We start from the raw sequence: 56,069 nt of genomic DNA, 5'->3' as shown, positions 1-56,069 counted from the left end.
GGCGTCCGGGCCGACGGCGTACGCCATGCTCCGGTACCGATCGGCCCACTTCGCGGGCGGGGACGGCACCTCGAACATCCCGGGCAGGGTCGTCTCCACGACGTCGGCGAACCGGCCGTCGGAGATCAACTGCTCCATCGCGCGCCACGCGGCGAGCTGCTCAGGACGAGGTGCGCTCGCGTTGGTCGACATCGCGCAGAAGCCTGCGATCCGGTCCGGGGCCCGGCGCAGCACCTCGAAGCCGGCAATGGCCCCCAGGCTGAGCCCGACGAGGACGAACGGACCGTTCACCGAGGACAGCGCCTGCTCCGCGATCTCGCCGACGTCCGGCTCGGTCAGCGCGAGGTGATGGACTTCGTGCCCCTCGGGGAAAACCACGTCGGACCAGAGGCTCTCGTCGCACAGCATGCCGGGGATCACCACCATCGGCAGTGGCCCGGGCGCTCCGTCGGGGGACACGGCGGTCACCAGCGACGCGCGGAGCGGGGCAGCAGGGCGTACGGGGCGATGTATCCGTTGTGGTCGATGCCGAGCCCGGCGTCGGCGGCGCTCTTGAGGACCTCGTCGTCCCACTCCAGGCGCACCCGGCCGTCACCGGAGTTGACGACCAGGAGGTCCCCCTCCGATTCGCCGACGTTGCGCACGGTGCGCCAGGCCTCCGGCGGTACGGAGAGGATGTCGCGCGGCCCCAGCCGTACGGAGACCGCGTCCGTGCGGTTGAGGGTGACTTCCCACAGACCGTCCTTGACGATCAGTGTCTGCGTCTCGCCCTGCCGGTGAAGGGAGACACCCTGGCCGGGGTCGGCGCGCAGCCAGGCGACGTTGTGCCCGTGCGGATTGAAGATCCGGGGCTCTTGGTGCGGGTCCTCGGTCATGCCGTAGCCGATGACGCAACTCAGCCGCGCGCCGCCGCCCGGCAGGGTGCTGTCGATGAAGGGACGCTCGGACCAGACCAGCTCGTCCGCGGCTGCGACGCGGCGCTTCATCTGCTCGGGGCTGTAGTGGCGCAGCTGGTCGATGTACTCCTGCTCCATGGGCTTGGTCAGCTCGGCGCCGGCCGGGATCTCGTCACCGGCGACCGTGTCGATCAGCTGGTTGTCGGCGCTGAGGTACAGGCCGTGCCCCTCGGCCTCGCGCAGTACGGACGGGCCCCAGATGATGCCGCCGGTGTGGTCCATCCCGAGCACCGTGAACATCCATCCGTTGTCCGGACCGGTGTTGGTGAAGCCACGGAAGATCCAGGTGGGGACGGTTGCGATGTCCCCCGCCTTGAGCGGCAATTCCCCTTCGGTGCCGTCGGCGCCCCAACGCAGGAGGTATTCGCCCTCGGTGCAGACGAAGACCTCGGCCGTGTAGTGCAGGTGCAGGTTGTTGGTGATGCCGTGCGGCATCGCCGCCGCGCCGATGTTGAAGCCGTGCGGCAGACGGAGGTTGACGTGCTGGCCGGCGGCCTGGGAGACGCCGGGCCCGATCATCGCGTAGTTCTCCTTCCGGTCCGAGCCGGGCGTACGGCAGTCGATGAACGCCTGGTTGCAGGAGACGAAGTCACTGCGGCGGATCGTCCGGCGATCCAGTTCCGCGGCGGACACGACGACGTCAGGCATGGTTGTTCTCCTCCGTGAGCTACGTTGGAATACGTATGCATTTCCATGACAGGCCCTCGACCAGGCGATGTCAAGGGCTCGGTCGGGCTTGTTTCAGTCGTATGCCGCGCGCGATGCGCAGGTGGCCGGACCGGGGTGCTACGCCTGAGGTCAGCCGGGGCGTGCGGCAACGCGTGCAGAGTGCAAGCGCATCGGGGGGGCGGTGGCTTTCGTGAGGGTGTGCCGTGGATGCCCGAAAGGATGCCCGAAAGGGGCCCGATCCGATGAGGGCTACATACGTATACTGAGCGGGAGCGCCGAGGTCGGCGCACCGGGCGACGAAAGAGGGCCGATGGCGATCACGAGTCACGACGTGGCGAGACTGGCGGGCGTGTCGCAGCCCACGGTGTCCCGGGCCCTGCGGGATGACCACCGAGTGTCGGCCGCCACCCGCGAGAAGGTCAAGCGGGCCGCCGAGGCGCTGAACTATGTGCCCAGCGAGGCGGGGCGGACCCTGTCGACCCGTGCGACGCGTCGTATCGGAGTGATCGTGACCGATCTGACGAACCCCTTCTACCCGCACGTCATCGCCCCGCTGCACGACGAACTGCAGCACCTGGGCTACCGCATGATGCTGATCACCGAGCGGTCGGACGAAGCGGTGGCGGCCGAGGACCTGCTCGACCAGTCCCTGGACGGCGTCGTCCTCGCGACGGCGACGACCGAGTCGCGCCTGCCGGCCCACCTGGACCGCCGCGGCATCCCCTACGTGTTCCTCAACCGCGACACCGGCGAGCGGGGTGACTACGCCTCCGTCGTCGACAACGAGGGTGGTGGCCGCCTGGTCGCCGATGTGCTCGTCGAGCTGGGGCACCGGCGGATCGCGGGCATCTTCGGCTCGGCGAACACCACGACCGGGCGCGAGCGTGAACTCGGATTCCGCCTGGCCCTGGCCGACGCCGGAATCGGGCTGCCGGAGGACCGGGTGGTGCGCGGCGCCTTCGAGTACGACACCGGATACGGCGCGCTCCCCTTCCTGCTCGCTGCCGAAGAGGCGCCCACGGCGGTCTTCTGCGGCAACGACGTCGTTGCCATCGGCGTCCTGAACGCGGCCATAGCGGCCGGGCTCCGCGTGCCGGACGACCTCACGGTCATCGGCTTCGACGACCTCCCCATGGCGGACTGGGAGGTGTTCCGGCTGACCACGGTCCGGCACGACCTGCGCGAACTGTCGCGCCAGGCGGCGCGCCTGCTGATCCGGCGTATCAACGGGGAAGCCGACCCGGCCGGTGAACGCCTCGTCCTGCCGACGGAGTTCGTGCCCCGGGCCACGCATGCCCGCGTTCCCTGAACTAAGTGGTCAGGGCCAGACCTTCGGGTGGCCGGGGACTCCGCTCGCGGCCGGGCCGAGGGGCCCGCTCGCGGGAGGACAGGTCCCGCGAGCGGTCGCCCTCCGGCCCCGGTGCCGTCAGTCCTGGTAGGCGTCCAGGCGGAGTGCGGCGGTGGCGCGGTGGGCGTCCATGCCCTCCGATGCGGAGATGACGTCGACCGCGTTGGCGAGTTGCGGGGTGGCGTCCCGGCTGACGCGCTGGTAGGTGAGGGGCTTGAGGAAGCGGGAGACCGACAGCCCGGCGCTGTGCTTGGCGCCGCCGGCCGTCGGCAGGACGTGGTTGGTGCCCGCCATGCCCTTGTCGGAGTACGCCACGGTGCTCCACCGGCCGAGGAAGACCGATCCGTAGTTGGTCAGCCGCCGGTGGTAGAAGTCGTCGTCGGACGTCATGACCTCCAGGTGCTCGGGTGCGAGGTCGTCCATCAGCGTGGCGGCGGTCTCACGGTCGGCGGCCCAGGTGACCGAGCCGAAGTCGTGCCAGGCCGGCCCGGCGATATCGCGGGTCCCCAGCGTCTTCAACTGCCGCTCCACCTCGGCGATCACCTCCCGCCCGAGGTCCTCGGACGTGGTGACCAGGGCGGCGGGTGAGTTGGCGCCGTGCTCGGCCTGGCCCAGCAGGTCGGCGGCGACGAGAGTGACGTCCGCGGTCTCGTCCGCCAGGACGGCGACCTCGGAGGGGCCGGCCAGCAGGTCGATGGCGACGGTGCCGAACAGCTGCCTCTTCGCCTCGGCGACGTAGGCGTTGCCGGCACCGACGAGCATGTCGACGGGCGCGTCGTCCAGCAGGCCGAAGGCCATGGCCGCAAGCGCCTGGACGCCGCCGAGCACATGCAGGCGGTCGATCCCGGAGACGTGGGCGGCGTGGACCACGGCGGCGTTGGGACGTCCGTCGGGGCCGGGCGGGGTGCAGCCGGCGACGGTCGGGACGCCGGCGGCCTTGGCCACGTTGACGGTCATGAAGGCGCTCGCCGTGAGCGGGAACTTGCCGGCGGGCAGGTAGGCGCCGACCCGGCCCACCGGGACGTAGCGGTGGCCCACGGCGAGGCCGTCCACCAGCTCCGTCTCGAAGTCGGTCAGCCGCGAGCGCTGCGCGTCCGCGAACGCCCTGGTCCGCTCGGCGCCGAGCTCGATCGCCTCCCGCAGTCCGGCGGGCAGTGCATCACCACTGCGTGCGATCCGGTCCGCGGTGAGCGTGACGTCCGAACCGTCCCAGCCGTCCAGGTCGGCCGCGTAGCGCAGAACGGCGTCGAGCCCGTCCCGCTCGATGGTGGAGAGCATCTCGGAGACGGTGGCGATGACCTTGGGGTCGCGCTGGGCGGCGGGGGCGTCGACCGCCGGGGACTTGAGGATGCGGAAGGAGCCGTTGAGAGCGTCGAGGACGCGGGGCGTGTAGAGCATGGCCCGACGGTAGGCGGGCGCCGAACCCATGGACAAGGGGGACAATACCTGTCGATGCCATAGGGTTAACCTGTGACTTCGCACCCCATGACACTGGCTCAGCTCCGAGCCTTCCAGGCGGCCGCGCGGTGCGGTTCCTTCACCGCCGCGGCCGCGGAACTGCAGCTGACACAGGCCTCCGTCTCCGAACTGGTCCGACGCCTGGAGGAGGAGTACGGGCTGGTCCTGTTCTCCCGTGGCAGTCGGCGGCTGTCGCTCACCAGCGCCGGTGAACTGCTGAAACCCATCGCGGAGGGGGCGATCGCGGCGTTCGACCACGCCGACCAGGCGCTGCGGGCCTTCGGAGGGCTGACCGGCGGGGTGGCCACATTCGGAGTGATGCGCAACGCCGAGTACTACCTGCTGTCCGACCTCGCGCAGACCTTCCACGCACGCTTCCCCGAAGTGCAGATCCGGCTCATCGGCCAGAACTCCGTCGACGTCGCCGCCGCGGTGGCCTCCGGCGAACTGGAGGCGGGCATCGTCGTGCTTCCGGTGGGCGTCACCGGGCTGGATGTACGTCCGCTGCTGCGCGACGAGGTGGTGATGGTGACGCGGGAGCCCGAGCGCTGGGGGAGCGCGGTACGGGGCGAGGACCTGGCAACGGCGCCGCTGATCCTCTACGACGCGCACTACGGCTGGGACGAGCCCACCCGACGTCAGGTGATGCAGCGCGCCCAGTCGGCCGGGGTGACGCTGAAACCGATCATCGAGACGGAGCATGTGAGCTCCGCGCTGCGGCTGGTCGAGCGCGGTATGGGAGACACCTTCGTCTCGCGCGCGGTCACCAAGGGCCCCGACTTCCCTGCGGGTCTGCACCTCATCCCGTTCGAGGAGCCGGTGTTCGACACCATCGCCTCCATCACCCGCGACGCCGGCATCCTCTCGCCCGCCAGCCGCCAACTCCTGCAACTCGCAGAGGAGATGCTCCTCGCGGGCTCTTCGTGAGGGGCGCACTCGGGCAGCATTGGAGGGGTGCCCCGCCTCATGCAACCAGCCCTGCGCATGAGGCAGTTACCTGAATCCGACGGGCAGGTCCTAGGCGTCCTCGATCTTCGGCATGTCGCCGGACGTCGTCGACATGTCGATCACCGCGAACGCCGCGCCTTGCTGGTCCGTCAGGGCTGCGAACCGGCCGAAGGGGCTGTCCATCGGGCCGAAGTGCAGCCGGCCGCCCAGCTTCTGCGTCTTGGAGACTGCCTCGTCGCAGTCCGGGACACCGAAGTAGATCTGGATGCACGGGGGGATCTCAGGTGGGAACTCGTCGCCCATGTTCATCCGGCCCAGCACCACGTTGTCGGGGCTGCGGCCGGCCACGCTGAAGAGCTTGAAGTCCATGCCCGCGGCCTCGGGGTCATCGCCCATGTCCATCCGCTGGACCTCGTACGGGAAGACCTTCGGGAGGAACCCGTCCACCTTCCCCACATCCCGGGTGAAGACCTCGGCCCAGGCGAACGAGCCCGGCTCCCCGGTCTTCTCGAAGCCCTTGTGTTCGCCCGGCTGCCAGACGCCGAAGTACGCGCCGCTCGGCTCCTTCGCGATCAGCATCGTGCCGAAGACTCCGACCTGCATCGGCTCCATCACCAGCTCGCCGCCCGCCGACTTGATCTTCTCGGCGGTGGCCGCCGCGTCGGGTGAGGCGAAGTACAGACACCACTGCGACGGAGCCTCGCCGCCAGGCACCGGCGGGACCACGGCCGCGACCGCCTTGCCGTCGGAGTAGGCCTGCGTGTAGTTGCCGTACTCGGTGGACGACTCACCGAAGGTCCAGCCCAGCACGTCCGAGTAGAAGGTCTTGGCGGCTTCCACGTCGTCGAACATCGCGTCCGCCCAGCACGGGGCGCCTTCCGGGTAATCAGTCATGCTCGATCGACTCCTGTGTCGTGTACGACGGCGTGCCGGTCCGGCGCCGGGGCGAGCAAGCGCCGGCGAGTACGGAAACGACGGTCTCGTGGGCGCGTCTGCGCGATGACAGCCGCAACATCCGCGGCAGCGCTCAATATGGAGATCGTTTCCATTCTGGCACAAAAGGGACGATCGGACAGCTCGGCTCGCATGGGACACAGACCGACCGAGGGCCTCTGGGCTCGTCCCTGTGAGCGTGGGTGAGACGACGTTCGTGCAGGTTGCTTACTCGTATCTCGGTGAGGTGTTCGTCTGTGTGCACGGTCTGGAATGGCAGCAGCGGCCGGGAGGGGGCGCCGACGACAAGGCTCCCTGTAGCCCCAGGTCGAATTCGCCCGCCGTGGCACGGTTCTGCTGCCTGACCGTCCACCGGCAACTCGCCTTGTTTCGCGAGCCGTTGTGAGGTGAATGAGTGGCGTGCTGTGCATGGGGTCCGCCGGGTCGACGTAACCGCAGGTGCTTGTACACCAGTTGGCAAACAGGGTGGTGGCGCTGCCGCGTAACCCGTGGTCACCTCTCCTCGTCGTCTCCTGCGCGTCGTGGCACGACCTCTACGGGGCAGTGCGAGTGATGCAGCAGTGTGTGGGCCACGCGCCCCAGGCCCGAACGCACGTTGTCGGATCGCCGTGCACCCAGGACAAGCAGGTCGGTGTGAAGGCTTGCCTCGACGAGGACCGCGGCGGCGGATCTGCCCGTTTCCACGTCCGCGGTGATGTCGAGACGAGGGAACTCGGCACGGAGACCGGACATCAGAGCCGTTTCGACGTCATCACGCCTGCGCGCGACCGCATCGACGTCGTCGGGCGTGGAGTCCTCGGAGCCGACATGGGGGAGATGCTTTTGGACACTCACCAACCGGAGGGATGCCTTGCGGACCTGGGCCTCTTGAGCCGCCCGGGCCAGCCAGGCGGCGTCGGTCGGTCCGTGGACCGCGGCCGTGACCAGGCCGGTCTCCGGCCGTTCGGTCTCGTCGCGCACCACGATGACCGGCACGGCGCTTCCTGCGGCCACCCCGAGGCTCACGGAACCCAGCTTGAGCGAGCGGAAGCCGCCGCGTCCTCGGCTGCCGATGACGATCGTGTCCCGTGGTCCGGCCGATGTGTGAAGGGCCGCCACGGGCTCCTTGAAACTCAGCTCCTCGGCGACGGTGAGATCGGGGAAGCGCTGCTTCACGGCGGACAACGTTTCGAGCAGCAGGGACCGGCCCGAGCTGCGAATGTGCTCGACCGTCTCGAACGACGCGAAACGCGTCAGCCGGTCGAGGTCCGCCCCGAGCACCACCAGCAGCGGCAGCTGGTGCCGGTCCGCCTCATCAGCTGCCCAAAGGGCGGCTGACCTGGCACGTTGTGAATCATCGATGCCTACGACGATCTTCTTGGACTTCGGGCCAACGGGAGTGTCGGTGTCCATCTGGTCTCCTCCGGCCGTCGATCGGTCGCACACCCCCACGCTCCCAGCGTCGAACCGAAGGCGGCAGGGCCACGAAGGCCCCCGATAGGGCCGAAAGACCCTGGTGCTGCCAGGAGCGCGGGAGTGCGCCGTTCGGCCTCGGGGCGTCAGCGGTGTGTACCGACGGTGAGGACCGGGACGCACGGCCGCGCCCGGTGCAGCCAGGCACCGGACGCGGCTCGGGGGGCCGCCCACCCGCTTGGTGCGGCGCGGGCCGGGGGCGTCAGACGAAGGCGCTCTCGCCGGTGATGGCCTTGCCGACGATGAGGGTGTTCATCTCGCGGGTGCCCTCGAAGGAGTAGATGGCCTCGGCGTCGGCGAAGAAACGGGCGACGTCGTATTCGAGAACGATCCCGTTGCCGCCGAATATCTCCCGGCTCCAGGCCACGACCTCGCGCATCCGTGCGGTGACGAAGGCCTTGGCCAGGGAGGAGTGTTCGTCGCGGAAGATCCCGGCGTCCTGCAGACGGGCCAGCTGGACGAGCATGCCCCAGCAGGCGGTGATGTTGCCCAGGCTCTTGACGAGGAGGTCCTGCACGAGCTGGAAACGCGCGATCGGACGGCCGAACTGCCGGCGCTCCTTGGCGTAGGCGAGCGCGAGTTCATATGCGCCGATCATGACGCCGAGGGCCTGCCAGGCGACACCGCTGCGGGTGGCGCGCAGGATCTCCGCGACATCGCGGAAGGAGTCCACCCGCTGGAGGCGGTCGGCCTCCGGGACACGGACGTCGGTCAGGGTGAGATCGGCGTTCTCGACGATACGGAAGGCCGTCTTGTTCTCGATCTTCGCGGCCGAGAAGCGGGGGGTGCCCCGCTCCACCACGAAGCCCTTGACCTTGTTGTCGGCCTCGTCGCGCGCCCAGACGATGACCAGATCGGCGAAGGTGCCGTTGCCGATCCACCGCTTGGCGCCGTTGAGGATCCAGTGGTCGCCGGCCCGTCGGGCGGTGGTGCGCATCCCGCCCGCCACATCGGAGCCGCCGAGGGGCTCGGTCATGGCGAAGGCGCCGATCTTGTCGAGGGCGGCCATCGCGGGCAGCCAGCGGTCGCGCTGCTCCTGGTCGCCGCCGCGGTAGATGCTGTACATGGCCAGTCCGTTGTGGACGCCGAAGAAGGTCGCGGACGAGGCGTCGGTGCGGGTGTACTCCATGGAGAGCATGCCGACCAGCAGATTGCTCCCGGCGGGCAGCGGGTCGCCGTATCCCTCGTACGGGACGCCGGCGAGGCCGAGCCCACGGAACCTGTCGATCAGTTCGCGGGGGAACTCCCCTTTGGCCCAGGCGTCATTGACCAGCGGCTTCACCTCGGTGCGCATGAAGTCACGGGCCTGCAGGAGCAGCTTGCGCTCGTCGTCCGGCAGCAGGTTCTCGTAGGCGTAGAAGTCGGCGGTGAGACCGTCGGTCGCTTCGTTCTCCGGGTGGGTGGTGGTCATGACCGGGTCTCCTTGTTCTGGTTGCTGGTGGTGCCGGCGTTGTGCAGGGCGCCGAGGACGGCGAGCTGCTTGCGGTCGCGCTCCTGGCTGAGGTCGCGGTACGCGCGGGTGCCGTAGGCGTCCTCCACGGCCCTGATGAGCCGTTCGGTCTGTTCGGGACTCTGTTCCGGTTGGCCGAGGGAGTCCCACATCTTCTGCATCGACGGGCCGATGTGCTCGGCCATGTGCCGGTAGCCGCCGGGGCCGCCGCCCAGGTGGGCGCCGAGGAAGGGGCCCACGGCCGACCAGCGAAGACCGAGCGAGTTCACCATGATCGCGTCGAGTTCGGACGGGCTGACCACACCCTGTTCCACCAGGTGGATCGCCTCACGGCTGAGCGCGTTCTGCAGACGGTTGCCGACGAAGCCTGGGATCTCCTTGCGCTCCACCACCGGGACCCGGCCGACCGAGCGGTAGAAATCCACCGCACGGGTGACGGAGTCCTCGCGGGTGCGCCGGCCGGGCACCACCTCCACCAGAGGGACGAGGTGTGGCGGGTTGAACGGGTGGCCGATCAGGATGCGCCCGGCGTCGTCGAGCTCCTCGGTGAACGCGCTGGAGGGGATGGCGGAGGAGGAGCTCAACAGGAGGGCGTGGGACGGGGCTTCCCGCACCAGGGTGGTGAAGAGCTCACGCTTGAAGGCGGCGTTCTCCGGGCCGTTCTCCTGGACGACGTCGGCGTGGCGGACGGCGTCGGTGACATCGCCCGCCAGGTGGACGCGGTCGGCGAGGCCGGCTGTGTCGAGGCCCTGCCGGGCCAGCTGCGGGGTGGCCTCGGCCAGCGCCGTATCGACGGCTTCGGCGAGATCGGGGCGCGGATCGGTGACCCGCACCTGCAGTCCGTGCCCGGCGAACAGGGCGGCCCACGAGAGTCCGATGGTCCCGGCGCCGATCACAGCCACGGTGGTATGTGTGTTGCTCATGGCAGATGCTTCTTTCGTGCGCGGCGTCAGCGCGCGAGGTAGTCGTGCACCGGCTGGACCGGTGCCAGCGTGAGGTCGGTGAGGAGGTGGCTCGCCGAGACGATCTCGCGGACCGGGAGGTCGGCCAGCGGGGCCAGCACGTGCGCATCCAGTTGCAGCCGGGCGGGGCCGGTCCAGGCGCCCTTGACGACCACGTCGCTGATCTGCGTGCGGACCAACTGGGCCACCTGAGGCGCCCCGTCGTAGCCCGGCACCAGCTTGAGCATGTAGGTCGGCACGGTGATCTGGGCGGCCGCTTCGGCGGGATCCAGCTCTTGGTGCTTGTAGCCCATCGTGGCGGTCGCCACCCGGACCGTGCCGTAGTCCAGGACGCCGACGAGTGCGCCGTGGTCCACGTACAGGGCGGGTGATCCGACGGTCTTCGGGTAGGCACTCGCCTCGCGCCCGGAGACGGTGGCCGCGAAGTTGTCGAGGTACATGGCGTGCAGGTACTCGCCCCGCTCACCTTCGTGGCGGACCGGGATCGCCTGGCCGGATTCGGTGTACGGCCCGTACCCGGTGACGTCACCCATCCGCATCACCTCGAAGCGGACGAGCGGCTCGTCGATCTCCAGCGGCTCGGGGACCACCGCGCGCAGCGCGTCGTGGTCGGTGCGGTAGACGATGTTGAGGTATTCCCGGTGGGTGAAGCGCGGTACGACGGGGGGATACGCCGGGTTGATCAGGGGGGTGGCATGGTGCCGGACGACGTCCTGTTGCTGCATGGGGTGCTCCTCCTACTTGCCCTGCCAGACGGGGGCGCGGCGCTCGGCGAAGGCCGTCATGCCTTCGCGTACGTCGCCCGATGCGGCGAGGGTGGCCATTTCGCCGCGCTGGGCGGCGAAGGCGTCCGGCTCGGGTGTGCCGTCGGCGGCGTGGGCGATCCTCTTCACGGCTGCGAGGGCGAGTGGGGCGTTCGCCGCGAGCTGTGACGCCAACTCCAGTGCCGTGGCGACCGTTTCACCGGCCGGTACGACCCGGTTGGCGATACCGAGCCGACCGGCCCGCTGACCGGAGACCGGCTCTCCGGTCAGCAGCAGTTCCATGGCCAGGTGGTAGGGAATCCGCTTGGGCAGCCGGATCACCCCGCCGCCGGCCGCGATGAGGCCGCGCTTGACCTCCGGCAGGCCGAACCGGGCATCGTCCGCGGCGACGATGAGGTCGCAGGCCAGGGCGAGTTCGAAGCCGCCGCCCATGGCCCAGCCCTCGACGGCGGCGATCAGCGGCTTGGGCATCACCGTCTCGGTCAGTCCGCCGAAGCCGCGGCCCGGAATCTCCGGTGATTCACCGGCCAGTGCGGCCTTGAGGTCCATACCGGCGCTGAATGTGCCTCCCGCGCCGGTGAGGATGCCGACCCGCAGCGTCGCATCGTCCGCCAACTCGTCCAGTGCGCGGGCGAGTTGAGTCGCCACGGACGCGTTGACCGCATTACGGGCGCGGGGCCGGTCGAGGGTGATGAGCAGAGAGGTGCCGATCCTCTCGGTGCGGACGTCGGGGGTGAGGTCCGCGTGGTGGCTTCGGGTAGGGGTGGTGTCCGGTGTGCTGGGCATTGTCCGGTCCTTTGTCGTTCGGGTGTGGTGGGAGAGCGGCGGGGTCGCGGATCGTCAGTTGTGGTCCGCTGCGAGCTCGGCGAAGACTTCGGCGGTGTGCTGCCCGGGCAGCGGAGCGAGCCGCCGGACCGAGCCGGGGGTGGCGGAGTAGCGCACGGGGATGCCGACCGAACGGATCGGGCCCTCACTCGGGTGTTCGACCAGGTCGAGGAGGTGGCCGTCGCGGACGTACGGGTCATCGGCGGCCCGGTCGAGTTCCAGAACCGGTGCCATGGGGACGCTGTGCTTGGCGCAGATCTCTTCCCACTCCGCGGTGGTCAGGTCCGGCGCGCACTGGGCCACCAGCTCCAGGAGCGGGTCGACATCGGCGTCCTCGATGGCCGGGCCCGCCACGCGCGGGTCCTCGGCGAGGTCGGGGCGGCCGGCTGCGTTGAAGACGTCACGGAAGTTCTGCGGGGTGTACGGCACGATGCAGGCGAGCCCGTCGGCCGTGGCGACGGCCCGGTGGCCGCGCTTCATCGACAGGGGGAAACCGGTGTCTCCCTCCGCCGGCTCGTAGACATGGCCGGACAGATGCTCGACGAGGTTGAAGGCGAGGAGGGTGTCCGTCATGGGGACCTCGATGTGCTGGCCGCGGCCGGTGCGGTCGCGGTGCACCATCGCGGCGAGCACCGAGTAGACGATGGTCAGCGCGGCGACCTTGTCGCCGATGATCGTCGGCAGATAGACGGGCCGGCCCAGCGCACGGTTGGCCACGTCCACCAGGCCGGAGGAAGCCTGCACCGTTTCGTCGTAGGCGGCGTGGCCCGCGCGGTCGGAGTCGCTGCGAAAGCCCTGGGCGTGGGCGTAGACCAGGCCGGGGTGGCGGTCGGCGAGGTCTGCGTAGGTCAGGCCGAGCCGGGCCAGGGCGCCGGGGCGCATATTGGTGATCAGCACGTCGGCGGTGCCGATGAGCGCCAGCGCGCGCTCACGGTCGGCGTCGTCCTTGAGGTTCAGGGAGACGCTGCGCTTGTTGCGGTTGACGTTCAGGTTGAGCGGCGTCATTCCGGGCGTGGTGCGGTACCGGCCCGACCGTATGGTGTCCGACGGCGACTCGATCTTGATGACGTCGGCGCCGAGATCTCCGAGGATCTGGGCGGCGTAAGGGCCCATCACCACCGTGGACAGATCGATCACCCGTACGCCGTCGAGCGGGCCGTTGGCGCTTTCGGTCGTGCCGTTCATCGTCGCTCCTGCGGAAGTAGCTGTACTGCGAATGTTTCTGTCTTCGACGGTAGGTGAGAATCCGCGGAATGAGAACGATCAAGAAACGAAGAATGGCATGACCGCAGTGGTCATGCCATTCCTCGTTGGGTTGTGACGGGCGCGATCAGGCGAAGAGCTCCTCGGCGAAGATGCGTCGCGCCGCGTTGACGAGCTCTTCGAGGTCCCCACCGGACTCGGCCCGGACCTTGCGGTAGAGCAACCCGGTGGCCAGTTCCGGCTGGAAATCCACCACGGGCAGCACCTTCACGTTCTCCAGCCGGTAGAGATGCATGGGGCTGTCCGGGGACAGCATCGTCATGGAGAAGGCGAGACCACCCGATACCAATTCCGACGTTCCCGCGTAATCGGAGCTGTTGATGCGAATTCTCTTGCGCAGTCCCGCGGAATTCAGCCGCGCATCGATTTCATCGAAGTACGCGGGCATGGCCTCTGGGGCGGTGGCCACATAGGGGAATTGCTTCAGCTCTTCCAGGGTGACCGAATCCCGGCCTTCGAACCGGTCGGCGGGGACCGCGGCCCCGAGCCGTTCGCGCATGACCTCGATGACGCCGAGCGAGGGGTCGGCGACCGGCAGCCGGGCCAGTGCGAGGGCCAGCCGGCCGTCCCGGACCGCCTCGGCGAGGCTGGTGGAGCGGCCGGGCCAGCGCTTGAGCTCGTAGGTCTCCTCGCAGGCTTCGGCCAGCTCCCGGACCCGGGCGCGGAGGTCGGGATGCACTCCGGAGGGCATCCCGATGAGCAGGGTGATGCGCTGTGGCCGAACGGCCTCCCGCAGCCGCCAGGGGATGGAGTTGACGCGTTCGAGGACATCGCGTGCCATCGGCAGCAACGCGGCACCGGCCGGGGTCAGCGCGACATGATGCGTGGTGCGGTCGAAGAGGGTCTGGTCCAGCTCGCGCTCAAGGTCCTTGATCCGCTGGCTCAGGGGAGAGGCCGCCATATGCAACTTGCGCGCCGCTTGGGAAAAATTCAACTCTTCGGCAACCGCTACGAAGTAGCGCAAGTGCAGCATGTCCACGCGCTCACACTACCCGGGGCCCAAGCCGTCTTCGGTGGACGTGGGGGAGTGCGGGAGGGGCGCGCTCCGGCCCGCACTCCGTGGGTCACTCAGGGCGTCGGTCGGCTGTTGAATCGGTCAAGGCGTGCAGTGCGCGCAGGAAGCCGCGGCGGTCCGCAGGCGGGAGTGGGGCGAGGATGCGGTCCTCGGCCACGCGGATGGCGGCGCGCACCGAGTGGTGGATCCTGAGGCCGTCCTCGGTGATCGACAGGAGCCGCACGCGCCGGTCGGCGGCGTCCGGTACCCGGGAGATGAGCCCGGCCGCCTGGAGCTTGTCCAGGGTGGTGATGATGCGCGTCCTGTCCGCGCCGATGGCCTCGCACAGTGCCGCCTGAGTGCGGATCGGGCTGCTGTTGAGGGCGCCGAGCACCGCGTAACCCCACATGGAGATTCCGTGCTCGGCAAGGACCGGTCGTTCCGCCTCGATCAAGGAGCGGAGCAGTGGCTGGAGCATCGCGGCGAGATCGCGGCTCCTGTCGTCGGCGCTCATGGCGTCACGATACTCGTTGACAGATCATATGCTGAGACAGATCATAGGCGCATGCCTACGAATGACGTTCCCTCCGCAAACTGCGCCTCGCGGGATGCCGCAACACCCCCGACGGGGGAAGAGCTTCGCGCGCTCGACGCCGACGCCGTCCGCACCAGCCTTGAGGTGGTGGCGCGGGTGACGCCGACGGACCTGGAGCGGGCGACCCCGTGCGCCGGATGGACGCTGCGCGACCTGCTGGTCCACATGACCGCTCAGCACTACGGCTTCGCGGCGGCGGCCCGCGGCGAGAGCGGACTTGAGCCGTGGCGGCCGCGGACCGGCGAACACGACCCGGTGAGCGCCTACCGGTGTTCGGCCGAGCGGGTCCTGGCGGCCTTCGCCGAGGCCGGCGTCCTCGACGGGCACTTCCGCCTGCCGGACATCGACGCCGAGCGGCCCTTCCGCGCGGCCCGGGCCATCGGCTTCCACCTCGTCGACTACGTCGTCCACTCCTGGGACGTGGCCCGAAGCCTTGATGCCACGGTGGACTTCGGCCCCCGGCTGCTCGATGCCGCGCTCGCCATCGCCCGCGCGGTCCCCGACGGCCCCTCCCGCACCGCTCCGGGCGCCGCCTTCGCCCCCCGGATTCCGCACCCCCACGGCACACCGCTGGAAGAGATCCTCACCCTCCTCGGCAGGTCACCCGCCTGGCCGCGGTGAAGAAGGGCGGCTGTCCGACTCCTCGACGGCCATCGGCTGACTCCGCTGCCGCTGTCGCACCCCGTCGAGCAGCCTCGTCCGCTGGACCGGTGACATCGCCAGATCGGCGCCCGTCAGGGCAAGCGCGGTCGCCCCGTCGAGCACCGCCCGGTCGGCGCCCGGGCTCTTGCCGTACGCGGTGAACTCAGGGGTGTGCTGCTTGGCGCCGCCCGTGTCGTAGCCGATGGTGGGATGGATGGTGGGGATGAGCTGGGAGACGTTGCCCATGTCCGTGGAGGCCATCGTCTCGCCGTGCCGTGGTGTTGCCGTGCGGCCCAGTTCGCCGAGAGCGTCCGCGTACGCAAGCGTCATGTCCGGATCTTGGCGAAGATCGGCGAAGTCCCTTCCGTGACCGCTGAGTTCGAGTTCGGCCCCGGTGGCGAGAGCCCCGGCCTCGAAGCAGGCGCGCACCCGCAGCCACGCCTCCGCGAGCTGCTCCGTGCTGCGCGCCCTGACCTCGCAGCGTGCGGACGTACGGGCCGGGATGACGTTGACGGCCTGGCCGCCGTCGGTGACGATCCCGTGCACGATCACGCCGGGCGGCAGTTGCTGGCGGAGCAGTCCGAGGGCGGTGTGGGCGACGGTCATCGCGTCGAGGGCGTTGACGCCTTCCCAGGGGGCGAGCGCCGCGTGTGAGGGCTTGCCGCGGAAGGTGACGTCCCAGGCGCCGATGGCCAGCGAGGAGGCGCCGACGCTGTCGTCAGGGGCGGCGTGCACCATCATCGCGGCTGCCACATCGTCGAAGACCCCGGCCTCCAGGAGGTGCACCTTCCCGCCGTAGTCCTCCTCTGCGGGGGTGCCGATCAGCTTGACCGTCAGGCCGAGTTCGTCCGCGACGGCGGCGAGCGCCAGAGCGGCGCCGACGGCCGCGGCTCCGTTGACGTTGTGCCCGCAGGCATGGCCTATGCCGGGCAGGGCGTCGTACTCGGCGCAGAATCCGATGACGAGGTCGCCGGTTCCGCGGGTGGCGACGAGGGCGGTGGGCAGGTCGGCGACGCCGCGGGTGACGGTGAAGCCGGCCGACTCCAGGAGGCCGGCGATCCTCGCGGCGGCGCGGTGCTCCTGGAGAGCGGTCTCGGGTTCGTCGTGCAGGCCGTGACTGAGAGCCACGAGCTGCCCGCTCCAGGACCGCACGGCTTCGGTCACCGTCCGGTGCACGCCTCGGGTGTACGTCATGCGAGCTCTCCACTCCCTGCCGGCTGCGGTGAGTACGTCGCGCCCGCCGCACGGGGGCTGCGGTAGCGCAGCGCGAGCGCCACGCCGACCGCGGCCGCGAAGGCGCACGCGCCCCAGCCCCACAGGTAGCCGGACTCGGAGATGAGTGTGCTGCCGCGCACGGAGTTGGCCGCGAAGAACGCGCCGATCACGGCGGCGCCCATGGCCGCGCCGAGGGAGAGGGCGAGTTCGTTGAGGCCGACGGCGAGGGCGGTCTCCTGCTCCTCGACGACCTCAGCCGACAGGGTCCGTGTGATCGACTCGAAGAGACCGGTCGCCAGCCCCACGACGAGGGCGGAGGCCACGTACTGCGCGAGGGTGTCGTGGAACAGGGCCATCCCCAGGAAGCCCAGTGCGATCAGACCGCCGCCGGAGGCGAGAACGAGACGGTCGCCCAGGCGCCGGGCGAGGCGCGGGGTCAGCGCGGAACCGGCGAAGCCGGCGGTCACCATGGCCAGCGAGATGGTGGCGATGGCCTGCGGCCCCAGCCCCATGCCGTAGCCGGTCGCGGACCGTGAGGACCCCAGGAAGAGGGCGTTCGCACCGAGGAAGCCGATCGTGCCGAAGGCCGCGCAGAACGTGTAGCCGCTGACCACCGCGAGCCGCGAATTGCTCAGCAGCCGCACGCTGACCAGAGGGTGAGCCGACCGCCGTTCGACCGCAACCCACGCCGCGAGGGCGGCGACCGCCGCTACGGCGAGAGCGAGCGTGCGCGGCGCGCCCCAGCCCCACGTGCCGCCCTGCGCGAGGAGCAGGACGAGCGCCACCAGGCCCGCGGTGAGCAGCGCCGCCGCCGCGTAGTGGAAGCGACCGCCGCGCGGTGCGTCGCTGTCGGGCAGGACGAGGCCCGCGATCAGCGCGAGAACGGCGAACGGGACGGCCGTCCACAGTCCCGCCGCCGAGTGACGCTCGCTCAGCGCGCCGGCCACGAGACCGCCCACGCCGATCGCGATGAGCAGGACACCCACGAGGAGGGAGATCCCGGTCCGGTTCCGCTCGGGGGCGCGGGAGCGGAGGATGCCCACGAGGAGCGGGAAGAAGCCGACCAGGGCGCCCTGGAGCACGACGCCGACGGCGAGGGTCACGGCGGAGGGCCGCACGGCGATCAGGAGCGAGCCACCCGCCACCATCGCCAGGGCGACCCGCAACACCTTGCGGTGCCCGTAGAGGTCGCCGAGCCGGGAGAGCAGCGGCGTCATCACCGCGAAGGCCAGCTGGGACAGCAGGTAGATGTTGTTCTGCCCCACGGTGGCGATGTCCAGGCGCCGGCCGACCTCGGGCAGCAACGGCGTCAGATAGCCCTGGACGATGCCGCTGAACAGGATGACGACCGCCATCGTCGCGAGCATCCCCGGCCCGGCGCGCAACGCCCCTGGGCCTCGTCCCGTTCCCGATATGCGTGTGGGCACAGCTTCACCTCTGGATCGTCTGGTGGCCGAAACCGAATGGTGGCTACTGTGCGGGCCGAGGTACGCACGGCCTCGGATATTCATGGATTCCTGCACATGGAGTGCTGCTGATGCGAGAAACGGTCACCGCTAGCGAACTCGACCTCGCTCTGGTGAACGCACTCCAGCTGCGCCCCCGGGCCTCGTGGTCGGAGCTGTCGCCGCTGCTCGGTGTGACCGCCGGCACGCTGGCACGGCGCTGGGAGCGGCTGACCGGAGAGGGGCTCGCCTGGGTGTACGCCGCGCCCGGGCGGGAGTTCACACACAACCGCTGTACGGCCTTCGTGCTGCTGCGCTGTCTCCCCCAGGAACGGTCCCGGCTGGTGACGGAGCTGTGCGCGCTCCCCGAAGCGGTGACGATCGAGCTGACCGGATCCGGCAGCGCCGACCTGCTCCTCGATGTGCTGGCCCCCGACCTGGCCTCGCTCAGCCGATTCCTCCAGGAGAAGCTGGACCGGTTGCCCGGCGTCGTCTCGGTGAGCTGTCTGTTCGCCACGTCGCTCTACGTCGAGGGCAGCCGCTGGCGCCTGCGCTCCCTGGATCCCGCCCAGTTGACGGCGCTCGCCGGCTCGACGGCGGCGCGGGAGCCGGTCCGCACCCTCACGCTCGATGCCGTCGACCGGGCCCTGGTCGACGAGCTGGTTCGCGACGGCCGCCTCGGTCTGGCCGAACTCGCCACGCGGACGGCCACCAGCCCGGCCACCGTCCGGCGCCGGCTGCGCCGTCTCGAGGACTCCGCGATCCTGACCTTCCGCTGTGACATCGCCTCCGCGCTCGCCGGGCATCCGGTCCCGGTCTCCCTGCTCGGTCAGGTGCCCGCGCGGGACATCGGCACCATCCACCGGGCCTTCGCCGCCCTGCCCGATTGCCGTCTGGTCGCGGCCGTGACCGGTCCCGCGAACATCTTCGCCACGCTCTGGGTGCACGACCTCGGTGACATCCAGCGGCGCGAGACCGCGCTGTGCGCCCGCCTGCCCACCCTCACCGTCACCGACCGCATCGTCGGCCTGCACACGGCCAAGCGCATGGGTCATCTCCTCGACGAGGAGGGGCGCCGGGTCGGGGTGCGGCCGATCTCACCCTGGTAGCCGGGAGCGAGGCGGCGAACTGGCCGCAGATCCCCTCCTGCTCGACCGGGCGCTCAGCGGGGCTCCGTGAAATCCTCCGCCGCAGTGGTTGGTCGAACGTCCGGGTGACTTCGCGGGTGGGCAGTTGGTCACCTCCACCGACGGAAAGCCCGGATGATTCAGAGGTCCGCAGCCTTCGTCGTTGTGTGGTGGGAGGGTCTCTAGGCCAGGACGCGTTCCAGGCTCTCGTTCGCGAAGAACTCCGCGGGCGAGGTGACCCCCGCCGCCACCCTGGCGAACCCGTCCATGGCCGGCCGGCTGCGCGACACCGCGCCGAGCAGCTGCTGCATCTCCGGCGGCGGCGGGTCCAGTGAGGCGAGCTCCGCCGTGAACTCGTACATCGGCATGACCTGCTTGTCCCTGCTCTCCTGGTAGCTCTTCATCGCCACGTCGAACGTGCGCCTGCCGGTGAAGGTCCGGTCAAGCGCCTGCGCACACAGTTCCGCGTCGCGGAAGGCGTCCTGGATGCCCTGGGCGGTGATGAAGTCCTTGAGGTATCCGGCATCACCGACCAGCGCCCAGCCGGGGCCGTACGGCCTGCGGAAGAAGTTGGGAACCGCCATGCCGATGAGTCGCTCCACGCGCGTGGCCGCCGCGGCCCGTTCGGCGAAGGACGGAACCAGCGCCATGGTGGCCAGATATCCGGCTTCGATGTCCGACCGATTGGCCTTGAAGTCGCGGATCGGCAGCCCGCAGACGACCACGGTCCTGGCGTCGTTGGTGGGCCATGCGGCGAAGGCCCGGTCGGGCCGGACGTAGGTCTCGAACCGGTGGTTCATCGGCAGCCCGGTCCAGTAGGAGTAGTAGCTGTACTGGAGCTTCGGCTTCTCGGCGTACCGGCCGGCGCCGACGGCCTTCGCGACGAGGGAGTGGACCCCGTCGGCGCCGACGACGACGCGGGCGTACTCCGTGACGCTGTGCCCGCCGGCGCGGTGGCCCCTGATCCCCGTCACGGTGTCGCCCTCGATCACGAGTTCTTCGACGGTGAACCCCTGGCGCACCTCAGCGCCGGACTCCGCCGCGGCGTCGATGAGGATCTTGTCCAGGACCGTACGGCGCGGGGCGTACGCGGCCCGGAACCCGGCGCCCGCCGGAGACCCCTCGATGGTGAAGTGCCCGAAGTCGAAGGAGTAGGTGTCGATCGGCGGACAGCCGCTCGCGATGACCTGGGCGAGCAGTCCCCATCGGTCCAGGGCGGCGAGGCCGGGCGGGTGGATCAGATGGGTGGAGATGGTGTCGCTCGGGAACGTCGCCCGGTCGACCAGGAGCACCCGGTAGCCCCGGCGGGCCAGGAGCATCGCGGTCGGTGCCCCGGCGCATCGTGCGCCGACCACTATGGCGTCGTAGATGTGGTTCGTCATGTCGTCACCTGGCGATCAGTCGGCACCGGTCAGGCGGCGACAGCGCGTCTCGGCGGTCATCCGGCCGAACGCCTGGTACTGCCTGCGCGCTCCCGGATCTCCGCGAGACCGGATGCGGGTTCGTACGGTCAAACGCTAGGCAGCGGGTGTGGCCGGCCGCGTCCGCAGAACGTCCACTCCTGAGCGTGGGTAATTCTTCCCAGGTGTCAGACGAGGTGGTGTTCGTGCGCGTACGCCGTGGCCGCCGAACGGGAGGACACCCCGAGCTTGAGGAAGATGTTGCTGAGGTGACGGGCAACGGTCTTCTCGCTCAGAAACAGGTCGTCCGCCACGCCTCGGTTCGACTTCCCCACCGCGACATGCCGCAGCACCTCCAGCTCACGAGCGGTGAGCAGGCCGGCCGCCCTGGCCGGGGCCTTGTGCGCGAGTCCCTCGACGCGCATCAGGTCCGGCGCGGCCCCCAGCTCCCGGAAGACCGACGTGGCGGCCTCGATCTCCAGCCGCGCGGTGATCTCGTCACCGGTCTCCCGGCATGACAGGCCGAAGAGCAGGCGGGTCCGTGCGGCCTCGTAGGGCGCGTCGAGATCCCGGAACGACGCCACCGCACGGCCGAGCAGCGCCTGAGCGCTGCGCGCCTCACCGGCCGCCAGGAGTACCGCGCCCTGCGCCCGTCCACTGAACGCGCGCAGCAGGGGGAAGTCCAGCGCCTCGGCGACCGCGGCCAGCTCCGCCGCGGCGGTTCGAGCCTCATCGGCATGGTCCGCCGCCAGCATGACCTCGACGTACGCCGGCAGGATCCGGCACCGGGACGTCGGATCAGCGGCACCGTCGAGTGCGGTGCGGATCGCGCGTTCGGCCGCCCCCACGTCCCCGGCGGAGAGCAGCGACAGCGCAACCCCGGGCTGAGCGGTGTGCCCCAGCCTGCTGGCCTCGCGGTAGGCCCGCTCCGCCTCGTCGTATTCCCCTCGCAGCCGGTAGAGCTCGCCGAGCTGGTAGTAGGCGGCGTCGGCGGACTGTGCGGCCGGCACCGAACGCATCCACCGGCACGCGCGATTCGCCTCTTCCAGGGCGTCCGACCAGTCTCCGTGCAGACACATGATCTCGATGCGGTGGACCAGGCAGATACCCCGGTAGGGCACCAGCTCCTCCTGTGCCGCGCACCACCGCGAGAACTCGGCCGTCCACTCCCGTGCCCGGCGCAGATCGAACACTTCACGGCAGGCCGCGATGACCGCGCAGTACGCGAGCCCGGACACGACGGGGGACACCTCACCCGCCGTCACCGCGACCATGGCCTCGTCGAGGAGCTGGGCCCCTTCCTCCGCCCTGCCGAGCCGGATCAGGCTCTCGCCGATGGAGACCATGGCGAAGTTCATCAGGTCCGTGTCCCCGAACCGCGTCGCGAATGTCAACGCCTGCTCGGAGACGGCCTCGGACTTGGCGGCTTCCCCTGCGAGAAAGCTCTGGAGCCCTTCCAGCGCCAGGAGGTACCCCTGCTCCACGCAGTCCGGCTCCCCGGCATCGAGGAGCCGCTGTGCCCTCGCCATCCAGCCGGCGCCACGGGCCCACTCGCCGCTCAGAACCAGGTCGAGGCCAAGCCAGAACACGCAGCGGACGGCCCGCGGCCCGTCGCCACGGGTCAGCCACGCGTGGTGGGCCCTGGTCCACAGGTCGTCGCTCTCGGAATCCCTGCCGACCAGGTGCGCGGCGAGCGCGAGCCGCTCAAGGTCCTCCGGATCGAGCGGCTGGTGCCGATCGGCCTCCGACAGGATCGCGAACACCTCGCCCCAGGCGCGCCGCGCCAGTGCTTCGTCGGCTGCCTGCAGAGCTGCGGCTGGCTTCATGGGTTCCAGTCTCCCCGCCACGGGCTGTCCGCGACGAGCGGCCTCCGCGACGCGCGGCGTGGTGCCGAGCGTTCGCGGAGGCCGCCCTGCCCGGTTCAGGAAGCGGCCGGCCCCGTCTGGTTGATGACCGCGAAGACCCCGCCCTGCGGATCCTGCAGGACGGCCATCCGGCCCGCCATCATGTCGAAGGGTGGCTTGAGGACATTGCCGCCGGCCCGGACCAACGCGTCGACCGTGCTGTCGGTGTCGTCGACGGAGAAATACGTCAGCCAGTGCGAGGGGGTGCCCGGCGGCACCTCGATCCCGGCCAGGTTCTGCATGCCGCCGACCATGCGCCCGCCCGCCGAGAGTGAGAAGTAGCCCTCTCCGCCTTCCATGGGAGCGGCCTGGATGCCCAGTGCGTTGGCGTAGAAGGACGTCGCGGTCTCGGGGTCGCTGGTGTTGAGCTCGTTCCAGATGATCGCGCCGGGTTCGTTGACGACGCCGGCGCCGCGGAAGTCCCGCCCCTGCCAGAGGCCGAAGACGGCGCCCGTGGGGTCGCTCACGATGGCCATCCGGCCGAGCTGTTGCACATCCATGCCCGGCATCTGCACCTGGCCGCCGCCCGAGGTGACGGCGCTCTCGGTGGCGTCCACGTCGGCGGTGGCGAGGTAGGTGGTCCACACGGGCGGCGGCACGGGGTCGGGCCGGCTGCCGTCCGGGTTCATCGCGGCCATGATTCCGGCGACCGGCTTGCCGTCCATGGTGCAGACCGCGTAGCCCCCTGTCTCCGGCGGTCCGACCTCTGCCTGCCAGCCGAAGAGGTCACGGTAGAAGTCCAGAGCGGCCTGCTGGTCGGGGACCATGAGATCCACCCAGCAGGGCGTACCGGGTGGGTAGGGACCGGTGGCATCGGGCATGACGGGGCCTCCGTGGCGATGGGTCGTTCCGACGTCCACCTTTGCCCGGCGGTCCGCCTCGCCATTCCTTGAGGCCGTACGCGGAAGCCGTTCGGGTGCGGCCAACCGGAGACCGTCGGATCGGGCGGCCACACCGTTTCCGCATCGGCCCGATACCGCGTCACACCCCGTCGGTCCGCGCCTCCGCCGACCGCGCCGATCGCGGTCCCGGCCGACGGCATCCACATGACATTTCGGCGAATGAAGCTGACCTTCCAGTTATCGGGTCGTGCAAAATATTCGGGGAAACGTGGAACCGAAATCCGGAATGTTGCATTCTTAACTACCCCGTCGAGATATTTCTCGACAAGCGCGTACCTCTATGGCACTCTTCAACGGAGTCGTCATCTCGGGGGACACATTGACGGCAACGGGGGGAGACGTGATCTCTTCTGCATACCTGCGCCCGACCAGCGTAGGTGTTGCAATCATGGGCTCTCACAATCTCTGCGCGCGTCGCGCGTCCGCGTGCCCACAATCAACGGGGTTAGATTTCAGTGATAGCGGAAGAAGTCTACGATCTGGTGATGGATGACTTGTTCATCCGAGCCGATCATCTGGCGCCGGGGAGCTCTGTCTTCCTCAAGCTCGAGGGTCTCAATCCGGCAGGATCGGTCAAGCTCAAAACCGCCGTGGCCCTGGTTGCCCAGGCCGAGGAATCGGGACGCGATTTCCCTCGCACCCGACTGATCGAATCGACATCGGGAAATCTCGGCGTGGCGCTCGCCATGGTCTGCGCGGCGAAGGGATATCTCCTCACCTGTGTGACCGACCCGAATGCCAACGCCCAGTCGTTACGCCTGATGAAGGCGCTGGGGGCCGAGGTCGTCATGATCGACCTGCGGGACGGCAACGGCGGCTTCCTGCAGTCCCGCATCGACTACATCGGCGAGCGCCTGCGGCGCGAGCCCGACACCTACTGGCTCAACCAGTACGCGAACCCGGCCGGCCCGCGGGCCCACCGGGAACGCACGGGGCGCTCCATCTTCGAAGAGGTCGGCCACGTCGACCACGTCTTCATCGGCGCCGGAACGACCGGGACCCTGATGGGCTGTGCGGAGTTCTTCCGGCAGCACAGTCCCGACACTCGGATCATCGCGGTGGATTCCGTCGGATCGGTGTCGTTCGGCGGCGCTCCGAGTCGGCGCCATATACCGGGTCTGGGCACCAGTCGACGGCCGGAAATACTGGACGAGACGTTGATCGACGAGGTCGTTCACATATCCGAGTCGGACGCCGTGGAAATGTGCAGAGCGCTCGCAGAAGAGCGCGGACTGCTGCTCGGAGGATCGTCGGGAACGGTTCTCGCCGCGGTCAGCGAAAAATCGAAGGACATTCCCGAAGGGAGCGTCGTGGTGGCCATCTCACCGGACTTCGGTGAACGCTATCTGGAAACCATCTACAACGACGCATGGGTGGCCGAGCGGTGGCCCGAAAATGAATACCGAAAGATCTCGGAAATTTCTCGGGTCCGAGCCCGGGCCTGAGGAGAGGAATAGAAACGTGTTCGACTTCGATGTGGTGGCGGGCGAGACCGTTCGCGACGTGCTCAGCAGCAGACGTGCCGAGGTCCTCGGTATCGTCGGCGACGCCTATCGCAGCCATGAGGCCGGGGAAACCATCAATCCGGATTCCTACTTCCTCCGGTTTCCCGAGAAGCCCGACTCCCGGATCATCGCACTGCCCGCCTACCTCGGCGCCGACGTCCAGCTCGCCGGCATCAAGTGGATCGCCAGCTTCCCCAAGAACACCGAGGCCGGAAACCCCCGCGCCTCGGCCGTGCTGATCCTCAACGACTACGAGACCGGCTACCCGGTCGCCTGCCTGGAGGCCGCGAACATCAGCGCCGCCCGCACGGCGGCCTCCGCCGCCGTCGCCGCGACCGCGCTGCGCCCGGGCGGCTTCGCCGGGACCCGAATCGCCATCGTGGGCGGCGGCGTCATCGCCCGGAACATCTGCGACTACCTGCACGCCGCGGGCTGCGCGCCCGACGCCTACCTCGTACACGACCTCCACCAGGAGTCGGGACAGGCACTCGTGGAGCATCTGCGCACCACACAGCAGTGCGCTGCCTCCTTCACCGACGATCTGGGCACCGCGCTGGAGGCGGAGACCGTGGTCTTCGCCACGACCGCGCTGGAGCCGTACGTCACCACTGCGTTCAAGCCGGGCCAGGTCGTGCTGAACGTCTCGCTGCGGGACCTGGCGCCCGAAGTGGTGCTGGCGGCGGAGAACATCTTCGACGACGTGGACCACTGCCTGAAGGCCAACACCTCGCCCCACCTGGCCGAACAGCTCACCGGCTCACGGGACTTCGTGACCGGGACGCTCGCCGGAGTCCTCAACGGCGACGTGGCGGTGGCCGCCGACCGGCCGGTGATCTTCTCGCCGTTCGGACTCGGTGTACTCGACCTCGCGGTGGGCGCGTACGTCCTGCAGCAGGCGCGCGAGGCCGGCACGGCCATCGCGATTCCCCAGTTCTTCGGGGAGACGCGGCGATGGTGACCACACAGTCCCCGGCCGCGGCCGAGCCGACCGCGCCGACCGGCGGGCGGCACACCACCCTCGCCGTCATCGGCGCCGGTTCGCGCGGCCTCGGCATCATCGAGCGCTTGGTCAGTCACTGTCTGGCGGATCCTTTCCCCGTCACCGTCCACCTGGTGGACCCAAGGCCCCTGGGCCCCGGATTCCACCTCGACGACCAGCCCGACCACCTCCTGCTGAACACCGTCTGCGCCCAGATCACCGCCTTCGCGGACGAAGAGATGGTCGAAGGTCCTGCCCGCGTGGACGGCCCGTCCCTCTACGAGTGGTGCCGTGCAAGGGGGTTACGCCTGGCGGCGGACGGATACACCGTGCGCGAGACGCAGGCGGGGGAGGGGACGGCGGACGGCCGGGAGATCCGGTCCAACGACTTCCTGCCCCGTCGGCTGCTCAGTGAGTATCTGCTCTGGGCGGCACAGCGGATCGTCGTGGCGGCGCCCTCGTGCTTCACGCTCGTACGCCACGCCACCACCGCCCGCGAGGTGCTGCCGGCCCCCGGCGGCGGGGAGGTCGTCGTCCTCGACGACGGGGGACGGGTGCACGCCGACGCGGCCTTCGTCACCGTCGGGCACCACTCCCTGTATCTGCCTGCCGAACCACCGCACGAGCCACGGTTGATCACCCGTCCGTACCCGCTGCCGAGGGCCCTGGACGCCATCGCACCTGGCGACCGCGTCGCGGTACTGGGCATGGGGCTGACCGCCATGGACGTCATCGCCTCCCTGACCCTGGGCCGTGGAGGCAGGCACGAGCCGGCCGAAGAGGGCGGACTGCGCTACATACCCAGCGGCGAGGAGCCGCTGATCGTGCTGGCCAACCGCTCCGGCCTGCCGTCGCGCAGCCGGCCCGTTCTCCATCCCGGGCGGGCCCGCTTCGTACCCCTCTCGCTGACGCCCGACCGGATCCAGGCGCTGCGTGAGGGGCGCTCCGACGGCCGGATCAACTTTGCCGAGGACGTGCTGTCCCTGGTCGAAGTTGAGATGGAACTCGCTTACTACCGAACGCTGTTGGGTCGTAGGTGTGACGACATCCTGGGCGTGGGTGCTGAGTTCGCCCGCCGCGTGGCCGAGTCCGGCTGCGACGGCCTGCTGGTCGAGCTGCGTGCGGAGCACGGCCCTTTCCCGCTGCAAGGTGTCCTCACCGACCAGCTCACCGACCGGCAGTGGCCTGAACAGGGCGACTACGCCGAATGGTTCACCCTGCAGATCGGCATGGACCTCGCCGAGGCCAGGGACGGACTGGGCGTGAGCCCCGTCAAGGAAGCTCTGGAGGTGCTGCGCGACCACCGCGACGCTCTCCGGTCCGTCGTCGATGCCCCGGGCGTCGACGATCCGTCGCTCGACTACTTCTTCGGCGAGTTCGCCGCCACGGTCAACCGCCTGGTGATCGGCCCTCAGCTGGACCGGTCGGTGGAACTGCTCTCCCTGCTGGACGCAGGAGTGCTCCGGGTCGGCCCCGGGCCTCGGCCCAAGGTCACCGCGCCCAGCGGACAGGGACCCTGGCGCCTGGAATCCACCTGCCTGGCCCGGCCCGAGCGTGTCGAGGTCGACCACGTCGTCCTCGCCCATCTCGCCGAGCCCGGCGCCGACCGGCTGCCCGGCTCGCTGCTCGGCAGGCTCGTCGCCGCCGGCCGCGTCTGCACCATGGCGAGTCGCGGCACCCGGGCCCCCGGACTGTCCGTCACCCGGGAAGGCCAGGGCATCGGCTCGGCCGGGGACGTGCAGACCGGGCTGTTCTTCCTCGGACCGCACACCGAAGGCTCCAGCTACTACAACCACTACGTTCCGTCTCCCGGCGCACCTTCCCGTGCGCTGAAGGACGCCGAACTCGCTCTCCGTACCGCCCTGCCCGCCCTTCCCGCGAGGACATCATGAGCAACCGCGAGACCTTTACCCCTTGGACCCGGGACTACCGTCCCGAGACCCGCGCCGCCCAGGGCGACGGCTGGCGCTGCCCGACCACCGGAGCCGTGCCACCCCCGATCGGGCTGGGCGCGACCTTCGCGCGGGACGACCGGTACAGCACCCCCGCCGGCTTCGCCTATCTGCGCGATCAGGGCACGCCCGGCTACGAACAGGTCGAGGATGTGGTCGCGGGCCTGGAAGGGGGCGCCGACGCGCTGGTGTTCTCGTCCGGGATGGCTGCGGCCACCGCCGTCTTCCAGGTCCTGCCCGCCGGGGCCCGCGTGGTGGTTCCGCAGACGATGTACTTCGGGCTCACGAAGTGGCTGCTGGAGTTCGGGGCCCAGCGCGGCCTGGAGGTCGTCCGCGTTCCGATGAACGATCTGGACGCGGTGGCAGCCGCGGTGGAGGCGGCGCCGACCGCGCTGCTGTGGGCGGAATCCCCGGCGAACCCCACCTGGCTGGTGACGGACCTGGCGGCGTGCGCGGAGATCGCTCACCGCGCGGGCGCCCTGTTCGGTGTGGACAACACCGTCCCGACCCCGGTGCACACCCGGCCCTTCGAGCTGGGCGCCGACCTGATCATGCATTCCGGCACGAAGTACCTCAACGGTCATACCGATGTCGTGGCCGGCTTCCTGGTGGCGGCGCCGGAGCACGCCGGAGACCGCGAGGTCCTCCAGCCCCTCTGGGAGCGTCTGCGTCTGCACCGGCGTCTTACGGGCCCGATCCTCGGCCCCTGGGAGACGTATCTGCTGATGCGCGGCATCCGCACGCTCTATCCGCGGATGCGTCAGATTTCGGCCACGGCCATGGAGGTCGCCGAGCACTTCGCCGAACACCCCATGGTCAGCCGCGTCGCCTATCCCGGTCTGCCCACCGACCCCGGTCACGAGGTCGCCTCCCGGCAGATGACCGGCGGCTACAGCGGGATGCTCTCCCTGCACGTCGCCGGACCGTGGCAGCGGTCCCTGCGCGCGGCCGAACACTGTGAACTGTTCATTCGCGCCACGTCTTTGGGCGGGGTGGAAAGTCTGATTGAACACCGATACACCTTTGAGGGACCAGACAGCACTTCTCCCAAGGACATGCTGCGACTGTCCATAGGTCTCGAGAATCCGAACGACCTCGTGGCCGACCTGGAGCAGGCCTTGGAACGCGCCGCTAAGGACGAATCTTGAGTTCTGACACCACCAACGCCGGCAGTGCCGGGGAGGCCGGTACTGCCGGTGCCGCCGGCACCACGGCCACAGCGTCGCCGCCGACCGGATCAGGGGCTTCGCCGGGCGGATCAGGTCAGCCGGCCGGCCGCTCCGGGCTGCTGCGCGACATGTCGCTGTCCGCGGTCCTCGCCGGGTTCGTGGCCGTCGTGGTTTCGTATTCCGGACCGCTGGTCATCGTCCTCGCCGCGGCCTCGGCCGGGCATCTGGACAGGGCGCAGACCGGGTCCTGGGTGTGGGCCATCTCCATCGGCAGCGGCCTGACCTGCATCGGGCTCAGTCTGCGGACCAAGATGCCGGTCATCACCGCATGGTCGACACCGGGCGCGGCCCTTCTGGTCACCAGCCTGGGGGCCTACTCCTACGCGGAGGCCATCGGGGCGTTCATCGTCACCGGCGTCGTGATCACCCTGGTCGGACTGACCGGTGTGTTCGGGTGGTTGATGCGGCAGATCCCCACGGCCGTGGTCTCGGCCATGCTGGCGGGCATCCTGTTCTCCTTCGGCACCGGTGTGTTCACGTCGCTGAAGACCGCACCGTGGATCGCCGGGGCCGTCCTGGTCGCCTATCTGATCGGCAAGCGGTGGCTGCCACGGTATGCCGTGCTGATCGCCCTCGCGGTCGGGGTGGTGTTCAGCGCGGCCACCTCACGGCTGAACATCCAGCTGGACCACATCGAGCTGGCCCGCCCCGTGCTGACCACGCCTCAGTTCACCATCGCCTCGCTCATCGGCATCGCGGTCCCGATGATTCTGGCCACTCTGGCGTCGCAGAACGCCCCCGGCATGGCCGTCCTCACCGCTTCCGGATACCAGCCCAAGGACCGGCTGCTGATCGGCTCGACGGGCCTGGTGTCCACCGCACTCGCGCCCTTCGGATCGCACGCCATCAACCTCGCGGCGATCACCGCGGCGATCTGCACCGGCCCCGAATCGCACCGCGACCCCAAGCGGCGTTACGTCGCCGGGGTCGCGTGCGGAGCGTTCTACCTCCTGATCGGTGCGTTCGGCACGACCCTCGTGGTCTTCTTCGCCGGCCTGCCGAAGGAGTTGGTCGCCGCCATCGCCGGAGTCGCCCTCTTCGGCGCGCTGGCCGGCGGTCTGACCGGTGCGGTGACGGAGGAGAAGGACAGGGAGGCCGCCCTGATCACGTTCCTGGCCACGGCGTCCGGGATGACCCTCTTCGGCATCGGGTCGGCCTTCTGGGGCCTGGTCTTCGGTGTCGTGGCGCATCTCGTGCTGACCCGGTGGCGAGGGCGCTCGGCCACCGGCTGACCTCGGATCGGGCAAGCGGCCGCCCCGGCGTCATGCCGGGGCGGCCGTTGTCGTCGCCGGCCGCCCGTTCGCCGCGCGGAGTGTGTGTGGTCGAAGCGCCGTCAGCCGCGGTACGCCGTCCGGGCGGTCCGCCCGCTGCCGTGACCGTCCGCCCTTCTCGATGGGCACAGTCCCCTGGCGAGTCAGCGGTGGACGGGCCGCGTGGGCCGGGAGAATCTGGGACCGAGGCGGTGAGGACGGTGAGCGATGGGCGCGGCAGGGGCCCGGTGACGGCTGCCCCGGCGGGCCGGCCGGAGCAGCTTCCGCCGTGGACCCTTCCTTCCTGGTACACCGCGGCGGCCCGACTGTCGCTGCTGATCCCGTTGGTCATCACGCTCGCCGCCGGTTCGCTCCCGGATCCCGTCACATTCGTCGTGCTGCTCGTCGTGTACGCGGGATGGAGCGTGCTGCGGGCTCTATGGCTCCGGGGGCGACCGGTCGCGGCAGGCATCGCGGCCCGTGGGCAAACTGCGGTGGCGGTCGTCGCCGACCTCGGGCTCCTCGTGGGCTTGACCCTGGCCTCCGGCGGACCGGACTCCCCCGTGCGCTTCGCCTTCTTCGTCTGGCCGGTGGCCACGGTGTTGTGGCGCCTGCCCAAGGCGACAGGCGCGGTCGGCGCGGGCTGTCTCGCCGCCTACGTCACGATGCTCGCCGCCTACGGTTTCGGGGGCACCCGTGCCACCGAGGGCGACGCCGCGGCCGAGGCCTCGCTCCTGCTGTGGACGGCGCTGGTGTGTGTGCTGATCGCTGCGATCCTGGCGCTCCGCGAGCGGCAGGTCAGCGCGCTGCTGGCGGCACGCCGGGCGCTGCTGCGGGACGCGATCGCGGCGGAGGCCCGGGAACGATCCGTACTCGCCGACGCGCTGCACGACGGACCCCTGCAGACGCTCCTGGCGGCCGGGCAGGACCTCGCGGAAGCCACCGGCGCCGGCGGCGCGGCACCGTCCGTCCGCCGTGCGGACGAGTCCGTCCATCGGACCGTCCGCGAGCTGCGCGAAGCCGTATTCGCCCTGCACCCGCAGGTGCTTTCCGCGGCCGGCCTTGGGCCCGCGCTGCGCGCTGCGGGGGAGCGGGCGGCACACCGCGGAGGTCTCACCGTGCGCTACGACCTGCGTGTCTCCGGGCATGTGCCGGGCGAGGAGCTGCTGTACTCGGTGGCCAACGAGCTGCTGACGAACGTCGTGCGGCACGCGCGGGCGGCGACCGTGGACATCCGGCTGGAGACCCTGCCCGACGCCGTGCTGCTCACCGTCGCCGACGACGGCGTGGGAATCGATCTCGCGGCGGCTCGACGGAGCCCGGCCGAGGGGCACGTGGGGTTGGCCGGACACCGTGCGCGGCTTGAGGACGCGGACGGCACCCTGGACGTGGTTCCCGGCCCTGACGGCGGCACCGTGGCCCGGGTCAGACTCCCGTTCACTCCGGAGGCCGAGCGCGGCGTCACTGAGGACGGCGCCACCCCGGACGGCGCCACGCCCGGTTGATCCGTACGGCACCGACCCGAATCCTGCGGATCGCGCACCGCACGACATACGTCGCCGGGCCGCGCGCGACCGGCGGCTCCGCCCGCTTACGTCCCCTTGCCCGGTCCGGGGGCGTCACCTGCTCCATCGCGGCCCCCGGACCCACGCCCGGGCCGACTGCAGGCAGGACAACCTCGACCCGGGCACCGCCGCGGCTGCCCGGCCCGATCCGTAGCCGGCCACCCGCCGACTCCGCCGTCCGGCGGGCGATGTCCAGGCCCAGCCCGCTGGAACCCCGCCCGCTGTGGCCCCGCTCGGCGGCCCGCCCGTCGCAGATGCCGGCGCCGCCGTCCTCGACGACCAGGGTCACCTGAGACGGCTTGCGGATGACCGTGCTCGCCGTCATGGGGGTGTGGTCCGGGGTGTGCGTCAGCACGTTCTCGACCAGGACGTCGACCACCGCGGCCAGGTCCGTCTCCGGGATCGCCACCCGGGGCGCCTCCGGTGCCGTCCGCACCTGCCATGCGCGGCCCTGTTCCTGGGCCAGCGGCAGCCAGAAGTCGACTCGTTCGACGACGACACGGTTGAGGTCAGTGGTGGCGGCCGAAGCACCGCAGACCTCCCCGCGCGCCTCCTTGATGACGGCGCTGAGCTGCCCTTGCAGGCGTGTCACCGCCTCCAGCATCCGCCGCGACTCGGCGGGGTCGGACAGCGCCTCGGCCTGCAGCATCAGCGCGGTGACCGGAGTGCGCAGCCGGTGCGAGAGGTCCGCGGACGCCTCCCGCTCGCGTGCCATCAGATGCGCGACGCGGCCCGCAAGGTGGTTGAAGGTTTCGCCCATCACGCGGAGTTCGGACGGTCCTTCCGGGCGTACGCGGGCCGACAGATCACCGGTGCTCAAGCGGCCGGCGGCCGCGACGAGCCGGTCCACCGGCTGCACGATGGACCGCCCCAGCCGCTCGGCGAGGAATACCGCGGCCAGGGGCAGCACGATGAGCCCCGCGATGACGGCCCCTCCGACGACGAGCAGGGAGTGCCACTGCCCCGATGTCTCCACCGCCACGGCGACCCACGCGGGCCGGTCGTGACGCGAATGGGTCGCCACCACGGCCACCCGGCTCGACCCGCACCACGACGTCCGGGTCTGCGGGCCGGCGTTCGCCCCGGCCCGCAGCACGCACGGTGTGCTCTGGCCGTAGACCTGGCCCGGCCCCATCGACACGACAACGCGAGCCTCGGACACCTGTTCCTCGGCGACGGAGGTGATCAGTGCCTCGTCACCGGCCTCGTGGTGGTGCACCGCACTGGCCATGATCTGCGCGTTCACCTGCGCGAGGTGGTCCACGTCGGTCAGGTAGCTGTGCCGTACGTAGAGAACGAACGGCGTCGCGAACAACAGCAGGCACACGAAGGCGCAGAAAGCGGCGAGCAGAGCGAGCCGCCGCCTCATGGTGGTGGCTCCACGAGTTTGATGCCGACTCCGCGCACCGTGTGCAGGAAACGCGGCGCGGCAGCCGTCTCGCCCAGGTGCCGGCGCAACCAGGAGAGGTGGACGGCGACGGTCTTGTCCGTGCAGGGGTAGTCCCCGTCCCAGATCTCCGTGCGCAGTTCGTCCTTGGTCACGACCCGGCCCGCGTTCATGGCCAGATACGACAGCAGGCGGAACTCCTTGGGCCGCAGGGGCAGGCTGCGCCGCCCCAGATGGGCGGTGTGACCGCGTAGGTCGACGGCCAGCTCGCCGACCTGCAGGTCTTCCTGCTCATCCGCCAGCCGGTACCGCCGGCGGACCGCGGCCATGCGCGCCTCGACGAGTTTGGCCGTGTACGGCTTGGTGACGTAGTCGTCCGCACCGAGCTCCAGCGCGCGGATGATCTGGGACTCGGCGTGCCGCCCGGACGCCACGAGAATGGGGACCTGGGTGCTTGACCGGACCATCTTGAGGAAATCGAGCCCGTCCAGGTCGGGAAGTCCGAGGTCGAGAATGACGAAATCAGGATTCTCGGAGACGGCCATGCTCATGCCGCGGTATCCGCTGTCCGCGGTCAGTACGTCATGGCGGCGATCCCGCAGGCAGTGGGCCAGCGATTCACGTATGTCTTCGTCGTCCTCGATGAGTACGATCCGCAACGGGTCCATCACTCCACTGAACATTGTCTGTGCACGTCGCGGCGCACAGGCCGCACGCACACCGCCGGTGTTCCGGCAACGGCGTCCTGCTGCGGCGGACCACCGCCGGACTGCCATGCTCACACGCGGCAATTAAAGGAAGGTAAAACGGGATCGGCGGCCGCCCGGCGGTATCCGTGGATCGCCGGGCGGCCTGCGTAACGGCGGCCGGGCGCCGCGTCGGGAATTGCGGTCGGCTTCGGAGTAACGGCTCAGGTTATGCCCGACGATAGAATTCCCCCACGAACGGGCAATGCGCTGCCTCTCGCCACCGGGCAGAAGGAAGGAGCGGGTGTGAAGGAGCCGGACCGTGTGACGGTCATCGTCGCCGACGACCACCCGGTCTACCGGGAAGGCATCGCCCGTGCACTGCGGGCGAGTGAGCGGCTGCGGGTCCTCGCCGAGACCGAGGACGGTCCCGGGACGATCGACGCCATCGCCGCGCACAGCCCCGACGTCGCGGTCGTCGACTACCGACTGCCCGGGGCCGACGGCATCGCCGTCGTCCGGGCCCTCGCCCGCGACGGGAGTCCGACCCGGGTTCTGCTGCTGTCGGCCATCACGGACAGTGCGGTGGTCTATCGCGCCCTCCAGGAAGGCGCCGCCGGATACCTGTCGAAGGAGGCCGAGCGGGCGGAGATCGTGGCCGCGGTGTTCGATGTGGCAGGCGGCGGGACGGCGCTGCCACCGGCTCTGATGGGTGACCTGGCCGGTGAGATCAGGGCCCGGGCGGCGGATGAGCGCCCTGTCCTGAGCGAGCGGGAGCAGCAGGTGCTGGTCGCCTTCGCCCGAGGCAGCAGCGTTCCCCGGATTGCCGAGGAGCTCTACCTGAGCACCAGCACGGTCAAGAGCCATGTCCAGCGCCTCTACGAGAAGCTGGAGGTCTCCGACCGTGCGGCAGCGGTGGCCGTCGCCATGCGGCGCGGTCTCCTGGACTGAAGCGGAGTGAGACGGCGCGGCGACCACCACCGTGCAGGTCGTCGCCGGGCTCCGCAGGGTGCTCACGCAGCGCACGGCGCCCTCCCTGCTCACGGTGCCCTCAGCCGGACGCCGACACCGTGCACGCTGTGCACGTAGCGCGGGCGGGCCGCGCTCTCGCCGAGCTTGCGACGCAGCGCCGAGAGGTGCACATTGACCGTCCGTTCCGCATGGAGCCGCCGGCCGTCCCACAGAAGCTCGGCCAGCTCGGCACGGCTCACCACACGACCGTTGCTGCGGGTGAGGTGGAGCAGCAGCCGAAATTCCGTGGGGCGCAGGTCCACTTCCCGTCCGTCCAACGTGACCCGGTGGCAGCGCACGCTGATCCGCAACCCGCCGACCTCGACATCCGGTTCGTCGGCGTCCCAGAGGTACAGGGTGTGAAGGTGCAGGGCGGCCAGTTCGGCCGAGCACGACGCGGGCATGTAGCCCGCCGCCCCGGCATGCAGCGCCGAAATGATCTGCTGCTCCTCGCCACGCACCACGACGGGCGCCGGGGCGCAACGCCGCAGGAATTCCTGCAGCGCGAAACCTTGGCGCGGCGGGAGATCCAGGTCGAGCAGGACGGCGTGCGGCTGACGTTGTGCGGACAGCCGGAGCGCCTCGGAGCAGCACCGGGTCAAGTGCACCGTGTGCCGTCTCCGCCGCAGGACGTGCAGCAGTTGCTGCCCGCGCAGGGAGTTGTCGTCGATGATCAGGAGGCGTGCCACGGCAGGATTCCACCTCGCTCTCCGTGCTGCCGGGCCGGGATCGGCGCGCGGCACCTGCCGGATGTCGGGTACCTCCAGCTTCGCCGCCGTCCGGTCCGGCCGGTATCCGTTGATCGGACGCCGACAGGACGATCCGTCCCCGCCGATCGGGGGAGGCCGATCGGCCCGGCGCCCCCAGTGCCGGTCCGGCGGGCTCGCGGTCATGATGCATGCGGTGTCCAGCCGGAAGGCGACACCGGCCGGCTGCACCTCGTGCGGACGGCACCGCGCTCCACGATCGCCGTGGCGCGCCGTCGGCGATCGCAGTCCAACCCTGCGCACATACAGATTTTGACCTGCGTGAAACCTGACAGGAGAGCATGGCGTGCGGAGCGCGAAGCGGGGCCCGCGTATGCGTGGCGGTTACCGCTTTCGTGACGCTCCCGCGGTCAGAGGCGGTGCGAAGGGGAGTGCCTGTGCGGATATTGATCGTCGAGGACGACACGGCAGTACGGGAGCTGCTGGCGCAGGGCCTGACGTCGCTGCACCACGAGGTCATCACGGCCGCGAGCGGCTCCACCGGTCTGGGCTCGGCCCTGACCTGGGGCCCCGACCTGGTCGTACTCGACCTGGGGCTGCCGGACCTCGATGGTCTGACGGTGTTGAGGATGCTCCGCACGGTCACCTCGGTCCCCATCGTCGCCGCGACCGGCCGGGAGTCGGAGAACCAGGTCATCCGGGGCTTGGAGGCAGGGGCAGATGACTACGTCGTCAAGCCCTTCACCGCCGCCTTACTCAACGCACGGCTGAACGCGGTGGTACGCCGCCGGCGCGGGGCGGAGGAGAAGGACAGCATGCGGGTGGGGCGGCTGGAGGTGGACTTGCGGGGGCAGGCCGCCGCGTTGAGCGGGCGGCCCCTGGAACTGCGGCCCAAGGAGTTCCAGCTGCTGGCCCATCTCGTCACTCACGCGGGCCGGGTGGTCGGCTGGCGCGAACTCCGTACCGAGATGTGGGGCAGCGATGTCCTGGGCGGGGACAAGACGCTGGCCGTCCACCTCTCCTCGCTCCGGCGTCATCTGGGCGAGTCGGCGGCGGCCCCGCGGTATCTGCACACCGTGAGGGGCGTGGGGCTGAAGTTGGTGGATCCCGCGGTCTGAACGGATGGGAAGCGGCGTGCAGCGGTAGGCAGCGGTGCGAAGAGCCTGCCGTGCCGGGGAGAGGCCTCGGCAGGTGGCGACACGACAACACGGGCGCGCCTGGCTCGTGGAGCCCCGCGGCCCTCAACGCGGCTGCTGAAAGCCCCTGTTGGCGGACGTATGAGCCGCCCAGCGCCGGAGGACCGTGAGCCCATTCTCCGCTATCCGCTCTCCGTCCTCGTGCAGGACGGTGACTCCGGCGGGCAGGTGGGGCGTCATGGCCTCAACGGTCGCCGCGTCCAGTTCGAGAGGGAACTGGAAGCCGTAGGCCGAGCCGAAGCGGAAGGCTCGGTTGCGGTAGACGCTCGACACGGCGAGCAGTTGCGCACCGACCGGCAGGGTGAAGGTGTCCTGATGCCAGTGGAAGACGGGCAACCTGCCGTCGGGACATGCCAGGAGCGGGTCCCGCATCCCCGCATCCGTCAGGAACACTTCGCCCACCCCGACCTCCTCGAGCCCGCCGGCTCGGACGTCCGCCCCGAGCGCGGAGGCGAGCAGCTGTGCCCCCAGGCAGACGCCGAGCACCGGGACGCCGCGGGCGACGCACGTGCGGATCAGTCGACGCTCCACCTCCAGGAAGGGGAAGCGTCCGCTTTCGGTGACGCTCATCGGGCCACCCAGGACGACCAGCCCGTCGATCCGGTCCGCGTCCGGCAGGGAGTCGCCCGCGTAGGAACGCACCACCGCGACGGTCAGACCCTGGTCCAGAAGTGCCTGGCGGATCAGCCCGGGCCCTTCGTACGGCACGTGTCGCACCACTGCTACGGCCATCAGGACAACTCCATTGAAGGAAGAGGAGGCAAGGGGGAGTTGGCGCACGCACTGACCCGGTGGTTTCTCCTCGACGTTCGAGCGGTGCCGAAGGCGCCGTGGGGTCCGAGCGGAACCGTTCGCGCGGGGAAGGGCCGGGCGGAGCGCCGCCATTGCGCGCCTGACGTGTGGTCACCTCATGCAAGCATGTCCGTTCACCCTCTGACAACTCAAGACGGATGTATGCGAACTCCCTTCTGCGCGGGGATTTGCCTTCCTCTAATGCTTCGTTAGTTTCCGCTGAGCGTCGCGCGTGATCTTCTTTGCGTGGTCAACCCCCGGGTATCTGTTCCTGTTCGCAAGTGACCTACCCGGAGGGCTCGGTAATTGAAACTCGGAGGCAACATGGCTGAAACGGTAGGAATGTTTGTCGGCTGCCCGGTCCTGACCCTTTGCCCGGTACAGGAGTTACCGGCGGGGTGGGCCCCCGGCGTTCCGGACGCTCTCCCCGACGGTTCGCCGCGAAGGGGTCTCCCGGGCGGGTTCAAGCGGACGGTGCCGGGCATCGCACACGGTTCACTCGGAATCCCGGTACCCGAGCGGAGGCGGCTCGACGCACTGAAGACGTACGGCAACGAGGCGTATCACACACTCTTCCCCCTCGAACTGTGGTGACGGGTCGGGAACATGAGCGAGTGGCGTCCGATCTCACGGAAGCGCCGCTCTTTCTGCGCCACTGGACCAGCTTCTCGGGGAACTCCCGTTCCGTACCGGGAAATCGCCGAGATTCTCTTCGTCATCATCTCGGGAATGCTGAGATCCGCGCCGCCGGCAGGGGTCCCCGAGGCGGTGCACGTCGATCCGGCGATCTACCGGACCATTCACGATCACGCCCGCGACGAGGGGCGCCACCATGCCTTCTTCGATCATTTCCTGCGGCTGGTATGCCGCGGCCGGTGGCCGAAGAGGGTGTCGCGGAAAACGTGGATGCGACTCAAAGATCAGCTGACCGGTGCCCTTTGTGGGCCCATTGTGCCAGAGAAGAGGAAGCGTGAAATCGAATGCGCAGCGCCCCTTGGAGGGCCCCGCAGGCGAACCATGGGCGGTCGGAGTGGTGCGCTTCGCGCTCGCCCTGGTGTACCTGTGGTTCGGCCTCCCGAAGTTCTTCGCCGGCGCGAGTCCCGCCGAAGACCTCGCCGTCGCCACCGTCGAGAAGCTGACCTCAGGCCTGATCGACGGGTCACCGGCCCGTCTCCTGACGGCGGCGGTCGAAGTGGGCATCGCCGTCGCGGTCGTCGTCATACCCAGAGCGGCCCTGGTGCCCTATGCGGTGCTCGGGCACGTGGCCGGGGCCTGCGCCCCGCTGCTGCTGTTCCCGGAGGTCACCTGGCGTTCGTTCGGGGTCGCCACCTTGGAGGGGCAGTACATCATCAAGAACGCACTCATCGTGGCGTCGGTGTGCGTGGCCTTCCCGCTGCGCGGTGCGCCGTGGCGTGGGTCGGGGCAACATCCGGCACTTCGGGACACGCCCGGTGACCGGGAGACGAGTCCGGCGGCGGCGCTGACGAGGTAGCGGGCAGGGGTGCCACGGAACCCGGGGCGGGGCCGGCGCATGCCGTCGGCCCCGCAGGGGCGTTCATGGCCCCGAAGCATCCGCGACCGGCCGCCGTGCAGGCCGCGATCAAGCCTCGCCGCGGCGGATCCGCCGGATGCACAGGACGACCGGGACCACCGCCACGAGCAGGCACATCACCGTCGCGGTGGCCTGCAACGGCCAGAGGTGCGACGGCGGATGAAACTCCGTCCAGGTGCCGGTCACGTTGAGGTGCCGGAGGCAGCCGGCCGTCCGCTCGACCCCGCAGATGTCGTCGGGGAGGCGGTCGCCGCTCACCGTCCGGTAGCCGCCGGCCACCCTCCAGCTCCGGGTGAGGAGGAGGTTGGGGAGTTCACCGCCCTGGGCGTTCCGGGTGTCGACCGGCCACAGCCCGCAGCGGACGTGGTCCAGTGCCCAGTACAAGCCGCCCACGATGACCAGCGTGACGGCCAGCGCGGGGACGGTGCGGCGCAGCAGGGCACCGGCCGCAGCCCCCACCAGGACCGACAGGACGGCAAGGGCCACCGGCAGCGGACCCATGACGAGGAACGGGACGGTGCCGTACCAGGCCGCCGGGCCCTGCACGTAGGGGGACACAGGGAGCCACCACCATGTGACTGCTGCCGCCACAACTCCCGTGGCCAGGGCGGTGACGGTGACGGCCAGGGCGAGTTCGACCACCAGCCAGCGAACGCGTGAGACCGACTGCGACCAGACCGTGCGAAACGTGCCGCTCTCCCACTCCCGGCCGATCAGCGGAGCACCGAGGAAGACACCGCAGAGCACGGGCAGCGCCGGCAGGGCAAGGCCGACATTGCGCAGTGGCCAGGCACAGGTCTGCCGGAGTGTGGCGAGCTGGGCGCAATGTTCCGGCAGGGCGGAGGGCGAACCGGTGCAATCGGCGAGGCGATGGGCTTCGATATAGGTGACCGCGCCGTGGTGCTCGAAGACGGCGTGGACGGCGAACACAACGGCGGTCGCCAGACAGACCAGGTAGGCGGTGCGTCGTTGGCGCCAGGCCAGCCAGAGCAGACCGCGGGTGTGGTGACCGTCGATGTCATCCGGGGCCGTGGCCCTCATGAGCGCTTCCCCCCAACTCGACACGGGACGTTTCGGTGATCATGGGTGGGGCGGCCGGGGCGCCCAGATAGGCGAGGAGCAGTTCCGCCAGCTCCGGTCGGGTGGTCGTCCACCTGCCGGGCACCGGATCGTCCAGCCGCACGATCGCCGAGAGCCTGCCGAGATGCTCCCGGCACGCGATGATCGAAGGGTGGGAGAGCAGTGACGCTTGCGACGCGTTGCCGGAGAGGTGGTGGTGCGCGTTGAGGATCCGGTCGGTCTCCCCGGCCAGGCGGAGGTTGCCGTGGCTGATCAGCACCAGGTGGTCGCAGGTGTCCTCCAGCTCCGCGAACACGTGGGACGACATCAGGACAGTCGTGCCGTGCTCGGCCGCCTGCTGCCGCACGATCCGGGCCAACTCCCGCCGCGCGGAGGGATCCAGATCGCTCATCGGCTCGTCCAGCAGCAGGAGTTCGGGGCGCGTACCCAGCGCGAGGGCGAGCGCCACCCGGGTGCGCCGGCCGCCCGAGAGCGCACCGATGCGGGCGGACAGGGGCACCGATCCCTCCTCGACGAGGCGTTCGGCCAGGGCCTGGTCCCAGTTGCCGTTCAGCTCCCGTCCGACGCGAAGCGTCTCCTCGACCGTGAACTGCCGGTAGAGCGGTTTGCGCTGCCCCAGGTATCCCACCCGCCGACGTGCGCGCGAGGCACTCGGCTGGTGGCCGAGCACGGTGACGGTGCCCTCGCTCGGCGCCAGCATGCCCGCGGCGAGCGAGAGCAGGGTGGACTTGCCGGCGCCGTTCGGACCGACCAGAGCGCAGATCCGCCCTCGGGGCAATCGGAAGGAGCAGTCACGAAGTGCCCAGCCCCGGCGATATCGGTGGCCAAGCCCCGTGGCGACCAGGGCGTCCGTGGCGTCCGTGGCATGAGCGGACGCTTCCGTGGGGCCGGGGGCGGCTGCTGCGTCGGTCACGTGTCCTCCAGGCATTCGTCGGTGACGCTGCCGGGGTGCCGGTGGCCGCTGCGCCTGGTCGGACCGGCGGGTCCCGTGGGGCCGCGTGGGGCCCTGCTGCTGATGGTCGGACCCGTGCATTAGCGGAGTACTGGAGGAAGGCCATCCAGTGATGAAATGTGCCGTTGCATACTGATTTATCCAGTCTCCCGGAGCGGGGACACGAAGCGGCCGGAGGCTCGGCGGCGGAGGAGCCGGCGGATGACGGCGCCTGCTGAGTCGTGCATTGCGTTCCGCCGGCCCCGATTTAGCGTTCCGTTGATCCTCCTCCGGCACCCTGGCGCGGTTCCCCGTCATCGTCCAGGAAGAGCGCTGCCCGTATGAGCAACCAGAAGAAGCCCGTCGGCGCCGGTGTGCGGCGCCCCGCGAGCGCCACCCTCCGCGCGCAGACCCAGCGCGCCAAGGAGCGGCGGACGCGCCGGCGGCGCGCCACAGCGGTCGCCTGCTGCATCGTGCCGCTGGCCGGTATCGGCGTCCTGGGCAAACTGCTCGCCGACCGCTCGGCCGACGATCCCTCCGTCGCACGGGCCGCGAGCGGCCCGGTCAAGGTCCCCGCAGGCGCCGCGCCGAAGGACCCCACCACCATCAGCTACGGCTCGGCGCGTGCCAAGAACACCCTTGACGTGTACGAGGACCCGCGGTGCCCGATGTGCGGAATCCTCGAACGGTCGGTGGGCAAGGAGGTGCGGCGCCTCGCCGAGCAGGGCACCGTCAAGGTCAACTACCACTTCGCGGTGTTCATCGACCGGACGGCCGGTGGAAAGGGATCCCGCTTCGCCGTCAGCGCCCTCGGCGCCGCCGCCGACCAGGACCTGACGTGCTTTCAGCGATTGCACGAGGAGCTGTTCGCCCACCAGCCCGACGAGACGGACGACGGCTTCGGGAACGCCGGACATCTCCTGGACCTCGCCGCCCGGGTCCACGGACTGCGTTCCCCCTCCTTCGACGCGGCCGTCCGCGACCTCAGGTACCTGCCGTGGGCGGAATCGGTCGGGAAGCAATTCCAGCGTTCGGGGCCCGACGGCACACCGCAGATGGAACTCAACGGACAGCGACTCGACGTCTTCAACGACCGTGGTGAGCCCCTCACTCCGAACGAACTAACCCAGCTGGTGCGGGAGCGAGGGGCCTGACCGCCGCGCCCCGGGCCCGGCCGCCGGTCAGCCGGCGTCCGGGTCGGCGTCCGGCACGGACGCTCCGTAAGCGGCCCGGACCCAGTCGTCGCGGTACACCGTGTCGAGGTAACGCTCGCCCATATCAGGGGCGATGGCCACGGCCGTCGTGCCGGGCGAGGGCCGCGCGGCCAGCCACTCGGCGGCGCCCGCGGTCACCGTGCCCGAGGAGCCGCCGAGCAGAAAACCGCACCCCGCGAGCTGCCGGCACATCTGCACCGTCCGAGCCTCCGGTACGTGCACCACCTCGTCGACGATCGTCCGATCCAGCAGAGGTGGCCGTACTCCGGCTCCCAGACCGGGAATGCGGCGCGGCACGGGCGGTCGGCCGAACGACACCGAACCGACGCTGTCCACCGCGACGATCCGCACGCCGGGACGGTGCCGCCGGAACCAGCGGGCGCAGCCCATCAGGGTGCCCGTGGTGCCCGCGCCGACGAAGAGCACATCGAGACGAGGGAACTCCGCGGCCAGCGCCGGCGCCGTCGTCTCGTAATGCGCCCGCCAGTTCTGCCGGCTGGTGTACTGGTTGAGCCACACGAAGTCCGGGTGCGTGGCGAGCAGTTCGCGCAGCGCGCTCAATCGGGCACCGAGCAGGCTGCCGTCCCGGCCGGGCTCGTCCACGACGTGCACCGTCGCCCCGTACGCAGCCATCAGCTGCCGCGCGGTCCGGTTGCAGTTCCGGTCGGTGACACACACGAAGCGATATCCGCGGCTGGCCGCGATGACGGCGAGTGCGATGCCGAGGTTGCCCGACGAGGACTCCACCAGCACCGAGCCCGGACCGATCACGCCTTCCCGCTCCGCCGCCCGGACCATCGCCGTTGCCGCCTTCAGCTTCACCGAACCGGCGAAGTTGAAGCCCTCGCACTTCAGATGGAGGCCCAGTCCCAGCGGCCGTCGCAGATCGATGTAGAGGTGTTCCTCGTTGTAGTCCAGGGGGGTGGAGATGATCGGCACATTGGGCTCCGATGCGAGGTGGGGCAGGGGCGCGAGCGGCAGGCGGGCCGTGCCGCGTCGCTCAGGGCCCGTCGGGCAGGAAGTCTTCGACGACCGTGTCGTCGCCCGCGGCCCGGGCCCGGGCCAGCACATGGGCCGCCAGCGCGAGATCCAGGACGCCGAGCCCGAAGGGCGAGAACACCACCGGCCCGGCATCGCGCACCCGCAGCGTGCCGGTCAGCGCGTCGTGGAGCGTCCCGGCCACCAGATCGCTCGTACCGAACTGCTGGGCGGCCAGCTGGAGGGACGTGCCCTCGCGCAGCGCATGATCCAGATCGTCCACGACGTTCACGGCCCCGCGCAGCACCTCGGGAGCGAAATCGCGCAAGGAGAGGTGAAGCACCAGCGGGCCGTGCGCGAGGTCACGCGGATCCGTCAGATGCGGTTCCCCGGCGACGGTGGCCACCAGCACCAGGTCGCTCTCCCGCAGCACTCCGGCGGCGTCGGACGCGACCGTGGCCTCGCCCGTGGCTGGCACCGCCGCCAGCTCAGCCGTCAGGCCCGCGGCCCGCCCCGCCGAGGTGTCGTACACCCGCGTGGCGTCGAAGTCCCAACCGTCCGCCGTGAGATGCCGGATGACCTGCCGGGCGATCAGACCGGCGCCGATCACCCCGAGCCGCCGTGGCCGCGGCCGGTGGGCCGACAGCCGGCCGGCGGCGAGGACGGCCGACGCCGCGGTACGTGCCGCGCTGATGAGCGAGCCCTCCAGACAGGCCACCGGACGCCCGGTCGCCTGGTCGTTGAGGAGGATGACGGCGGAGGCGCGTGGCAGGCCGGCGGCAGGGTTGGCGGGCACGCTGGAGATCCACTTGATGCCGTCGACCCCGGCTCCACCGCCGAGGGACGCCGGGAGCGCGATGATGCGGGCGTCGGGGCGGTCCGTGAAGCGGAGGAACGCCGAAGGGGGGTTGACGGTGGAGCCCGCGCCGTGCAGGCGGTATGCCTCCTCGACGACCTGCGCGGTCTCCCGCTCCCGGCCCCGCAGAACCGAATCGACCTGCGCGGCGGTGACGACGCTGAAGCGGTGGGGGTGGCATGTGTTCATGGGGTTTCCTTCCGTTCCTCGATCGGCGGCCGACGGCCTGCTACGACGGTGCGGTTCCGGAGCGGGCGGCCGATGGGCGCGATGCCGGGCAGCGCGCGCCGGGCGGCGCCCCGTGACACCCGCAGCGCGTCCCAGCCGGGGCCGCGGGCCGGCAACAGGTCCGGGGACAGCAGCACTTCGCCCGCGTGGACCTCGGGGAGGAGGGCCCGCCGCAACAGATGGGAGGCGCACTGGATGCCGCTGATCGCGACGCCCGTGATGCCGCTGCCGTACCGCCCGCTCTGTCCGACGACGAACAGTCCCGGAACCGGCGTGCGGTGGTCCGGGCGTGCGCCCTGCTGCCCCCACCTGGCCAGGCCGTACGGGGTGCCGCCGGAGGAGCCGGTGAAGCGCTGGTGGGTCAGCGCGCCCGCGTATTCGGAGTGCACCAGATGCGCGCGGACCGGCCCCAGCGCCGACTCCGCCGCATCCAGCAGCAACTCCCGCATCCGGGCCTTCTCGGCTCGATACGCAGGATCCCGGCGGTAGTTGCCGCCTTCCCCGGGAGTGAACCCGGGCGCGCAGGGGGTCATGATCTGAAGGTTGTGGTAGCCGGGCGGACCGGTGTGCGGGGAGCCGGGGTCCTTGGCCGAGGCGGTGGAGACGAAGACGAAGGGAAGGCTGCGCGGGTGCCCCGACGACAGCTCCTCGTAGGCCGCGTCGATGTCCCAGCCGCGGTGCCACCACAGGTTCGCCGGCAAGGCGCGGGGGAAGGACGGCGCAAGCGCGGCGTAGAGGACCGCCACCGGGTGGCGCATGCGCGCCGTACGGGCTCGCCGCACGTACTGCGGGGGGAAGTGCTCGGGCCCTGTGAGGTCGAGCACCGTTCGCAGGTAGTCGGCGCCGGAGACCACCAGGGGAGCTTGGACGCGACTCCCGTCGACCAGCCGCACCCCGGCGGCCCGGCCGCCCTCCACGAGGATGCGTTCCACCCGGGTGCGGGTGCGCAGTTCGCCGCCCGCGGCCTCCAGCGCCTCGACGAGTGCGGCGGCCAACTGCTGCCCGCCGCCCTCCGGATAGCTCGCACCGCGCAGGTAGTGGTCGAGGACCGCGACATGCCCGGCGACATCCACACCGGACGGCGGAGCCCCGTAGTTGCCGGACTGTGCGGCGAGCGCCGTCCGGGCACGGAGGGACAGCGCGCAGTGCGCGAACAGCGCGGCGAGCGGCCGGCGGGCCCAGCGCAGCACTCGCGGCGGAGCGCCCGCCGGCGCCCCCTGTCCGCCTCCCGGCCCGGAAGGGGAGAGGAGCGAGGCACGCTGCACCGCGCCGAGCCGCGCACAAATGCCGGTGAAGGTGCGGATGCCGTCCGCGTCGCCGGGGAACGCCGCACACATCCGGTCGGTGTACGCCTGCCAGCCGGCCGGGACCGTGATCGTCGTGCCGGGGAAGGACAGCACGTCGAAGCCGTCGGGATCCAGCTCCCGGAGCCGCACCCGGCCCGCCAGCCCCAGCCCGTGCAGCACCGCGGGGAGGATGCCGCCGGGGCCGCAGTCCCCCAAATAGTGCACGCCGACGTCGAATTCGAAGGCACCACGGCGCCGGAAGACCTGACTGTTGCCGCCGGCGACATCGTGCTGTTCGAGCACGAGCACCCGCCGCCCCGAGGCGGCCAGGTACCCGGCGCACACCAGGCCACCGATGCCGCTGCCGACGATGATCGCGTCGTACGCCGCCTGCGGTGCGCCGCTCATGCCGACGCGTCCGTCCGTGCGGGCGCCGCGTAGCCGGGCGGGCCGCCCGAGGGGAAGGGCTGGGCCGCCACCGGAAGCGGGCGGCGCGCCGCGAGCGCGAGCTGGGTGCCGGAACGGGACAGCGGGACGCTGCAGATCCACCAGCCGGCCACGGTCTGCCGCCACCCCGGATGCCAGGACGGCAGCGGGGCCAGGCGCTCCGGTCGACGGCCGGCTCTCCCCTGCGCCTTCAGCAGGGCCTCTGCCTCCGCCCATTCACGTATCGACGCGGGCGTCCCGGCCGGGTGTCCCAGAAGGGCGCCGAGCCGGGACAGGGCGTGCCTGCGGGGCACCTCGTGCTGGACGTCGATGCCGACCCAGCCGCCCCTGGTGAGCGCCACGGCGCCCAGCGCGCCGGAGTGCGACACCGACGCGTACCAGCCCGCGGCAGGCCAGTGCCACCGGCCGTCGGGTGTACGGGCGGGGAAGTGCAGCGGCGGTGGGCAGCTCTCCCGGGCGTCCGCGGGGAGCGCGCCGCCCAGCGGCGCGGGAAGCAGCCGGCCGTGCCCCGCCGCTTCCGTTCCGCTGTCGCGCACCTGCTCCACGGCGCTGCGCAGCAGGCTCATTCCGTCCGGGCTGGTGTGCCGCCCGAGCGGATCCCTCGGCAACCCGTCCGTCCGGCTGAGCACGACATGGATCACCTGCCGCCCACCGGGCGCTGCGGTTTCCGCCGCCGCGGGTGCCCGGCTCACCGGAGGAACCTGAAGCGCGGCAGGGCCACGGCGAACAGCACGGCCGCGAGACCCACCAGCAGCCCCGACGTCAGCAGCACGGCGGGCAGATCGGCGCCCCGCACCAGCACATCCTGGAAGGCCTGCAGCGCGCGGCCTTGTGGTGTCCAGATGGTGATGTCCTGCATGAAGGACGGCATGAACACGGACGGCACCATGCAGCCGCCCAGGGCTGCCAGGACCAGCACGGCGATGGTCCCGATCGAATTGACCTGCGTCTCGGTGCGCGCGAAGGACGCCAGGAGCAGCCCCATCGCGACCGCGCAGCACGCGGTCGCGGCGGCGATGGGCAGCAGAGCCACCGGATGCTCGCCCAGGTCCATGCCGAACACCCAGTGACCGAAAGCGGTGAGGGTGGCGACCTGCACCAGCGCCACGAGGAAGTAGGGCGTGATCTTGCCGAGCAGCAGCCGCCATCGAGGCACCGGGGAGGACAACAGCCGGCGGAAGGTGCCCTCGCGCCGTTCCGTCATCAGCGATCCGGCCATGACGGTGACGATGAAGAACACGTACATCACCGTGTAGGCGGGCACGTTCTGCTGATACACCGTGGGATAGCGGGGCGGCGTCATGCCCTCGGGGTACGACACCTTCGCCTGCACTTCGGGCACCGTCAGCCGGGACAGCTGACTGCGTAGTTCGGCGCGCCGTGCCGGGTCGGTGCTCGTGCGTATCTCCCGGGAGAGGGCCGACGCCGCCCGTGTGTGCACCGCGACGCCGCGCACCGCGCCGTCCACGGCGGACTTGAGCGGGTCCACCGCCTGACGCGCGGCGCTCGGATCGACGATCAAGGAGACCTTCGGCGTGCCGCCATCGCCGACGTCGTCCCCGAACCCGGCCGGAATGACGACGGCGAGCGACTGGTCACCCTTGCGCACCTGCGCGGACGCCTGCGCTTGAGTGAGGGCACCGCCGCTTGCGTCGTCCGTCACCACTCGCAGGTCGTCACTGCCGCCCAGCGCCCGGGTCACCGCCCGGGCGGGGACGCTGCCGTCCTGGTCGACGACGGCTATCCGCAACTTCGGTGCGTCGGAGCCGAGTTCGCTGAACGAGCCGCCCAGGGCGAGGCTCATGACGGTGATGAACAGCACGGGGGACAGGAAGAGCGTGACGAGCGCTGCTTTGTCCCGCAGCAGAACCCGCAGTTCCTTGCGGATCATCGCGAACATCAGTGTTCCTCCCGTATGTCACGGCCGGTCAGGTCGAGGAAGAGGGACTCCAGCCCCGGCCGCTCCAGACGCACGCCGGCCAGGGAAAGCCCGTGCCGGGCGGCCGTACGGGACAGGTCCCGCAACAGCCGATCGGGGGCGGTGGCCTGGACCCGCAGGACCGGGGTCCCGCCTGGTCCGGTGGTGACCGAGACCTCGCCGGCCCCGCGCAGCGCGTCGGCCAGGGTGTCGATCCCGTCCGTCAGGGCGGCGAGTTCGGACCGCGACGGGCTCCAGTACAGGACACTCCCGCCCAGTGGCGCGACCAGTTCCTCCTGGCTTCCCTCGGCCAGTACGCGGCCCTGGTCGACGATGACGACGCGGTCGCACAACTCCTCGACCTCGGGCATGTAGTGGCTGGTGTAGACGACCGACATCCCGAGGTCGGCACGCAGGGCCCGCACCGTTTCGAAGATCTGGTTCCGGCTCTGCGCGTCCACCCCCACCGTCGGTTCGTCCAGGAACAGCAACCGCGGCCGGTGCAGCAGCGCCGCGGCGATGTTCACCCGGCGCTGCATGCCGCCGGAGAAGCCGGTGACCCGGTCGGCGGCGCGGTCGGCCAGCGCCACCACCTCCAGCGCCCAGGCGATCCGCGACGCCCGTTCCTGGCGCGGCACCCGGTACACCTCCGCGAAGAACTCCAGGTTCTGCCGGGCGCTCAGCGACGGGTACAGCGCGATCTCCTGCGGGACCACGCCGATGAGGGGCTTGGCGCGTGCCGGAGCCGCCCACAGGTCGTGCCCGCACACCGTGACGGTGCCGTGGTCCGGGGGCAGCGCGCCCGTCAGCATGGCGATGGCGGTGGACTTGCCCGCACCGTTCGGGCCGAGGAAGCCGACGATCTCCCCCTCCCGCACGGACAGGCACAGGGCCGCGACGGCCTGCCGGTCGCCGAATCGTTTACCGAGGCCCTCCGCTTGCAGGGCGTACGGCGTGGCCCGTGCGGGAGTGGTGGTCATCAAACCGCCTCCTTCGATACGACGAGCGAGAGATAGCTCCCGCCGTAGGCGAAGCCGGAGATCAGGGCGTGGCCCACGTCCGAGCGCAACCCGCCCTGCGGAACAAGACCCGGCAGCTTGACGGGTGCCGAATCGATGCCGCGCGTGCCGGGAATCCGGCCGTCGCCGAGTGCGGAGACCGCGGCCAGCAGGCCCAGTCCCGGAGCGGAGCCCGAGGTCTCGCCGAGCACCGCCTTGGGCGCGACGAGAGGGCGGGAGGCCAGGCCCGCCGCGCGCAGCGCGGTGGTCTCCGTGTCGTCCACGGCCGGCCGGCCCATGGCGGCGCACACCACCATGCCGACGTCGTCCGCCGAGATCCCCGCGCCGTCCACCGCTCCGCGCAGCGAGCGGGACCACGCCTCGCCGTCGGGCCGCAGCCCGGCGATTCCGCTGTCGTCCGAGGCGAGGCCGAAGGCGGCGACGGTGGCCAGGGGCGCGGCTCCCGCTTCCTGCGCCGAGGCGTAGGACTCCAGGGTGACCGCCACGGCCCCCGCACCGAGCACGGTGCCGTCACCACCGAAGGGCCGCACCTCCGTGTCGCTGAGGAAGCCGGGGATCTTGACATGACCGGCCAGGAGGGCCGCCGGGCACTCGTCGGCCACCACGACCACGACGCGGTCGGCCGCTCCGCGGGCGATCAGACGGGTGCCGTAGTGCAGGGCGGTGAGCGCGCTCGTGCCGCCGGTCGACACGGTGGCCGTAGGGCCGCGGAACCGGTGCAGAATCGCCAGATGCCCGGCCGCGGCATTCACCACCGTGTTGGGGAAGTACCGCGGATTGGCTCCGGCCGCCCCGTCGTTGAGCACCCCGCGGTGGAACTGCTCGACCGGAGTGATCGGCGCGAGGCCGGTGCCGAAGATGAGACCGGTGGTGTCCGCGCGGGCGCGGTCCGGGCGGCCGTGCCGCCGGTGCAGCTCCGCCACCGCGGCGGCCGCCAGCCGGCTGGTGGGGTCCATGCGACGCAGGACCGACGGGTTGATGCCCGCGGTGGCGGCCGTGAGGTCCACGACCCCGGCCGGGCGCGATCCGTAGCCGGGCACCTCGATCCGCTCCCCGTACACGGACACTCCGTCGTGCAGTGCCGCCAGCAGCGCGTCGTGGCCTGCGGCGGAGCCCGCCAGCCCCGCGATGCCGGTGATGCACACACGGCGGGGGGAGGCGGCGGCCACGGCGGCGGGCGGCGGCCCGCCACCACGATCCGGATCACGCAGCACCACCGCGGCGTTGTTGCCGCCGAACGCGAAGGAGTTCGACACCACCACACCGGTGGGACGCAGGGCGGCGATCTCCGGAATGATGTCCAGCCCGCTGGGGGAACGCGTCACGCCCGCCGTGTTGGCCGTCGGTGGCTGGACGCCCTCGCGGACGGCGAGCGCGCAGACCACGGCCTCGATCGCGCCGGCGGCGCCCAGGGTGTGGCCGAGCATCGACTTGGTGGAGCTCACCGGGGGCGGCGGATCGAACAGCAGCCGGATCGCCTTCGGTTCGACGCAGTCGTTGGTGGGGGTTCCGGTGCCGTGCCCGTTGATGTAATCGACATCGCCCAGCTCGTGGCCGGCCGAGGCGACCGCCGCGGCGATAGCCCGTGAGGCACCGTTGCCGCCGGGGTCGGGCGCGGTCTGATGGTGCGCGTCCGCCGACAGCCCGTACCCGGCGACCTCGCAGACCACCCGCGCCCCCCTGGCGAGAGCCGCGTCCTGCCGTTCGAGCACCAGGAAACCGGCACCCTCCCCCAGACTCAGACCGGCCGAGCGGGTGTACGGGGCGCAGGGCGCCGGATCCAGCGCCCCCAGACTGTTGAACCCGTGGAACGACAGGCCGGTCAGCGGATCGACACCGCCGACCAGCACCGCGTCGGCCTCGTCGCTCCACAGCAGTTCCAGGGCGTAGCCGATGGCCACGGCACCGGCAGCGCAGGCGTTGGACATCAGGGCACGGGGACCGGTGAAGCCGAGCCGCGCGGCCAGCAGGTCGGCGACGCTGTGCAGGCCGTACCCCTTCAACAGCCGTACGTCGGCGTGGCGGAGCCCCCGACTGCGCCACTGGGCGTGAAACCTCTCGATGCTGCGCGTGCTGCCGAGGCTGCTGCCGACGACCACACCGACGCGCTCCGGGGCGTACTCGGAGCAGGGCAGACCGCTGTGCTCGGCCGCTTCGAGCGCGGCCGCCCGCGCCAGGGTGAAACACCGGTCCGTGCCCGGCTCGTCCGCCAGCGGTGCCTGTCCGCCGAGACGGGTGACGAGCCCGTCGGTGTCGACCACATCGACCGGTTTGATGCCGGCCGCGCCGCGTCGCACCGCGCGCCAGCACTCGTCGGTGTCGCGGCCCAGGGCCGAGACCATGCCGAGCCCCGTCACGACGACCGGCTGCGGCTCTCTTCCTGGGTGCTCCTGCTGTCCGTCTGCCATGTCAGATTCCGATCCGTTCCGACCAACTGCGGGGGAGGACGGCGGGCGAGGAGACCGTGAGGAGGTCCACCGTCCGGCCGTCGGCGGTGGTGCCCTCCAACGGCACGCCGGGCACGTCGAAGGGCTTGTCGAGCAGCCCGTATGCCAGCTCCGTGGCGGAGCCGGGTGACGGCGCCACCCGGTGCACCGTCCCGACCCGTTCACCCGCAGCCAGCAGCGCGGAGCCCGTGGCGGGCCGGTCCCCGGCGGGGGCGGTGAGCAGCACCAGTCCGCGTCGTGGCGCACCGGCCGAGCGGAGGGCGGCCGCACCGCAGAAGTCGTCCTCGCGCTCCCAGTCGACCAGCCATTCGAAGCCGGCCTCCCGCACCGACAGGCCCTCGGCGCAGCTGAGTTGCGGATGGCGCACCTCGGCACGGGCCCGGTCGAGCCCTTCGGGGCCCACACTTCCGCCGCCGAGCGCCCGGGCCCGTTCGGCGACCCAGACCGCCGAACCGGCCTCCTGGGGGAAGACCAGCAGGTAGCCGTACTCGCCGGTGCTGCCGATGCGGGCAAGTACGCCGTCCGCCCCACCCGCATCGGGCAGCTCCACGGTGACCGCGCCGTGCAGCACGAGGCTGGAGATCTCGTACGGCACGAGCTCCTGCGCGATGCGCCAGGACCGTGGACCTTCGAAGGCGATCGCGGAGTGCGTGCGGGAGAGGTCCGTGATCTCCACATCGGTGATACCGGCCCCCGCGGCGACGGTTTCCAGCAGCCGCGCGAGTCCGGCCCGGGCAGGGGACAGCAGCAGACAACGGTCGGCGAGTTCGATGTGGGTGACGACGTCCCAGATGCTGCCGTCCTCGTTGAGCAGCAGGCTGTCCCGGGCGGTGTCCGGCTCCACGAAGCTGCTGTCGCGGGCCAGCGCCTGCTGCAGGAGGGTGGACCGCTCCAGCCCGCCGATTTCGACGAGTGCGCCGGATGTGGACGGGCCCGGGGAGTAGTGGCCCACGCTCTCGCGGAGCCGGAGGTGATCGGTGTGAGTGTCGTGGGAGAAAGAGTTCATCACTGTGGCTTCCTCATCGGGGGGATTTCACCGGCCGCGTTCGGGCCGGTCGGAGGACAGGAAAGGGAGGCCGGAGCGGAGCTGCCGGAGTGCCGGCGCAGGTGGCGGACGGCCGATTCCTCGTCGTCGGCAAGCAGCAGCGGCATCCGCGCGCTGAACGGCAGATGTGCCGGGCGGCGGGCGAACAGTGCCAGCAGGGGGCCTTGCGGTGCCCGCCGGACCAGCAACTCGTCCTCCGCGCGCAGCGCTGCGGTCACCAGCCAGCGCCCGTCGGCCAGTTGGAGCGCGGCCTCGCGGCACCACTGCTGCCATGACGCGGTGCGCTCCAGGCGCCACAGGTCACCGGGACCGCCGGACGTCAGTGCCCGCGCCTTCCGGCCGGACGCCGGGGTCAGCCACACCACCACGTCCTCGGCCCTGCCGCCCGGTTCCGCTGCCGCCGTCACCACCGCCGACCACGGCCCCTCCGCGCACTGGGCGAAGGACCAGGCCAGGGCCCCCGGGGCGGCTACACCGCCGTCCGTGGGCGCTTCGCCGGTCTCCGAGAGCACGCCCTCCGACGCGTCGAACGACCAGGCCGTACCGGGAGGGGACACACCCCAGCCGGCGCCGTGCCGCAGGTCCTCCCTGACGGGCTGCCGGGTCACCCAAAGGCCCAACCGCCAAGTCGCGTTGCTGCCGAAGGAGCGGAAGCGGGGGAACGGTGCGGCCAGTACGCGCACCCCGGACCTCCGCCAGGACACGATGCCGCCGCTGTCCTCACTCAGCAGCACCTCGTCGTCGCCGGCCGCCATGCGGTGCACCGGTCTGCGGGCCGCGGTCGCCGGAACCCAGCGTCCGGCCCGTCGCGCCTGTGCCGCCGACTCCCGGCGCGGCAGCGGGCGTTGCGGCACCGGCGACGCACCGCCCACTGGTTCGACACCCGGGACAGCCACCGGGATACGGCCTTCGGCTTGAGCGCCGCCGCGCGACACATCGACGCGGTAGGCACAGCCCGGCGCGGCGTCCAGCAGCAGAAGGAGGGATGAGAGCAGCCGGGCACGGGTACCGCCGTCCCACTCGATCGTCATCGACAGACCGGAGTACGGCGCCCACCAGGACAACCGCCGGTCAGACGTCACCTCGTGCCCCGCGGCCGCGAAGTCGGTGGCGTCCGCGGGCCACAGATTGCGGCCCGCTGGTGCACGCACCGCCTTGGGCGACTGCCCCGTCACGAGAACGGAGGAGCGCAGGCCCACGGTCAGGGCGGTTCGCAACGATGGCGCGCTCACCGGCGCCGGGTCCCGTACGGAGCGGGAATCGGCGGACGCCGGTGCGTCGGGCGTCCAGTACAGCGCCTGGACGAGGCTGCCGCCCCACAGCCGGGTATCGCGGGTCAGGACACCCCCGGGACGCCGCTCGGCCACCGTCCAACCGTCGTCCCACGACGTCACCTCCAACCGCCGCCCCGCGGCCGGCCTGCGCCATCCCGTCGCATACGGCGGGCCGTTCACCGGCCAGGGATCGGACAGCAACGGGCCGAGGTGCCCGTCGTGATGCAGCGTCACGTTGCCGTCGGCCGGATCGAGGGAAAGGCACAACCGGCCGCTCCACACCGTGGTCGGCCCGCTGTAGGCCACTCCGCCGCCGGGCACTGCCGGAGCGGGGCACGTCGACGGGCCCGGCGGCACCGCCCGGTCCTGCGCGCACGGTGCCTCGTGGACCGCGCCGTCCCCCACGGCCGTCGCGAACACCTCGCCCGTCCAGGGGTCCGCGTGCACCGCGACATGCGCCGCCCCGCACGACACCGCGCTGCGCACCGAGGGCCGGCCGAGCGCCCGCGCCGACCCGACGACGAGCCCCGGGCCGTCGACGCCGGTGATGACCCGCCGCCACAGTTCGGCGTGTGGCAGATCCGGGGGCAGCACTTCGGGGAAGTGCCTGCGGAGCAAGGACACCAGCAGCGGCACCTGGTTCACCAGCTCCACCGAACCGTCCTCGTCGGGCATCCCGGCCCCCACCACGGAGCAACCGGCCTGCAGATAGGCGGAGTACGCCGCGCGGTTGGCGGGGTCGGTGGTGAGGCGGATGGTGCGGATGCCGCGCTCGGCAAGCGGAGCGACGGCCTCGACGAACAGATGCGCCGCCGCGCTGCCGCCCCGGAGCTCGGGGATGAGGAAGAACATGTCCCCGAAGACCTCACCGGGGCCCGCGGCGCGCTTGCCGCAGCTGTGGAACATCCCGAGTGTGCCCCGCACCCGACCCTTCTGTTCGGCGACGAGGAAGAGAGCGGTGCCCCGGTCGGCCAGCTCCGTCCGCACCATCGTGGCGTCGAGCTTCCGGTCGACCCGGTTCGGCCCGTCCGGGTAGCGGTTGTAGAGGTGCGCGATACCGGGGGCGTCGGCCGCGCGGTACGGGCGCACCAGGAACTCACCGGATGCCATGGGACCCCCGTCCATCCAGAGGCGGGCGGGCGGCCTCGTCCGGCTCGGTCGCGGGCACCGCACCGGACGGGCCCCGCTGGGTGACGGTCAACGAGCCCTCGGCGACCGTCACGCCGTCGCAGCGGGCATCGACCGTGACCGCGGTGAGCCCCTGGAACTCCTGGCCCAGCCGCGTCGACAGCACGAGCTGGTCGCCCGGCACGACGAGCCTGCTGAACTTCATCCGGCGGATGGCGCCCAGATATCCCACCCGCCCGGCGGTGCCGGGGTCCGCCGCCGGATCAGCCCCGGTGCTCCAGGCAGAGGCGTACACCACGGCCACCAGCTGGGCCATCGCCTCGACGATGAGGACGCCCGGCAGGATCGCCTGGTCGGGGTAGTGCCCGGCGAAGCAGGCTTCGGCGACGGTCACGTTCTTGATGCCCGACCCCGAGACGCCGGGATGTACGTCGTAGGCCCGGTCCAGCAACAGCATCGGTGCCCGGTGCGGAAGCAGGGCCCGTATCCCGTCCGCGGAGAACGCGAGGGCGGTGCGGTCCGTGCTCATGCGGCTGCCCCGGCCATGGGGATGCCGCCGCGGCGTGCGATCACACAGTCGGCCAGTTTGTTGATCGAGCCGAAGACCTCGCGTTCGTCGTCCGTGATGCCGACGCCCAGGTCCTCCTCGATGATCACGACGATCTCCAGGGTGTCCAGCGAATCGAGTCCGAGGCCACGGCCGAACAGCGGTTGGTCGTCGCCGATCAGATCCGGCCGGATGGTGAGCCCGAGGCCCTCCGCCAACAGGACTTTCAGCCGGTGGTTGAGCGCCGCGCGTGCCGTGGCGCGGGCCAGCAGATCGTCGAACGTCATGCGGGTCATGCGAACTCCTTGAATGCAAGGGCCTGTTGGGGCCACTGGGCGGGTGACCGTCACGTGAGGAGGTGTTGTCACGTGTGGTCAGGGGAGGAGGCCGCCGTCCACCACCAGCACCTGACCGGTGATGTACGCGGCGGAAGGAGAGGCGAGGAAGACGACGGCGGCCGCGGTCTCCTCGGGGTGCCCGGCGCGGCCGAGCGGGACGGCGGACACCAGACGTTCCCGTGCTGCCGGGTCCATTCCGCGGAGCATGTCGGTCTCGGTGAACCCGGGAGCGACGACGTTGACGCGGAT

Annotated in this window: 49 protein-coding genes (2 of these 49 only partly in view); 14 read left to right on the top strand and 35 right to left on the bottom strand. The window is 70.8% G+C overall.

Features of this window, described 5'->3' with window-relative positions; genetic code table 11:
* Positions 1–459, bottom strand: partial view of an alpha/beta fold hydrolase gene (locus ACGFZW_RS02140; protein ID WP_393891051.1) — the 5' portion only. The gene continues 306 nt to the left of window position 1, outside the view; 459 of the gene's 765 nt are visible here — the first part of the coding sequence; its start codon is at positions 457–459; the stop codon falls past the left edge of the window.
* Positions 460–464: 5 nt separating this feature from the next.
* Entirely contained in the window at positions 465–1,604 is a 1,140-nt protein-coding gene (locus ACGFZW_RS02135) for a hypothetical protein (protein ID WP_393891050.1), read from the bottom strand.
* A 331-nt stretch (positions 1,605–1,935) separates the two neighbouring features.
* On the opposite strand from ACGFZW_RS02135, the gene ACGFZW_RS02130 reads away from it, so the two are divergent.
* Positions 1,936–2,934, top strand: coding sequence for a LacI family DNA-binding transcriptional regulator (locus tag ACGFZW_RS02130; protein ID WP_393891049.1), 999 nt, complete (start codon positions 1,936–1,938; stop codon positions 2,932–2,934).
* 117 nt (positions 2,935–3,051) lie between these two features.
* Here the strand turns inward: ACGFZW_RS02130 and hisD are convergent, their stop codons facing one another.
* Entirely contained in the window at positions 3,052–4,371 is a 1,320-nt protein-coding gene (gene hisD / locus ACGFZW_RS02125) for a histidinol dehydrogenase (protein ID WP_393891048.1), read from the bottom strand.
* Between the two features lie 72 nt (positions 4,372–4,443).
* Here hisD and ACGFZW_RS02120 point away from each other — a divergent pair, with 72 nt between their 5' ends.
* Complete coding sequence (locus tag ACGFZW_RS02120; RefSeq protein WP_393891047.1) at positions 4,444–5,358, top strand: LysR family transcriptional regulator; 915 nt, start codon at positions 4,444–4,446, stop codon at positions 5,356–5,358.
* A gap of 90 nt (positions 5,359–5,448) precedes the next feature.
* Here ACGFZW_RS02120 and ACGFZW_RS02115 read toward each other — a convergent pair whose 3' ends face one another.
* The 9 genes from ACGFZW_RS02115 to ACGFZW_RS02075 form a co-directional block, all read right to left on the bottom strand.
* Positions 5,449–6,273 (bottom strand): VOC family protein, encoded by an 825-nt coding sequence (locus ACGFZW_RS02115; RefSeq protein WP_393891046.1) that lies wholly within the window; start codon positions 6,271–6,273, stop codon positions 5,449–5,451.
* Between the two features lie 552 nt (positions 6,274–6,825).
* Positions 6,826–7,725: a universal stress protein gene (locus ACGFZW_RS02110; RefSeq protein ID WP_393891045.1), complete on the bottom strand. Its 900-nt coding sequence runs from the start codon at positions 7,723–7,725 to the stop codon at positions 6,826–6,828.
* Between the two features lie 262 nt (positions 7,726–7,987).
* Positions 7,988–9,196 carry an acyl-CoA dehydrogenase family protein gene (locus tag ACGFZW_RS02105; RefSeq protein ID WP_393891044.1) on the bottom strand — a complete coding sequence of 403 codons (1,209 nt, stop codon included), beginning with the start codon at positions 9,194–9,196 and terminating at the stop codon, positions 7,988–7,990.
* Complete coding sequence (locus ACGFZW_RS02100) at positions 9,193–10,158, bottom strand: 3-hydroxyacyl-CoA dehydrogenase NAD-binding domain-containing protein (RefSeq protein ID WP_393891043.1); 966 nt, start codon at positions 10,156–10,158, stop codon at positions 9,193–9,195. Before ACGFZW_RS02100 ends, ACGFZW_RS02105 begins: the two co-directional genes overlap by 4 nt.
* A gap of 26 nt (positions 10,159–10,184) precedes the next feature.
* Positions 10,185–10,922, bottom strand: a complete 738-nt coding sequence (locus tag ACGFZW_RS02095; RefSeq protein WP_393891042.1) for an acetoacetate decarboxylase — start codon at positions 10,920–10,922, stop codon at positions 10,185–10,187.
* 12 nt (positions 10,923–10,934) lie between these two features.
* Positions 10,935–11,747, bottom strand: coding sequence for a crotonase/enoyl-CoA hydratase family protein (locus tag ACGFZW_RS02090; RefSeq protein WP_393891041.1), 813 nt, complete (start codon positions 11,745–11,747; stop codon positions 10,935–10,937).
* Between the two features lie 54 nt (positions 11,748–11,801).
* A complete protein-coding gene (locus ACGFZW_RS02085) occupies positions 11,802–12,971 on the bottom strand; it encodes a CaiB/BaiF CoA transferase family protein (protein ID WP_393891040.1) in 1,170 nt (389 codons plus the stop codon).
* Between the two features lie 145 nt (positions 12,972–13,116).
* Positions 13,117–14,022 (bottom strand): LysR family transcriptional regulator, encoded by a 906-nt coding sequence (locus tag ACGFZW_RS02080; RefSeq protein WP_393891282.1) that lies wholly within the window; start codon positions 14,020–14,022, stop codon positions 13,117–13,119.
* Between the two features lie 91 nt (positions 14,023–14,113).
* Complete coding sequence (locus ACGFZW_RS02075; protein ID WP_393891039.1) at positions 14,114–14,557, bottom strand: MarR family winged helix-turn-helix transcriptional regulator; 444 nt, start codon at positions 14,555–14,557, stop codon at positions 14,114–14,116.
* 51 nt (positions 14,558–14,608) lie between these two features.
* Between ACGFZW_RS02075 and ACGFZW_RS02070 the strand changes: the two genes are divergently transcribed.
* Positions 14,609–15,259, top strand: coding sequence for a TIGR03086 family metal-binding protein (locus tag ACGFZW_RS02070; RefSeq protein ID WP_393891038.1), 651 nt, complete (start codon positions 14,609–14,611; stop codon positions 15,257–15,259).
* Here the strand turns inward: ACGFZW_RS02070 and ACGFZW_RS02065 are convergent.
* Positions 15,239–16,474, bottom strand: a complete 1,236-nt coding sequence (locus ACGFZW_RS02065; protein ID WP_393891037.1) for a M20 family metallopeptidase — start codon at positions 16,472–16,474, stop codon at positions 15,239–15,241. The two genes, ACGFZW_RS02070 and ACGFZW_RS02065, sit on opposite strands and share 21 nt — an antisense overlap.
* The gene (locus ACGFZW_RS02060) at positions 16,471–17,850 is read right to left on the bottom strand and encodes an MFS transporter (protein WP_393891036.1); all 1,380 of its coding nucleotides are present in this window, start codon (positions 17,848–17,850) and stop codon (positions 16,471–16,473) included. Before ACGFZW_RS02060 ends, ACGFZW_RS02065 begins: the two co-directional genes overlap by 4 nt.
* A gap of 182 nt (positions 17,851–18,032) precedes the next feature.
* Between ACGFZW_RS02060 and ACGFZW_RS02055 the strand changes: the two genes are divergently transcribed.
* Entirely contained in the window at positions 18,033–19,049 is a 1,017-nt protein-coding gene (locus ACGFZW_RS02055) for an Lrp/AsnC family transcriptional regulator (RefSeq protein WP_393891035.1), read from the top strand.
* A 200-nt stretch (positions 19,050–19,249) separates the two neighbouring features.
* Here the strand turns inward: ACGFZW_RS02055 and ACGFZW_RS02050 are convergent, their stop codons facing one another.
* The 3 genes from ACGFZW_RS02050 to ACGFZW_RS02040 all read right to left on the bottom strand — a co-directional run bounded on the left by ACGFZW_RS02050 (position 19,250) and on the right by ACGFZW_RS02040 (position 23,192).
* Positions 19,250–20,449, bottom strand: coding sequence for an NAD(P)/FAD-dependent oxidoreductase (locus ACGFZW_RS02050; RefSeq protein WP_393891034.1), 1,200 nt, complete (start codon positions 20,447–20,449; stop codon positions 19,250–19,252).
* A gap of 206 nt (positions 20,450–20,655) precedes the next feature.
* Positions 20,656–22,293, bottom strand: coding sequence for a LuxR C-terminal-related transcriptional regulator (locus ACGFZW_RS02045; protein WP_393891033.1), 1,638 nt, complete (start codon positions 22,291–22,293; stop codon positions 20,656–20,658).
* A gap of 95 nt (positions 22,294–22,388) precedes the next feature.
* Positions 22,389–23,192 (bottom strand): VOC family protein, encoded by an 804-nt coding sequence (locus ACGFZW_RS02040; RefSeq protein ID WP_393891032.1) that lies wholly within the window; start codon positions 23,190–23,192, stop codon positions 22,389–22,391.
* Between the two features lie 566 nt (positions 23,193–23,758).
* Here ACGFZW_RS02040 and sbnA (ACGFZW_RS02035) point away from each other — a divergent pair.
* From sbnA (ACGFZW_RS02035) to ACGFZW_RS02010, 6 genes are all read left to right on the top strand, one after another.
* Positions 23,759–24,718: a 2,3-diaminopropionate biosynthesis protein SbnA gene (sbnA, locus tag ACGFZW_RS02035; RefSeq protein ID WP_393891031.1), complete on the top strand. Its 960-nt coding sequence runs from the start codon at positions 23,759–23,761 to the stop codon at positions 24,716–24,718.
* Between the two features lie 16 nt (positions 24,719–24,734).
* On the top strand, positions 24,735–25,736 hold the full coding sequence (gene sbnB, locus ACGFZW_RS02030; RefSeq protein WP_393891030.1) for a 2,3-diaminopropionate biosynthesis protein SbnB: 1,002 nt from the start codon (positions 24,735–24,737) through the stop codon (positions 25,734–25,736).
* Complete coding sequence (locus ACGFZW_RS02025; RefSeq protein ID WP_393891029.1) at positions 25,730–27,649, top strand: FAD/NAD(P)-binding protein; 1,920 nt, start codon at positions 25,730–25,732, stop codon at positions 27,647–27,649. Before sbnB (ACGFZW_RS02030) ends, ACGFZW_RS02025 begins: the two co-directional genes overlap by 7 nt.
* Positions 27,646–28,857 (top strand): trans-sulfuration enzyme family protein, encoded by a 1,212-nt coding sequence (locus tag ACGFZW_RS02020; RefSeq protein WP_393891028.1) that lies wholly within the window; start codon positions 27,646–27,648, stop codon positions 28,855–28,857. Before ACGFZW_RS02025 ends, ACGFZW_RS02020 begins: the two co-directional genes overlap by 4 nt.
* A gap of 137 nt (positions 28,858–28,994) precedes the next feature.
* Positions 28,995–30,170, top strand: a complete 1,176-nt coding sequence (locus ACGFZW_RS02015; RefSeq protein ID WP_393891281.1) for a benzoate/H(+) symporter BenE family transporter — start codon at positions 28,995–28,997, stop codon at positions 30,168–30,170.
* A gap of 266 nt (positions 30,171–30,436) precedes the next feature.
* Complete coding sequence (locus ACGFZW_RS02010) at positions 30,437–31,693, top strand: sensor histidine kinase (protein WP_393891027.1); 1,257 nt, start codon at positions 30,437–30,439, stop codon at positions 31,691–31,693.
* Here the strand turns inward: ACGFZW_RS02010 and ACGFZW_RS02005 are convergent.
* The gene (locus ACGFZW_RS02005; RefSeq protein WP_393891026.1) at positions 31,650–33,122 is read right to left on the bottom strand and encodes a sensor histidine kinase; all 1,473 of its coding nucleotides are present in this window, start codon (positions 33,120–33,122) and stop codon (positions 31,650–31,652) included. The two genes, ACGFZW_RS02010 and ACGFZW_RS02005, sit on opposite strands and share 44 nt — an antisense overlap.
* Positions 33,119–33,799 (bottom strand): response regulator transcription factor, encoded by a 681-nt coding sequence (locus tag ACGFZW_RS02000; RefSeq protein WP_393891025.1) that lies wholly within the window; start codon positions 33,797–33,799, stop codon positions 33,119–33,121. The genes ACGFZW_RS02005 and ACGFZW_RS02000 overlap by 4 nt, the downstream gene beginning before the upstream one ends.
* Before the next feature lie 333 nt (positions 33,800–34,132).
* Here ACGFZW_RS02000 and ACGFZW_RS01995 point away from each other — a divergent pair, with 333 nt between their 5' ends.
* Positions 34,133–34,777, top strand: a complete 645-nt coding sequence (locus ACGFZW_RS01995) for a response regulator (RefSeq protein WP_393891024.1) — start codon at positions 34,133–34,135, stop codon at positions 34,775–34,777.
* Positions 34,778–34,866: 89 nt separating this feature from the next.
* Here ACGFZW_RS01995 and ACGFZW_RS01990 read toward each other — a convergent pair whose 3' ends face one another.
* Positions 34,867–35,526: a response regulator transcription factor gene (locus ACGFZW_RS01990; protein WP_393891023.1), complete on the bottom strand. Its 660-nt coding sequence runs from the start codon at positions 35,524–35,526 to the stop codon at positions 34,867–34,869.
* 455 nt (positions 35,527–35,981) lie between these two features.
* Between ACGFZW_RS01990 and ACGFZW_RS01985 the strand changes: the two genes are divergently transcribed.
* Positions 35,982–36,662: a response regulator transcription factor gene (locus ACGFZW_RS01985; protein WP_393891022.1), complete on the top strand. Its 681-nt coding sequence runs from the start codon at positions 35,982–35,984 to the stop codon at positions 36,660–36,662.
* Positions 36,663–36,785: 123 nt separating this feature from the next.
* Here ACGFZW_RS01985 and ACGFZW_RS01980 read toward each other — a convergent pair whose 3' ends face one another.
* Positions 36,786–37,472: a type 1 glutamine amidotransferase gene (locus ACGFZW_RS01980; protein ID WP_393891021.1), complete on the bottom strand. Its 687-nt coding sequence runs from the start codon at positions 37,470–37,472 to the stop codon at positions 36,786–36,788.
* Positions 37,473–38,502: 1,030 nt separating this feature from the next.
* On the opposite strand from ACGFZW_RS01980, the gene ACGFZW_RS01975 reads away from it, so the two are divergent.
* On the top strand, positions 38,503–39,024 hold the full coding sequence (locus ACGFZW_RS01975) for a hypothetical protein (RefSeq protein WP_393891020.1): 522 nt from the start codon (positions 38,503–38,505) through the stop codon (positions 39,022–39,024).
* 108 nt (positions 39,025–39,132) lie between these two features.
* Here ACGFZW_RS01975 and ACGFZW_RS01970 read toward each other — a convergent pair whose 3' ends face one another.
* Both ACGFZW_RS01970 and ACGFZW_RS01965 read right to left on the bottom strand, forming a co-directional pair.
* Entirely contained in the window at positions 39,133–40,125 is a 993-nt protein-coding gene (locus tag ACGFZW_RS01970) for an ABC transporter permease (RefSeq protein ID WP_393891019.1), read from the bottom strand.
* A complete protein-coding gene (locus ACGFZW_RS01965; protein WP_393891018.1) occupies positions 40,103–41,077 on the bottom strand; it encodes an ABC transporter ATP-binding protein in 975 nt (324 codons plus the stop codon). The genes ACGFZW_RS01970 and ACGFZW_RS01965 overlap by 23 nt, the downstream gene beginning before the upstream one ends.
* A gap of 359 nt (positions 41,078–41,436) precedes the next feature.
* On the opposite strand from ACGFZW_RS01965, the gene ACGFZW_RS01960 reads away from it, so the two are divergent.
* Complete coding sequence (locus ACGFZW_RS01960) at positions 41,437–42,249, top strand: DsbA family protein (protein WP_393891017.1); 813 nt, start codon at positions 41,437–41,439, stop codon at positions 42,247–42,249.
* Positions 42,250–42,276: 27 nt separating this feature from the next.
* Here ACGFZW_RS01960 and sbnA (ACGFZW_RS01955) read toward each other — a convergent pair whose 3' ends face one another.
* The 12 genes from sbnA (ACGFZW_RS01955) to ACGFZW_RS01900 form a co-directional block, all read right to left on the bottom strand.
* Positions 42,277–43,248, bottom strand: coding sequence for a 2,3-diaminopropionate biosynthesis protein SbnA (sbnA, locus tag ACGFZW_RS01955; protein WP_393891016.1), 972 nt, complete (start codon positions 43,246–43,248; stop codon positions 42,277–42,279).
* A gap of 61 nt (positions 43,249–43,309) precedes the next feature.
* Complete coding sequence (gene sbnB, locus ACGFZW_RS01950; RefSeq protein WP_393891015.1) at positions 43,310–44,332, bottom strand: 2,3-diaminopropionate biosynthesis protein SbnB; 1,023 nt, start codon at positions 44,330–44,332, stop codon at positions 43,310–43,312.
* A complete protein-coding gene (locus ACGFZW_RS01945; protein WP_393891014.1) occupies positions 44,329–46,065 on the bottom strand; it encodes a phytoene desaturase family protein in 1,737 nt (578 codons plus the stop codon). Before ACGFZW_RS01945 ends, sbnB (ACGFZW_RS01950) begins: the two co-directional genes overlap by 4 nt.
* Complete coding sequence (locus ACGFZW_RS01940; RefSeq protein ID WP_393891013.1) at positions 46,062–46,796, bottom strand: hypothetical protein; 735 nt, start codon at positions 46,794–46,796, stop codon at positions 46,062–46,064. Before ACGFZW_RS01940 ends, ACGFZW_RS01945 begins: the two co-directional genes overlap by 4 nt.
* Positions 46,793–48,004, bottom strand: coding sequence for an ABC transporter permease (locus tag ACGFZW_RS01935; RefSeq protein WP_393891012.1), 1,212 nt, complete (start codon positions 48,002–48,004; stop codon positions 46,793–46,795). Before ACGFZW_RS01935 ends, ACGFZW_RS01940 begins: the two co-directional genes overlap by 4 nt.
* Entirely contained in the window at positions 48,004–49,002 is a 999-nt protein-coding gene (locus tag ACGFZW_RS01930; protein WP_393891011.1) for an ABC transporter ATP-binding protein, read from the bottom strand. Before ACGFZW_RS01930 ends, ACGFZW_RS01935 begins: the two co-directional genes overlap by 1 nt.
* Entirely contained in the window at positions 49,002–51,449 is a 2,448-nt protein-coding gene (locus ACGFZW_RS01925) for a beta-ketoacyl synthase N-terminal-like domain-containing protein (protein WP_393891010.1), read from the bottom strand. Before ACGFZW_RS01925 ends, ACGFZW_RS01930 begins: the two co-directional genes overlap by 1 nt.
* Position 51,450: 1 nt before the next feature.
* Positions 51,451–52,494 carry a hypothetical protein gene (locus tag ACGFZW_RS01920; RefSeq protein ID WP_393891009.1) on the bottom strand — a complete coding sequence of 348 codons (1,044 nt, stop codon included), beginning with the start codon at positions 52,492–52,494 and terminating at the stop codon, positions 51,451–51,453.
* A complete protein-coding gene (locus tag ACGFZW_RS01915) occupies positions 52,494–54,917 on the bottom strand; it encodes a GNAT family N-acetyltransferase (protein WP_393891008.1) in 2,424 nt (807 codons plus the stop codon). Before ACGFZW_RS01915 ends, ACGFZW_RS01920 begins: the two co-directional genes overlap by 1 nt.
* Positions 54,904–55,464: a 3-hydroxyacyl-ACP dehydratase FabZ gene (gene fabZ / locus ACGFZW_RS01910; protein WP_393891007.1), complete on the bottom strand. Its 561-nt coding sequence runs from the start codon at positions 55,462–55,464 to the stop codon at positions 54,904–54,906. Before fabZ ends, ACGFZW_RS01915 begins: the two co-directional genes overlap by 14 nt.
* Positions 55,461–55,778 (bottom strand): phosphopantetheine-binding protein, encoded by a 318-nt coding sequence (locus tag ACGFZW_RS01905; RefSeq protein WP_393891006.1) that lies wholly within the window; start codon positions 55,776–55,778, stop codon positions 55,461–55,463. The genes fabZ and ACGFZW_RS01905 overlap by 4 nt, the downstream gene beginning before the upstream one ends.
* Before the next feature lie 78 nt (positions 55,779–55,856).
* Positions 55,857–56,069 carry the 3' portion of a 3-oxoacyl-ACP reductase family protein gene (locus ACGFZW_RS01900; RefSeq protein ID WP_393891005.1) on the bottom strand. 543 nt of this gene lie beyond the right edge of the window, so the window shows 213 of its 756 coding nt (coding positions 544–756); its start codon lies off the right edge, out of view; its stop codon occupies positions 55,857–55,859.

The sequence above is a fragment of the Streptomyces sp. NPDC048248 genome (assembly GCF_043201875.1).
GTDB lineage: Bacteria > Actinomycetota > Actinomycetes > Streptomycetales > Streptomycetaceae > Streptomyces.
Note: the sequence above shows the minus strand (reverse complement) of the source record. Positions and strands in the feature narration are given on the sequence as shown.

What these genes read in the sequence shown, in the direction of transcription:
- ACGFZW_RS02135 (WP_393891050.1), bottom strand. Translation starts at nt 1,604, where the DNA reads ATGCCTGACGTCGTCGTGTCCGCCGCGGAACTGGATCGCCGGACGATC.
- ACGFZW_RS02130 (WP_393891049.1), top strand. Translation starts at nt 1,936, where the DNA reads ATGGCGATCACGAGTCACGACGTGGCGAGACTGGCGGGCGTGTCGCAG.
- hisD (WP_393891048.1), bottom strand. Translation starts at nt 4,371, where the DNA reads ATGCTCTACACGCCCCGCGTCCTCGACGCTCTCAACGGCTCCTTCCGC.
- ACGFZW_RS02115 (WP_393891046.1), bottom strand. Translation starts at nt 6,273, where the DNA reads ATGACTGATTACCCGGAAGGCGCCCCGTGCTGGGCGGACGCGATGTTC.
- ACGFZW_RS02110 (WP_393891045.1), bottom strand. Translation starts at nt 7,725, where the DNA reads ATGGACACCGACACTCCCGTTGGCCCGAAGTCCAAGAAGATCGTCGTA.
- ACGFZW_RS02105 (WP_393891044.1), bottom strand. Translation starts at nt 9,196, where the DNA reads ATGACCACCACCCACCCGGAGAACGAAGCGACCGACGGTCTCACCGCC.
- ACGFZW_RS02100 (WP_393891043.1), bottom strand. Translation starts at nt 10,158, where the DNA reads ATGAGCAACACACATACCACCGTGGCTGTGATCGGCGCCGGGACCATC.
- ACGFZW_RS02095 (WP_393891042.1), bottom strand. Translation starts at nt 10,922, where the DNA reads ATGCAGCAACAGGACGTCGTCCGGCACCATGCCACCCCCCTGATCAAC.
- ACGFZW_RS02090 (WP_393891041.1), bottom strand. Translation starts at nt 11,747, where the DNA reads ATGCCCAGCACACCGGACACCACCCCTACCCGAAGCCACCACGCGGAC.
- ACGFZW_RS02085 (WP_393891040.1), bottom strand. Translation starts at nt 12,971, where the DNA reads ATGAACGGCACGACCGAAAGCGCCAACGGCCCGCTCGACGGCGTACGG.
- ACGFZW_RS02080 (WP_393891282.1), bottom strand. Translation starts at nt 14,022, where the DNA reads ATGCTGCACTTGCGCTACTTCGTAGCGGTTGCCGAAGAGTTGAATTTT.
- ACGFZW_RS02075 (WP_393891039.1), bottom strand. Translation starts at nt 14,557, where the DNA reads ATGAGCGCCGACGACAGGAGCCGCGATCTCGCCGCGATGCTCCAGCCA.
- ACGFZW_RS02070 (WP_393891038.1), top strand. Translation starts at nt 14,609, where the DNA reads ATGCCTACGAATGACGTTCCCTCCGCAAACTGCGCCTCGCGGGATGCC.
- ACGFZW_RS02065 (WP_393891037.1), bottom strand. Translation starts at nt 16,474, where the DNA reads ATGACGTACACCCGAGGCGTGCACCGGACGGTGACCGAAGCCGTGCGG.
- ACGFZW_RS02060 (WP_393891036.1), bottom strand. Translation starts at nt 17,850, where the DNA reads ATGGCGGTCGTCATCCTGTTCAGCGGCATCGTCCAGGGCTATCTGACG.
- ACGFZW_RS02055 (WP_393891035.1), top strand. Translation starts at nt 18,033, where the DNA reads ATGCGAGAAACGGTCACCGCTAGCGAACTCGACCTCGCTCTGGTGAAC.
- ACGFZW_RS02050 (WP_393891034.1), bottom strand. Translation starts at nt 20,449, where the DNA reads ATGACGAACCACATCTACGACGCCATAGTGGTCGGCGCACGATGCGCC.
- ACGFZW_RS02045 (WP_393891033.1), bottom strand. Translation starts at nt 22,293, where the DNA reads ATGAAGCCAGCCGCAGCTCTGCAGGCAGCCGACGAAGCACTGGCGCGG.
- ACGFZW_RS02040 (WP_393891032.1), bottom strand. Translation starts at nt 23,192, where the DNA reads ATGCCCGATGCCACCGGTCCCTACCCACCCGGTACGCCCTGCTGGGTG.
- sbnA (WP_393891031.1), top strand. Translation starts at nt 23,759, where the DNA reads ATGGATGACTTGTTCATCCGAGCCGATCATCTGGCGCCGGGGAGCTCT.
- ACGFZW_RS02025 (WP_393891029.1), top strand. Translation starts at nt 25,730, where the DNA reads ATGGTGACCACACAGTCCCCGGCCGCGGCCGAGCCGACCGCGCCGACC.
- ACGFZW_RS02020 (WP_393891028.1), top strand. Translation starts at nt 27,646, where the DNA reads ATGAGCAACCGCGAGACCTTTACCCCTTGGACCCGGGACTACCGTCCC.
- ACGFZW_RS02005 (WP_393891026.1), bottom strand. Translation starts at nt 33,122, where the DNA reads ATGAGGCGGCGGCTCGCTCTGCTCGCCGCTTTCTGCGCCTTCGTGTGC.
- ACGFZW_RS01980 (WP_393891021.1), bottom strand. Translation starts at nt 37,472, where the DNA reads ATGGCCGTAGCAGTGGTGCGACACGTGCCGTACGAAGGGCCCGGGCTG.
- ACGFZW_RS01970 (WP_393891019.1), bottom strand. Translation starts at nt 40,125, where the DNA reads ATGAGGGCCACGGCCCCGGATGACATCGACGGTCACCACACCCGCGGT.
- ACGFZW_RS01960 (WP_393891017.1), top strand. Translation starts at nt 41,437, where the DNA reads ATGAGCAACCAGAAGAAGCCCGTCGGCGCCGGTGTGCGGCGCCCCGCG.
- sbnB (WP_393891015.1), bottom strand. Translation starts at nt 44,332, where the DNA reads ATGAACACATGCCACCCCCACCGCTTCAGCGTCGTCACCGCCGCGCAG.
- ACGFZW_RS01945 (WP_393891014.1), bottom strand. Translation starts at nt 46,065, where the DNA reads ATGAGCGGCGCACCGCAGGCGGCGTACGACGCGATCATCGTCGGCAGC.
- ACGFZW_RS01935 (WP_393891012.1), bottom strand. Translation starts at nt 48,004, where the DNA reads ATGTTCGCGATGATCCGCAAGGAACTGCGGGTTCTGCTGCGGGACAAA.
- ACGFZW_RS01930 (WP_393891011.1), bottom strand. Translation starts at nt 49,002, where the DNA reads ATGACCACCACTCCCGCACGGGCCACGCCGTACGCCCTGCAAGCGGAG.
- ACGFZW_RS01925 (WP_393891010.1), bottom strand. Translation starts at nt 51,449, where the DNA reads ATGGCAGACGGACAGCAGGAGCACCCAGGAAGAGAGCCGCAGCCGGTC.
- ACGFZW_RS01920 (WP_393891009.1), bottom strand. Translation starts at nt 52,494, where the DNA reads ATGAACTCTTTCTCCCACGACACTCACACCGATCACCTCCGGCTCCGC.
- ACGFZW_RS01915 (WP_393891008.1), bottom strand. Translation starts at nt 54,917, where the DNA reads ATGGCATCCGGTGAGTTCCTGGTGCGCCCGTACCGCGCGGCCGACGCC.
- fabZ (WP_393891007.1), bottom strand. Translation starts at nt 55,464, where the DNA reads ATGAGCACGGACCGCACCGCCCTCGCGTTCTCCGCGGACGGGATACGG.
- ACGFZW_RS01905 (WP_393891006.1), bottom strand. Translation starts at nt 55,778, where the DNA reads ATGACCCGCATGACGTTCGACGATCTGCTGGCCCGCGCCACGGCACGC.